Source organism: Haematobacter massiliensis (assembly GCF_000740795.1).
Classification (GTDB): Bacteria; Pseudomonadota; Alphaproteobacteria; order Rhodobacterales; family Rhodobacteraceae; genus Haematobacter; species Haematobacter massiliensis.
The window spans coordinates 54,962-110,601 of sequence record NZ_JGYG01000002.1; the positions used below are offsets into that span (position 1 = coordinate 54,962).

Here is a 55,640-nt window from a genome sequence, read left to right on the forward strand (position 1 = left end):
CCGGGGCCGGGATTGCCGGAGCAGGCTCCGTCGGTATAGGCAAAGATGTCGGTCATCGGGACGAGGTAGCGGCAGCACGTGCGGCCCGCAAGCCCCTCACGCAGGGATGCGGAGTGCGCGGGGCACCTTGAACTCGATGTCCTCCACGGCGGTTTCCACGATATCGACGGTCACATCGAATCGGGCGCGGAAGGCGTCGAGTACCTCCTCCACCAGCACCTCCGGCGCGGAAGCACCTGCCGTCACGCCGATGGCAGAGGGCGTTCCCAGCGCACGCCAGTCGATATCGGCGGCCCGCTGCACAAGCTGGGCATAGTCGCAGCCCGCTGCACGCCCGACTTCGACCAACCGCCGGGAATTCGACGAATTGGGCGATCCCAGCACGAAGAGCGCGGCGATCTTCGGAGCAATCGCCTTCACCGCGGCCTGACGGTTGGTGGTGGCGTAGCAAATATCCTCATGCGCGGGGACCATGATCTCGGGGAAGCGGCGGCGGAGGGCCGCGACGATCCCCGCCGTATCATCGACGGAGAGCGTGGTCTGGGTGATCACCGCAAGCTGCGAAGGGTCGCGGACCGTGATCCGGGCCACATCCGCCTCCGTCTCCACCAGGATCACCTCGCCTTCCGGGAGCTGGCCCATGGTGCCCAGCGTCTCCGGGTGTCCGGCATGACCGACCATGATGAGCTGCCGTCCGACGCTGTTGTGGCGGGCGGCCTCGTTATGGACTTTCGTCACCAGCGGGCAGGTGGCATCCACGTGGATGAGGTTGCGCCGCTCGGCTTCTGCAGGAACGGCCTTCGGCACCCCATGCGCGGAAAAGACGACCGGCCGGTCGTCGGGGCAGTCGTCCAGCTCCTCCACGAAAACGGCGCCTTTGGCGCGAAGTTCGTCTACCACGTATTTGTTGTGGACGATCTCATGGCGGACATAGACGGGGGCGCCCCACTTCTCGATGGCCATCTCCACGATGCGGATGGCCCGGTCCACGCCGGCGCAAAAGCCACGCGGGGCGGCGAGATACAGGTGGAGAGAAGGTCGCGTCATATCTGGATATCTGGCCCGTTTGTAAAGGCGAAGGCCATATCTAACCTGTTAACCGCCCCGGATCCAGTCGAGCGCAGAAGATCCCCGCAGACAGCGTGGTGCCAGCGGGGATCGCGATCATCATACAGGCGTCGTCGCCTCGTTCTCTTCACGTATGTCGCGCGGCTCGCGCGGCGGGCGCCCGATCACGTCACGCAGTTCGTCCAGTTCGATGAAGTTATCGGCCTGCCGACGCAGTTCGTCCGCAATCATGGGGGGCTGCGACCGGATGGTGGAGACGACGGAGACCCGCACACCCTGCCGCTGAAGGCTTTCAACGAGCGGCTTGAAATCACCGTCGCCGGAAAAGAGCACGATGTGATCGACGCGGGGGGCGAGTTCCATGGCATCGACGGTCAGTTCGATGTCCATGTTGCCCTTGACCTTGCGACGGCCCTGACTGTCGGTATATTCCTTCGCAGGCTTGGTCACCATGGCGAAGCCGTTGTAATGCAGCCAGTCAACCAACGGACGGATGGGCGAGTATTCGTCATTCTCCAGCAGGGCGGTATAATAGAACGCTCGCAGAAGCTTGCCGCGACGCATGAATTCCTGCCGCAGCAATTTGTAGTCGATGTCAAAGCCAAGGGCCTTGGCAGCGGCATAAAGGTTGGAGCCGTCTATAAAGAGCGCCAGCCTTTCGTCCTTGTAAAACATTTAATCCCCTTTCGAATGCAGGCCGAGCCGAGAATCACTTTTCCGGGAGTGAGGCGGAAGAAAAACAGAACGACCTGCCAAGTAAGGGAATCTGGAATAATCGTCCCACAATCACAAGCCCCAGTTGTCCGAGCGCCTCAAAAGTTGATACACATATGACCCAAGCCTTTGTTGCTCTTGGAAGTAACCTAACGTCGCGTGACACGGCACCGCCGCTAATCCTCGCCACTGCCCTCAAACTGCTTCGTCTGAACGCGGTCAATCCGACCGGTCTCAGCCTTCTGTACGCAACGCCCGCCTTTCCTGCGGGTTCCGGCCCCGACTTTGTCAATGCCGTGATCGCTGCCGAAGTTGGCGATATGCCGCCGATGCACGTGCTCTCGCGACTACACCTGGTGGAAAGTGCGCTGGGACGGGAGCGGTCTGTCCGCTGGGGGGCGCGGACCGCCGATCTTGATCTCATCGCGATGGGGGATTCCATCTTGCCGGAGGAGGCGACGTGGCAGCAATGGCGGAACCTTTCCCCGGCGCGGCAGCAGCAGGAGGCGCCGGTATCGCTTATCCTGCCGCATCCCCGCTTGCAGGACCGGGCCTTCGTCCTTGTGCCCATGGCGGATGTTGCCGGCGACTGGCGGCACCCTGTCACGGGGCTTTCGGTGGCCGAGATGCTCGCAAGCCTGCCCGAAGCCGCGCGTCGTGACGTCGTGCCGCTCGCTGCACCGCCGGCGGAGTGGCGGCTTCAAACGAGCGCTCTTCCCTTGCCGGGCGGACGGGAGTAACAAGACCTGCGTCTTGCCCTGCCGTGAAGGTTCTGCGGCAGCCACCCGTCAGGCCCCCGGGTCCGTGGGACGGGCTGTTGCGTTTCACGGGTTGTCAAGCCGGATCGCAGGGCATAGATAGGCCCTTCCACAGGTTTACCCGATTGGAGCAGCCATGGCCCGCGTGACGGTAGAAGATTGCGTCGACAAGGTTCCGAACCGCTTCGAGCTCGTTTTGCTCGCGGCGCACCGGGCGCGTGAAATCGCGTCGGGCAGCGTGCTGACGGTTGATCGGGACAACGACAAGAACCCCGTCGTCGCGCTCCGCGAAGTGGCGGAGGAAACCCAGTCCGCCGACGATCTCCGCGAGCGGCTGATCGCCTCGAATCAGACCCAGATCGAGGTCGACGAACCCGAGGACGACGAGATGGCGCTCCTCATGGGTGCGGAACTCGACCGCCCGGCGCAGGATGACATGAGCGAGGAGCGGATGCTCCGCGCCCTCATGGAAGCCCAAGGGGAACACTGAGACGGTCGCCCTCAACGACTCCCTCGATACAAGAACGACGCGCCAGGCGATGATCGACGTCGAAGACCTCATCGCGCTGGTGCGCAACTACAATCCCCGGTGCAATGCCGACCTCATCCGGCTCGCCTACGGTTTCGGGCGGGAGATGCATCGGGGCCAGTATCGCCATTCGGGCGAGGAATACTTCACTCATCCCGTCGCCGTTGCCGCCATCCTGACGGAACAGCGGCTGGATGATGCGACGATCGTGACCGCGCTGCTCCACGACACGCTGGAGGACACGCGCGCCACCTTCGAGGAACTCGAACAACTTTTCGGCCGCGATATCGCCGAGCTCGTCGAGGGGGTGACGAAACTCACCAATCTCCAGCTGTCCTCCGTGGAATCGAAGCAGGCGGAAAACTTCCGCAAGTTGCTCATGGCCATGTCGAAGGATTTGCGCGTCATCCTCGTCAAGCTGGCGGACCGCCTCCACAATATGCGGACGATCAAGTCCATGCGCCCGGAGAAGCAGGTGCAGAAGGCGCGCGAGACGATGGACATCTTTGCCCCGCTCGCCGGCCGCATGGGGATGCAATGGATGCGGGAGGAGCTGGAGGATCTGGCCTTCCGCGTGCTGAATCCCGAGGCCCGAAATTCCATCATCCGCCGCTTCCTGACGCTTCAGCGGGAGACGGGGGATGTGGTGCACCGCATCACCGCCGACATTCGTATCGAACTGGAGAAGGCGGGGGTGGAGGCCGATGTTTATGGCCGCGCCAAGAAGCCCTATTCCATCTGGCGCAAGATGACGGAGAAGCAGCTCTCCTTCTCCCGCCTGTCGGACATCTACGGCTTCCGCATCATCACACGGACGGAGCCGGACTGCTACCGCACCCTCGGCATCATCCATACCCGCTGGCGTGCGGTTCCCGAGCGTTTCAAGGACTATATCAGCCAGCCGAAACTGAACGGCTACCGCTCCATCCACACCACCGTCGCCGCGCGTGACGGCAAGCGGGTGGAGGTGCAGATCCGCACCCGTCAGATGCATGAGGTGGCGGAGGCCGGGGTCGCCGCGCACTGGTCCTATCGCGACGGGGTCCGCTCGCAGAACCCGTTTGCCGTCGATCCCACGAAATGGCTCGCGACCCTCACCGAACGCTACGATTCGGAGGATTACGACGAGTTTCTCGAGCATGTGAAGCTCGAGATGTATTCCGATCAGGTGTTCTGCTTCACCCCGAAGGGTGAGGTCATCCAGCTTCCCCGCGGCGCGACGCCTCTGGATTTTGCCTATGCCATCCACACGCGGATCGGCAATTCGACGGTTTCGGCCAAGGTGGACGGCATCCGCGTGCCGCTCTGGACAAGGCTGAAGAACGGCCAGTCGGTGGAGATCATCACGGCGGAGGGCCAGCGCCCGCAGACCACCTGGATCGACATCGTCAAGACCGGCCGCGCCAAGGCTGCTATCCGCCGCTCGCTGCGCGAGGAGGACCGGGGCCGGTTCATCCGGCTGGGGCAGGAGCTGATCCGCGTGGCCTTCGAGCAGCTGGGCCGCAAGCCGACGGACAAGGCGCTGCGCACCGTGGCGCGGATGCTCGGCCTGCCGGATGCGGACGAGCTTCTGGCGCGCGTAGGCTCCGCCGAGATCGCCGCCCGTCATGTGGTGGAAACGCTCTATCCGGAACTGGTCGCAGAACGGGCCGATGAGGTGGACGTGCAGCGGCCGGTACTCGGCCTCGCACCCGATCAGCCTTTCCGTCGCGCCATGTGCTGTCAGCCGGTGCCGGGGGAGCGGATCGTCGGCATCACCTATCGCGGCAAGGGGGTCGTCGCCCACGGTATCGACTGTCCCGTGCTGGCGGAATTCGAGAGCCAGCCGGAACGCTGGGTCGATCTGCACTGGACCCCCGGACGGCATCCGCCGATCCACACCGTCTCCTTCCGCCTGACCATCCTGAACGGGGTGGGCGTTCTGGGCCGCATCTGCACCGTTTTTGGCGAGCAGAAGGCGAATATCGTCGATCTCCACTTCCTCGACCGCAAGCCCGACTATCACACCATCGCGGTGGAGGCAGATCTGCGGGATGCGGAGCATCTCCACAAGCTGATGACGGCGCTTGAGGCAGAAAGCGAGTTGACCCAGCTCGATCGGGTCCGCGATCCGACCTGCAAGCCCTGACGCGCGGTGGGAGGCTCCAGTGTTCAGGCGCCGCACTCCCCGGTCCCGCTGGCGCTCCGTAAGGGAGTTGCTCTATCCCTCCGGCGGCTGGCTCAGGGCGTCGAGCTATGTCTGGCACCGCCTGCGCCGACTGCCCGATGATCCAAGCCGGGTGGCACGAGGAATCGCGGCGGGGGTGTTCATCTCCTTCACGCCGTTCTTCGGGCTGCACTTCCTTGGCGCGGCGCTGATCGCCTGGGCGATCCGCGGCAACATTCCGGCCGCGCTCATCGCGACCTTCGCCGGAAATCCCCTGACCTTTCCGCTGATCGCCACGGCCTCGCTCGAGGTGGGGTATCTGTTCACGCCGCACGACGCCCATGTGCCGATCTATCGGCTGCCGGTGGAGTTTTCTTATGCCTCGGGGGAGCTGTGGCACAACATACGCGCGCTGTTCGGGCAGGGAGAAATGCACTGGGGCTTTCTGTCCCGGTTCTGGCGGGACATCTTCCTGCCATATCTTGTGGGCGGGTTGTTCACCGGACTTGCCGCCGCCGTCGTGGCCTATGCATTGTTGCTGCCCCTGCTGCAGACCTATCGCCGCGCGCGCCTTCGGAGGGTGGAGGAGCGGTTGCAGCGGGCGCGGGCAAAATATGCAGAGGAGGCTGACGACGACGGGTCAAACCGCTAGTGTCGCCCGCAAATGATCTTGCTCCTGCTGAAGACGCCGCGAAGGAATAACAGATGCCCGCTACCAGACCGCTCGGAAAGCTCCGCCTCGGGGTCAATATCGACCATGTCGCGACGGTCCGAAACGCGCGCGGGGGCGACTGGCCCGATCCTGTCCGCGCGGCAAAGCTGGCGGAAGCGGCGGGCGCGGACGGCATCACCGCCCATCTGCGCGAGGATCGCCGCCATATCCGCGATGCGGACATGGAGCGTCTGGCCACCGAACTGGGCGTGCCGCTGAATTTTGAAATGGCCGCGACGGAGGAGATGCGGGCCCTCGCGCTCCGCCTGCGTCCCCATGCCTGCTGCCTCGTGCCAGAGCGGCGGGAGGAGCGGACGACGGAGGGCGGGCTGGACGTGGCGGGCGACGCGGCGCGCCTGCGCGATTACGTGGGGGCGCTTGCGGAGGCGGGTATCCGCGTGTCGCTGTTCATCGGCCATGAGGCGCGACAGATCGAAGCCGCCGCCGCGGTGGGTGCGGCCGTGGTCGAGCTGCACACCGGTGCCTACTGCGATTTTCATGCGGAGGGCCGCACGGCGGAGCGGGATGCGGAGCTGGCCTCGCTCCGCGCCGGGTCCGCCCGCGCGCATGGTCTGGGGTTGGAGGTTCATGCCGGACACGGGCTTTCGTTCGAGACGGTGGCGCCGGTCGCGGCATTTCCGGAGGTGATGGAGCTGAACATAGGCCATTTTCTCATCGGTGAGGCGATCTTCACCGGACTCGGCCCCGCCATTGAGGGGATGCGTCAGCGGATGGACGCGGCCCGCATCGCGGCCTTTGGCGGAGCGGTGATGTGATCCTCGGTATCGGCACGGATCTTGCCAATATCGAGCGGATCGCGGCCACGCTGGAACGCTTCGGCGACCGCTTCCGCAACCGCGTCTTTACAGAGGTGGAGCAGCGGAAGGCCGAGCGGCGGGCCGATAGCGCGGGCACCTATGCCAAACGCTGGGCCGCGAAGGAGGCCTGCTCCAAGGCGCTTGGCACCGGCCTGCGCATGGGCATTTCCTGGAAGGACATGTCTGTCTCCAATCTGGAAACAGGGCAGCCGGTGATGAAGCTTACGGGGTGGGCGGCGGAGCGCCTCCACCGCATGACGCCTGCCGGACATGAGGCCGTCATCCATGTCACGCTGACAGATGATCACCCCTGGGCGCAGGCCTTCGTGGTGATCGAGGCCCGGCCGCTTGTCGCCGAATCCGGCAAGGCAACTTGACTTCCCCCACTCCCCGCCCGCATGAACGGGCTCGAAAACGGCAGGACGGACAGAATGGCGAGCAAGGCAACGGCGAAAAGCGGCGGCATCGTCGAGACGATCAAGACCATCTTCTGGGCGCTGCTGATCGCAGGCGTATTCCGCAGCCTTTTCTTTCAGCCCTTCTGGATCCCGTCCGAATCGATGAAGGATACGCTGCTGGTCGGCGATTTCCTGTTCGTGAACAAGATGGCCTATGGCTATTCCCAGTATTCCTGCCCCTTCGGCCTCTGCCCGATTTCGGGCCGGCTCTTCGCCACGATGCCTGAACGGGGCGACGTGGTCGTGTTCCGCCATCCCGTCGACGGGTCCGACTTCATCAAGCGTCTGATCGGGCTGCCGGGCGATACGGTTCAGGTCAGGAACGGCGTTCTGTTCATCAACGGTCAGGAAGTGCCGCAGGTGCCTGCGGGCGACTTTTCCGAAACCTATGAGCCGCAGGGCCCGATGGGCAGCTACCCGCGCTGCGCCAATGCGCCTGTGGGCGAGGGCGGCACCTGCATCAAGCACCGCCTGCGCGAGACTCTGCCCGAAGGGCGGACGCATGACATCCTCGACATCGACATGAGCTATGCGGATAATACGCCGCTGTTCACCGTGCCTGAGGGGCATTTCTTCTTCATGGGCGACAACCGCGACAACAGCCAGGACAGCCGCTTCTCGCAGGCGGTGGGCGGCGTCGGCATGGTGCCCTTCGAGAACCTGATCGGCCGGGCCGACCGGGTGATGTTTTCCTCCGCCGGGCGCTCCATGCTGTATTTCTGGACCTGGCGGTCCGACAGGTTCTTCAAGGCGATCGAGTGAAAGTCTCGCAGGAACTTCAGGCGTTTTCCGGCAGGCTGGGGCATGACTTCGATGACCCGGCGCTTCTGGTGCGGGCGCTGACCCATGCCTCCATCGGTTCGGCCACGCGGCCTGACAATCAGCGGCTGGAGTTTCTGGGTGACCGGGTGCTGGGCCTCATCATCGCGGATGCATTGCTGTCTGCCGATTCGGGGGCGAGCGAGGGGCAAGTGGCGCCGCGCTTCAACGCGCTCGTTCGCAAGGAGACCTGTGCCGACGTCGCCCGCCAGATCGGTCTGGGGGATGTGCTGAAGCTCGGCCGGTCGGAGATGATGTCCGGTGGCCGGCGGAAGGAGGCGCTGCTCGGTGATGCGATGGAGGCGGTGATCGCCGCGCTCTATCTCGATGCGGGGCTGGAGACGACCCGCTCCATCGTGCTCTCGCTCTGGGGGGACCGGATCGACCGCGTCGATGCCGATGCCCGCGATGCCAAGACCCAGCTTCAGGAATGGGCGCAGGCGCGGGGGCTGTCGCCGCCCCGCTATATCGAAAAGGGCCGTTCCGGGCCCGATCATGCCCCCGTGTTCACCATCGAAGTGCAGCTCGATAATGGGGAGACGGCAACCGCAAAGGCCAGGGCCAAGCGGCAGGCCGAACAGGCCGCGGCGCGTATGCTGCTCGACCGGCTGGAGGCCGGGGAGGGTTGATCCCGCCCGGGTCCGTACGCCTGCGCCGGTTGACCTGTCCCGGTGGATTTCCCCGCATCACGGGCGACTCGCCCCTTGCTGCACGGTAAATCCTCGCCCACGCTTGAAACGTCTGGGCGCGCTGCCGACCTTGGGATAGGAGCTGTCCCTTCCATTCCGGACCCGATTCCGGGCCTTTCAGGAGAAATCGCATGACCGAGACGACCCGCGCTGGTTTCGTCGCTCTGATCGGCGAGCCGAATGCCGGCAAGTCGACGCTCATGAACCGTATGGTGGGGGCCAAGGTCTCCATCGTCACCCACAAGGTGCAGACAACGCGCGCCCGCATCCGGGGCATCGTGATGGAGGGGCAGTCGCAACTCGTCTTCGTCGATACGCCCGGCCTGTTCCGCCCGCGGCGGCGGCTGGACAGGGCGATGGTCGCGGCCGCCTGGGGCGGGGCGGCGGATGCCGATGTCGTGGTTCTGCTGATCGAGGCGCATCGCGGACTGACCGACGGCACCCGCGCGATCATCGACGCTCTGAAGGAGCGGGTGCAGAACCGGCCCGTGGCGCTTGCCATCAACAAGATCGACCGCGTGAAGGCGGAGGTGCTGCTCGCGCTCTCCGCCGAGATGAACGAAGCCTATCCGTTCGAACGGACCTTCATGATCTCCGCCGAGAAGGGCTATGGCGTGGACGATCTTCGCGAATGGCTGGCGGGCGAGGTGCCGGAGGGGCCGTGGCTCTACCCGGAGGATCAGATCGCCGACCTGCCGATGCGCATGATCGCCGCGGAGATCACGCGGGAGAAGCTGACCCTGCGGCTGCATGAGGAACTTCCCTACAATCTCACCGTGGAAACGGAGAAGTGGGAGGAGCGGCCGGATGGCTCCGTCCGTATCGAACAGGTGATCTACGTCGCCCGCGACGGCCACAAGGGCATCGTTCTGGGCCACAAGGGCGAAACCGTGAAGGCCATCGGGCAGGCGGCGCGGGTCGATATCACCGAATTCCTCGGGCGTCCGGCGCACCTTTTCCTTCAGGTCCGCGTGCGCGAGAACTGGCTGGAGGAGCGCGAGCGCTACAGCGAGATGGGTCTCGACTTCCGCGACGGCGATGCCTGAAGCCCGGCTCACCGCCGATTTCTGGGTTTCCGCCTATCTGCGCCGGCTGGGGCTCAACGACATCCCTGCCTATGTGACGGCGAAGGGCGATCCGACTGCCGGTGCTGTGCTGGTGAAGGTGGCGTTGCTTGATGGAACCGCCCGGGCCTCACACCGCATCTGGGATCCCATGGCGGACACCCGTCGCTGGGAGATGCTGGCAGAGGGGCCGGAGCCGGAGGTGGATGCCGCCATCGCCCGCCAGCGCCGTTACGACCCCGACCTCTGGGTCATCGAGATAGAGGATCGTCAGGGCCGCACGCTTCTGGACGAAGCGGGGCTCGGCTGAACGGCAAGGGGAGGGGCGCCATGCCGCGACGCATTGTCATCACCGGGGGGCCGGGATCGGGCAAGACCTCTCTCATCACGGCGCTCGCGGCGGACGGGTTTGCCGTCATGCCGGAGGCCGGGCGCGCTCTCATCCGGGCCGGGCAGGCGATCGACGGGCCCGCTCTTCCCTGGCGCGATCCGGCCCTTTTCGCCGAAAGCATGTTGGCTTGGGAAATCCGCTCGCATGAGTCCGCAGACCAGCTTTCCGGTCCGGTGATCTTCGACCGGGGCGTGCCGGATGTCGCCGGGTATCTGCGGGTCGTCGGCCTCCCGGTCCCTTCCCATGTGGAACGCGCGATGGAGCTCTTCCGTTACGACGATCCCGTCTTTCTTGCCCCCTATTGGCCGGAGATCTTCGGCCCCGACAGGGAACGGCGGCAGGACGCTACTGAAGCGCAGGCCACCGCCGAAGCCATGAGGGGAACCTATACCGCAGCCGGTTATCGACTGGTCGAGCTTCCGCGCGCCTCCATCGCGGAGCGGGCGGCCTTTGTGCGCCTTGTGCTGGGGAGCGGCGCGCCGGCAAGGCTACAGGAGGGCAAAGCCTGATGGACTGGCAGGATGAGGGCATCCTCCTCGCGATTCGCCCGCATGGCGAAAGTGCGGCGATCATTCAGGTGTTGACCGCTGGGCATGGTCTGCATGCGGGCGTCGTGCACGGCGGTGGCTCTCGCCGGATGGCGCCCGTGCTGCAACCGGGGGCGCAGCTTGCGCTCCACTGGCGGGCGCGGCTCGACCAGCATCTCGGCAGCTTTGCGGTGGAACCTCTGCGGGAGCGGGCAGGCGCGCTGTTCGGGGACCGTGCGGCGCTTGCCGCGCTCGCGTCGGTAGCCGCGCTGCTTGTCTATTCCCTGCCCGAGCGGGAGCCGCATCCGGCCCTCTATGCCGCGACGGAGACGCTGTTAGACCGGCTCTCCACTCCTGGCTGGCAAGCGGACTACCTGCGTTGGGAGGTGACGTTGCTGGCCGAGATGGGCTTCGGCCTCGATCTCGGGCGCTGCGCGGTGACGGGAGAGGCGGAGGGGCTGGCCTATGTCAGCCCGCGAACGGGACGGGCGGTGACACGCGCGGCGGCGGGGGAGTGGGCGGATCGCCTGCTCCCGCGGCCTGACGTATTGGTGGCAGGTCCGGCGGATGCCGCCGGTCTGACGGCGGGGCTTCTGACCACGGGTCATTTCATGGAGCGCTGGCTGGCGGAGGAGCTGGTCGGGCGCCCGTTGCCGGAGGCGCGGCGACGGCTTGTGGTGCTGTTGTCCGTGCCCTGAGCCGATATCCGCTTCGCGCGCCCGGGCCCGCGACGCGGCGCCCGGGCCCAATCGGCGAGGGCGGCTTTGCCGCTCAGAACGGGCGGGAGCGCTCCTGCCCCTGTTCGGCGCATTTGCAGGGGACCGCCCTTGCTTTCCCCCGCTGAAAAGCCTATATCGCCTGCAAGCAGCGGCGTCCGGCCTCCACCCCCGGACCCACCGGAGATATTCGACGGGCCGCGCGCCCGTTTTTTATTTTCCGCCTGCCGCCTGGGAGCATCCCCATGACCGACCTCATTGCGAAGACAGCCATCGACCGGCGCCTGGCCGAGATCGTTGGGCCGACCATCGAAGGTCTGGGCTTCGAGCTTGTGCGCATCCGTCTCATGGGCGGCAAGACGCGCACCCTTCAGATCATGGCCGACCGCCCGGAGGGCGGCATCGAGGTGGAGGACTGCGCCAGGATCTCCACCGCCGTGTCCGCCGTGCTGGACGTGGAGGATCCGCTGGAGGAGGCCTACACGCTGGAGGTGTCCTCCCCCGGTATCGACCGGCCGCTGACACGACTGAAGGATTTCGACATGTGGGAAGGTTATGAAGCCCGCGTGGAGACGACGGAACTGATCGACGGACGGCGGCGCTTCAAGGGCCTCCTCCGCGGCACCGAGGGCGATGAGATTCTGATCGAGTTGGAGGAGCCGGGCGAGGATGTGACCATCGGACTGCAGTTCGAGTGGCTCTCCGACGCCAAGCTGATCCTGACCGACGAATTGATCGCGGAGATGCTCCGCCAGCGCAAGGACGCGGGCGTGATCGACGAAAGCCGCTACGACGACATCGAAGACGAACCCGATACAGACCCCGACACCGACAACGAGGAGGCCTGACATGGCAATCACCTCTGCCAACCAGCTCGAACTGCTGCAGACCGCCGAAGCGGTGGCGCGCGAGAAGATGATCGACCCCGGCCTCGTCATCGAGGCGATGGAGGAAAGCCTCGCCCGTGCGGCCAAGTCGCGTTACGGCGCCGAGATGGACATCCGGGTGAAGATCGACCGGAAGACCGGCCGCGCGACCTTTACCCGCGTCCGCACCGTCACGCCGGACGAGGACGTCGAGAACTACCAGGCGCAACTCACCGTCAAGCAGGCGAAGCAGTATCTGGCCGACCCGCAGATCGGCGATGAGATCGTGGACGAGGTGCCCCCTGTGGACCTCGGCCGGATCGCCGCGCAATCGGCCAAGCAGGTCATCCTGCAGAAGGTCCGCGAAGCCGAGCGGGATCGCCAGTACGAGGAATTCAAGGACCGCAAGGGCACGATCATCAACGGTCAGGTCAAGCGCGAGGAATATGGCAACGTCATCGTGGACATCGGCCGGGGCGAAGGCATCCTGCGCCGGAACGAGAAGATCGGCCGCGAATCCTACCGTATCGGCGACCGTATCCGCTGCTATGTGAAGGACGTGCGGCGTGAGGCCCGCGGCCCGCAGATCTTCCTGTCCCGCACCGATCCGCAATTCATGGCGGAACTGTTCAAGATGGAAGTGCCGGAGATCTACGACGGCATCATCGAGATCAAGGCCGTGGCCCGCGATCCCGGCTCCCGGGCGAAGATTGCCGTCATCTCCTATGACAATTCCATCGACCCGGTGGGGGCCTGCGTGGGTATGCGCGGCTCGCGTGTGCAGGCCGTGGTCAATGAGCTTCAGGGCGAGAAGATCGACATCATCCCGTGGAATCAGGATCAGGCGACGTTCCTCGTGAACGCGCTGCAACCGGCGGAAGTGTCCAAGGTCGTCATCGACGAGGACGGCGGCCGGATCGAGGTCGTGGTGCCGGATGAGCAGCTTTCGCTCGCCATTGGGCGGCGCGGTCAGAACGTGCGTCTGGCCAGCCAGCTCACCGCGCTCGACATCGACATCATGACCGAGGCCGAGGAGAGCCAGCGTCGTCAGGCGGAATTCGCCGAACGGACCGGCCTCTTCATGGAAGCGCTGGATGTGGACGAGACGCTGGCGCAGCTTCTGGTCGCAGAAGGCTTCACCAACCTCGAAGAGGTGGCCTATGTCGATGTGGAGGAGCTTCTGTCCATCGACGGCTTTGACGAATCGACCGCAGAGGAGCTTCAGGCACGTGCCCGCGATCAACTCGAAGAGGCCAATCGCAAGGCGCTGGAGAATGCCCGTACGCTCGGTGCAGAGGATAGCCTGATTGAATTCGAGGGCCTCACTCCCCAGATGGTAGAGACGCTGGCGAAAGATGGCGTGAAGACGCTTGAGGATTTCGCGACCTGCGCCGACTGGGAACTTGCGGGTGGCTGGACGACGGTCAACGGCGAGCGCGTGAAGGATCAGGGCCTGCTCGAGAAGTTCGACATGAGCCTCGAAGAGGCGCAGCGGCTCGTTATGACCGCGCGCGTGCTTCTGGGCTGGGTCGATCCGTCGGAGCTTGAAAAGGCCGCCGACGAGGTCGAGGAAGAAGCGGAAGAGGAGGCGGACGTCTGATCGACGTCCGGGTTGCGGTTGACGCGTGGAGGTCGTGAAAAGGTGCGCGAAGAGCCTGAACGGCGCTGCATCGTCACCGGAGAGGTTCAGCCCCGGCAGGGGCTGATCCGTTTCGTCGTGGGGCCGGAAGACCGGATCTTCCCTGACGTGACGGGCAAGCTGCCCGGTCGTGGCATATGGGTCGCGGCCGACAGGGCGGCGGTGGACAAGGCGGCCCGCAAGGGCCTCTTTTCCCGCGCCGCCCGCCGCGCCGTAACTGTTCCGCCGGATCTCGCCGACGAGGTGGAGGCGATGGTGGCGCGGCGTGTCGTGGATCTCGTGTCGCTGGCCCGCAAGGCGGGAGAGGCAGTGGCGGGGTTCGAGAAGGTGAAAGACTGGCTCGACAAGGACCGGGCCGTCGTCCTGATACAGGCCTCCGACGGGTCTGAACGGGGCAAGACGAAGCTCCACCCACCGGGTGGAATGAATACGTTCATTGGGTGCCTGACGGCATCGGAATTGGGTTTGGCTTTCGGGCGGGAACATGCGATACACGGCGCGCTTGCGGCTGGCGGACTCGCAACCCGTGTTGTAGAGGAAGCCGCAAAGCTCGCCGGATTGCGCGGGCAGATCGGCGGCCGGGCCGTCGGGAAGGATACGAAAGACGCATGAGCGAAACAGACGGTAAAAAGCCCCTCGGGCTGGGTGGTGGCGGTTCTCGTCCGGGTCAGGTGAAGCAGAGCTTCAGCCACGGCCGGACGAAGAATGTCGTCGTCGAAACCAAACGCAAACGCGTGGTGGTTCCCAAGCCGGGTGCAGGTTCGGCCAAGGCCGGCGGCTCGCCGCATCTGGGCGACCCGTCCAAGCGTCCCGCCGGGATCACCGACGCGGAGATGGAGCGCCGGCTCCGTGCCGTGCAGGCCGCCAAGGCCCGCGAGGCGGATGAAGCCGAGCAGCGCCAACGCGAGGAGCGGGAGCGCGAGGAAGAGCGCCAGCGGCGCCGCGACGAGATCGAGGCCAAGGAGCGCGAAGAGCGCGAGCGGGAAGAAGCCCTGCGCCTGAAGGCCGAGGAAGAAGCCCGTGCCAAGGCCGAGGCCGAGGAAAAGGCGCGCCGCGAGAAGGAGCGCGAGGCTCGCAAGCCCGCCGCTGCCGCCGCGGCTCAGCAGCCCAAACCGGCCGAAGAGCCGCCGACCCAGCGCGGCACCTCCAAGGCGGCCCCTGGCCCCCGCAAGACCGACCGCGATCGTGAGCGCGAAAGCGACCGGACGTCCCGCAACAAGGGCGGTGACGGCCGGCGTGCGGGCAAGCTCACCCTGACGGAAGCCCTGTCTGACGCGGGCGGCCGGCAGCGGTCGCTTGCCGCAATGAAGCGCAAGCAGGAAAAGGCCCGTCAGAAGACGATGGGCCGCAACACGGGCGAGAAGCAGGCACGCGACGTGCAGCTTCCCGAGACGATCGTGGTGCAGGAGCTTGCCAACCGCATGGCCGAACGGGCCGCGGACGTGGTGAAGGCGCTGATGAAGATGGGCATGATGGTCAGTATGAACCAGACGCTCGACGCCGACACTGCGGAACTCATCATCGAGGAATTCGGCCACAATGCGGTCCGGGTCTCCGATGCCGACGTGGAGCAGGTGATCTACACGGTCGAGGACAAGGCCGAGGATCTGGAGCCCCGTCCGCCGATCGTGACGATCATGGGCCACGTCGACCACGGCAAGACCTCTCTGCTTGATGCGCTTCGCAAGACCTCCGTCGTCTCGGGCGAGGCAGGCGGGATCACCCAGCACATCGGCGCCTATCAGGTGCGGACGGAATCGGGTGCGCTCCTGACCTTCCTCGACACGCCCGGCCACGCGGCCTTCACCTCCATGCGGGCCCGTGGCGCGCAGGTGACGGATATCGTCGTGCTGGTGGTGGCTGCGGATGACGCGGTGATGCCGCAGACGGTGGAGGCGCTTAACCACGCCCGGGCCGCCGGTGTGCCGATGATCGTGGCGATCAACAAGATCGACAAGCCTTCCGCCAACCCGAACAAGGTCCGTACGGACCTGCTCCAGCACGAAGTTGTCGTGGAGGAGATGGGCGGTGACGTGCTCGACGTCGAAGTGTCGGCTCTGACCGGCAAGGGTCTTGATACCCTGCTGGAGAACATCGCGCTTCAGGCGGAGATCCTCGACCTCAAGGCAAACCCGAATCGGTCTGCCATGGGGGCGGTGATCGAGGCCAAGCTCGACGTGGGCCGGGGCCCGGTTGCGACGGTTCTGGTGCAGAACGGCACCCTGAAACGCGGTGATATCTTCGTCGTGGGTGAGCAGTGGGGCAAGGTCCGCGCTCTCATCAACGACAAGGGCGAGCGGGTGGACGAGGCTGGACCGTCGGTTCCGGTCGAGGTGCTGGGCCTGAACGGCACGCCTGAAGCCGGTGATGTGCTGAACGTCGTGGAGACCGAGGCGCAGGCCCGCGAGATCGCGGATTACCGGGAGCAGGCCGCGAAGGACAAACGCGCGGCGGCAGGGGCGGCGACAACTCTTGAACAGCTCATGGCGAAGGCCAAGGCCGACAAGAACGTCGCGGAGCTGCCGGTGGTGGTGAAATCGGACGTGCAGGGTTCTGCCGAGGCGATCACCCAGGCGCTGGAGAAGGTCGGTAACGACGAGGTTCGCGTTCGCGTGCTGCATTCCGGCGTGGGTGCGATCACCGAAAGCGACATCGGTCTTGCCGAAGCTTCGGGCGCGCCGGTCATCGGCTTCAACGTGCGGGCGAATGCTCCTGCACGCGCCGCCGCGAACCAGAAGGGTGTGGAGATCCGCTACTATTCGGTGATCTACGATCTGGTCGACGACGTGAAAGCCGCGGCCTCCGGTCTTCTCAAGGCCGAAGTGCGGGAGCACTTCATCGGCTATGCCGAGATCCGGGAAGTCTTCAAGGTGTCCAACGTCGGCAAGGTTGCGGGCTGTCTCGTTACCGAAGGTGTGGCGCGGCGCTCCGCCGGTGTGCGGCTCCTGCGCGACAACGTGGTCATCCACGAAGGTACGCTCAAGACACTCAAACGCTTCAAGGACGAGGTCAAGGAAGTCATTTCCGGTCAGGAATGTGGCATGGCCTTCGAGAATTACGATGATATCCGTGCCGGTGATATCATCGAGATCTTCGAGCGTGAGGAAGTCGAGCGCACGCTCGCCTGATCGAGATTTCAGAATGCGAAAACGCCCGGAGTTTCTGCTCCGGGCGTTTTCATTTCTCCGCTCCACCTTTCTCAAGGCTGTATGTGCCTCGCACGCCCTGTGGCCGTTACTGAGGGCAGATTATCAGACGCATGTGAGGGGCCGCGCGTGAGATATGGGCGCCCGCACTCCATCCTCGCGTGTCCCGCGCGGTTCGGCGAAAGGCCGGCAAAGCAGGTGATGAACTTGCGTGAGCGGCCTCGATGGTCGCTGGCGTGGGGGGTGCGCGGGGCCTCAGCTCCCCCGATAGGTGGAGTAGCTGTAGGGAGAGACCAGCAGCGGCACATGGTAATGGCTGTCCTCGGCCATACGGAAGCGAATCGGCACAATGTCGAGAAAGCGCGGCTCTGTCCCCTGCGCGAGCAGGTATGCGCCGACATGGAATTCCAGCTCGTAATCCCCGGTGGCGAAGCTGTCCGCGGGCAGGATCGCCCCGTCGGTGCGCCCGTCCGAATTGGTGACGAGCCGCCGCAGCTCCTGCCGGTCCTCACCGGTCAGCCGGTAGAGCACCACGGTCATCCCCGATGCAGGCACACCCTGCGCGGTATCCAGAACATGGGTGGTCAGATATCCCGCCGCCATCTCTTGCCTCCTCATCTGCATTCGGCATTTCATGCCTGCGATCGTCAGGGAAAGCGACAGTCTTTCGCCCGAACAGGTGCTTTCGAGATTTTCTGATAATCCGACGCTCCGCTCCGGGGTAGAAACGACCGAGAAGAGGGAATGAAAATGAACCGTTATCCGCGCAACATGCTGGGCTACGGGGCCAACCCGCCCGATCCGAAGTGGCCGGGCGGCGCGAAGGTCGCCGTGCAGATCGTCCTCAACTATGAGGAGGGGGGCGAGAATTCCGTCCTGCATGGCGACGCAGCCTCCGAGGCATTCCTGTCCGATATCGCGGGCGCGGCCATGTGGCCGGGACAGCGGCACTGGAACATGGAATCCATCTACGAATACGGCGCGCGGGCCGGGTTCTGGCGGCTGCACCGGCTGTTCACGGCCATGGACATTCCCGTGACGATCTATGGCGTGGCGACGGCGCTTGCCCGCAGCCCGGTTCAGGTCCGCGCGATGCAGGAGGCGGGCTGGGAGATTGCGTCCCACGGGCTGAAATGGGTCGAGCACAAGGACATGCCGGAGGACGAGGAGCGCCGGCAGATCGCCGAGGCGATCCGGCTGCATACCGAGGTTACGGGACAGGCCCCGCGCGGCTGGTACACGGGGCGGTCCTCCGCCAATACCGTGCGGCTGACCGCGGAAACGCGGCGCTTCGACTACGTCTCCGATACCTATGACGACGATCTGCCCTATTGGCTCGATGTGGAGGGGCATGACCAGCTCATCATCCCCTATACGCTGGAAGCGAACGACATGCGTTTCGCCACCGCGCCCGGCTACATCACCGGGGAGCAGTTCTATACCTATCTGAAGGACACGTTCGACACGCTCTATGAGGAGGGAGTGGAGGGCGCGCCCAAGATGTTCTCGGTCGGGCTGCACTGCCGTCTGATCGGGCGTCCCGGCAAGCTCGCCGGGCTGAAGAAGTTTCTGCAGTATGCCCGGCAGAAGGAAGGCGTCTGGTTCGCGCGCCGTGTGGATATTGCCGAGCACTGGCACCGCACCCATCCCGCGCCAGGCCGTCGCGACCGTCCGACGCTTCTGGCGCAGGACGCTTTCGTGGCGCGGTTCGGCAGCGTCTATGAGCATTCTCCCTGGATCGCCGAACGCGCCTGGGGTCTGGAGCTCGGCCCGGAGCATGATTGCGCGATCGGCATGCATTCGGCGCTGACCCGCATCTTCCGCAGCGCGACGGAGGCGGAGCGCCTGGGCGTGCTGCGTGCTCACCCTGATCTGGCGGGCAAGCTGGCAGCGGCCAAGCGGCTGACGGCCGAATCGACGGCGGAGCAGGCTTCCGCCGGGCTGGACGCGCTCACCGACGAGGAGCGGGAGCGCTTCACCAGGCTCAACACCGCCTATGTGGAGAAGCACGGCTTCCCCTTCATCATCGCGGTGCGCGACCATACGAAGGACCAGATCCTTGCCGCCTTCGAGGCGCGGATCGAGAATCACACACCGACCGAGATAGAGACCGCCTGCCGGCAGGTGGAGCGGATCGCCGAACTCCGACTGAAGGACATGCTGCCGTGAGTGGATATTACGCCGGAATGGGCGGGCTGCCCCCGCAGGACAGACTGATGACGGGGCGGGCCATCTTCACCGAGGCCTATTGCTTCATCCCCAAGGGCGTGATGAGCGATATCGTCACAAGCCTCTTTCCCGGCTGGGACAAGACGCATGGCTGGATGATCGCGCGGCCCATGAGCGGATTTTCGGAGACCTTCTCGCAATACATCATGGATGTGGCGCCGGGCGGCGGCTCCGACGCGCCGGAGCCGGACGCCGGTGTGGAAGGCGTGATCTTCGTCGTGGAAGGGGAGCTCGCGCTCACCTACGGCGGGATGACCCATGCGATGTCGGCGGGAGGATATGCCTATCTGCCGCCGGGGCTGAAGTGGACGCTGCGCAATCCGGGCCACGGGCCCGCGCGTTTCCACTGGGTGCGCAAGCTCTATGAAACGGCGCCCGGCGTGGATATCCCCGAAGCCTTCGTGGCCAATGAGCGGGAGATCGAGATCAGCTGGATGCCTGACACGGGTGAACGCTGGGGCACCACGCGGTTCGTCTCGCCGTCGGACATCCGCCACGACATGCATGTGAACATCGTGACCCTGCGCCCCGGCGCGCGCATCCCGTTCGAGGAGACGCATGTCATGGAGCATGGTCTCTACGTGCTGGAGGGTCAGGCGGTCTACAAGCTGAACACCGACTGGGTGGAAGTGGAGCCGGGGGACTTCATGTGGCTCCGCGCCTTCTGCCCGCAGGCCTGTTATGCGGCGGGCGACCGTCCGTTCCGCTATCTGCTCTACAAGGACGTGAACCGCCACGCGCGGCTCCGCCGCTTCTGAAGGGGTCTGTTCACCGCGGCCCGCGCTGCCTATCGTCAGCCCCAGAGAGATAACGGGGTCGGACGATGGGCACACGGCCGTTGCGGAACCGCCACCTTCGCCGTCCGGTGGAGGCGGCGCGCGCCTTGGTGAGCCACCGGCGTTCGCGGGGGGCGGATCTCGCGCTTGCGACCTTTCTGGCCGGCATCGCGGGATGCGCCAATGCAGGCGGGTTCTTTGCCGTCGGGCAATATACCTCGCACATGACGGGCTATCTGTCGCAGGTCGCGGATGGTCTGGTACTGATGAATCTCAGGATGCTCGGCATAAGCCTTGGCGCCATCCTCTGCTTCATGCTGGGCGCGGCGCTGAGCGCGGTGCTCATCAACTGGGCGCGGGAGCGTCACCGTCAGCGGCGGCGCCAATATGCCCTGCCCCTGACGGTCGAGGGTATTCTCCTTCTCCTTTTCGCTACCTTCGGCAGCGGCGCCGCGCGGGAAGCAGGGGAGCCGGGCCTTTTGGCAGCGATGATGATGCTCTGCTTCGTCATGGGCCTGCAGAACGCGACGATCACCAAGATCTCCGGCGCCCGCATCCGCACCACCCATGCGACGGGGATGATCACCGATGTCGGGATCGAGGCAGGCCGCGCCGCCTATGGCCTGGTCGCGCCGGGGAGTGGCGTGCGGGTGAACGGGCCGAACCTGCGGATGCTGTTGCGGATTCTTGGCGCCTTTCTGGCGGGGGGAATCGTAGGCGCGGTGGGCTTCGGAAGATTCGGATTTGTCTTTGCGATGCCGCTCGGGCTGCTGTTGCTGGCCATCTCATTGCCGATGTTTTTCGCAGGGCGGCGTATCGCCCGCGTCTGACTGTCGCAACAGTCTGGAAATCTGTAATTTAGCCGTAAATTGGGGTGTGACGTGTTTGCGGGTCTCGCCAACTTTCCTTATGGATGGCTCAACACCCAGCCAACATCATGCCAACGTGGACATTGCCACGAAGGCGAAACAGACCGCGCATACGTTTGCTCCCGGCTGGCGTGACGTGATTGAAAAGGAGAGACCAAAATAGAACAGAACCTCCTGCTCCTTCTCGTCTGCTTACCTTTCATCGGCAGTCTCGCAGTGCTCACGCTCAGTCCGCGGGCAAGGGATGCCGTGACATGGGTGTCTGCTGCGGTGAATGCGCTGGGGGTGGTGATCCTCTATGTGCTCCGGCCCTATGTGCTGGACGGGGTGATCCTCAGAAACCGCATCCGCTGGCTGCCGGAGCTCGGGCTGGATTTCACGCTGCGCCTCGACGGGTTCGCCTGGTTCATGCTGCTTCTGGTGTTCGGGATCGGGCTGCTGGTGGTCATCTACGCCCGCTATTACCTGACGACCAAGGATCCGGTGCCACGGTTCTTCAGCTATCTCCTCGCCTTCACAGGCGCGATGACGGGGATGCTCGTGTCGGGCAACCTCATCATGCTGGTGGTGTTCTGGGAGCTGACCAGCGTCTTCTCCTTCCTGCTCATCGGGTTCTGGTATCACAACGCGACGGCACGGGACGGGGCGCGGATGGCGCTCATGGTCACGGGCGGTGGCGGTTTGTGCCTGCTGGTCGGCGTGCTGATCCTTGGCCATATCGTCGGCTCCTACGATCTGGACTGGGTTCTTGCCTCGGGCGACCTGGTGCGGGAGCATCCGCTCTACAGGGTGGTGCTGATCCTCGTGCTGCTGGGCGCCTTTACCAAATCGGCGCAGTTCCCCTTTCATTTCTGGCTGCCGAATGCGATGGCGGCCCCTACGCCGGTGTCCTCCTACCTGCATTCCGCCACGATGGTGAAGGCGGGTGTCTTCCTGCTCATCCGTTTCTCGCCCGTTCTCGGCGGCACGCCGGAGTGGTTCTGGATCGTCGGCGGCGTCGGCATGATCACGCTGCTGATCGGCGCGGTCACGGCGCTCTTCCGGCATGACCTCAAGGGACTCCTGGCCTATTCCACCATCAGCCACCTTGGCCTCATCACCGCGCTGGCGGGGATCGGCAGCCCGCTCGCCATTGTCGCGGCGATCTTCCACATCGGCAACCATGCGGTGTTCAAGGCATCGCTCTTCATGGCCGCGGGCATCATCGACCATGAGACGGGGACACGCGACATGCGCCGTCTGTCGGGCCTCTACAAGCTCATGCCCATTACCGCGACGCTGGCCATCGTGGCTGCGGCCGCCATGGCGGGCGTCCCCCTGTTGAACGGCTTCCTCTCCAAGGAGATGTTCTTCGCCGAGGCCGCCGAATGGCACAACGGCTCGGTGCTGGACAATGCGATGCCGTATATCGCGACCCTCGCCGGGGCCTTCGCCGTCGCCTATTCCCTGCGGTTCATCCATGCGGTGTTTTTCGGACCCGCGCCCATCGACCTTCCGAAAGTGCCGCATGAGCCGCCCGCCCTCATGCGGCGGCCGGTGGAGCTGCTGGTGCTGATCTGCGTCGTGGTCGGCATCTTTCCGGCTGCGACCATCGGGCCCTACCTCTACTCCGCCGCCGTATCGGTGCTGGGGCGCGACCTGCCTTATTACAGCCTGTCGCTGTGGCACGGTTTCAACCTGCCGCTGGTGATGAGCATTCTGGCCATCGTCGTCGGTGTCGCGATCTATGTCGTTCTGGCCCGGAGGCTCCCCGAAGGGCCGGAGGGCGCGCCGTTCTTCCACCGCCTGTCGGGGGAGGACATGTTCGACCGGACGGTGCTCGCGCTCACCTGGAAATGGCCGCGCATCCTCATCCGCTACATCGCGACGGAACGACTCCAGCCGCAGCTTCGCTGGCTGGTGGCAATCGTGCTGGGGTTGGTCGGGCTGACGCTCTGGGGCCGCTTCCAGTTCACGCCGCAGCTCCCCGACGAGGCCCCGAGCCTCGCCTTCGCGATGATCTGGGTCGTGGGCGGCGCCTGCGCCATCGGCGCGGCCCATCAGGCCAAGTATCACCGCTTCGCGGCGCTTGTTCTGCTGGGTGGCGCGGGGGTGGTGACCTGCATGACCTTCGCCTGGCTCGCCGCTCCCGACCTTGCGGTGACGCAGCTCGTGGTGGAAATCGTGACGACGGTGCTCCTGCTGCTCGGCCTCCGCTGGCTGCCGAAGCGCCAGCAGGATATCCGGGTCGATGTCAACGTGACGGACCGTGCGCGCCGCTGGCGGGACTTCGCGCTGGCGGTGATCTGCGGGGCGGGTGTGGCGGCGATTGCCTACACGATCATGACGGCGGGAACGGACCGCCCCATCGCGGACTGGTTCCTGGAGCACGCCTATTCCGAAGGCGGCGGCACCAATGTGGTCAACGTCATCCTCGTGGACTTCCGGGCCTTCGATACTTTCGGGGAAATCACCGTGCTGGGTGTCGTGGGGCTGACGGTCTTTGCCCTGCTCCGCCGCTTCCGCCCGTCGCAGGAAAGCGTCGAGCTACCGGAGCAGCAGCGCTTCCAGTCCCGTATCGACCGCGACAGCGAGGAACGGGAGGACGAGCAGACGATCCGCGACTACCTCTATGTGCCCTCTGTCATCATGCACTGGATGTTCCCGCCGATCATCGTGCTGTCGGTCTACCTGTTCCTGCGCGGGCATGATCTTCCGGGCGGCGGATTTGCGGGCGGCGTTGTCATGGCGATCGGCTTCCTGCTCCAGTATCTCGCGGCCAATGCGCGATGGGTTGAGGATCAGCTGACCGTGCTTCCCGTCCGCTGGATCGCGTCCGGCATGCTGATCGCGGTGGCAACGGGGGCGGGGGCGTGGCTCTTCGGCTATCCGTTCCTGACGGCACATGCCCGCTACGTGCACGTGCCCTGGATCGGAGACGTGCCCGCGGCGACGGCGCTGCTGTTCGACCTCGGCGTGTTCTCTCTCGTCGTTGGCGCGACGCTGCTGATGCTCATCGCCATCGCCCACCAATCCATCCGCTCGAGCCGCAAGCAGCGGGAGCCGGAAGAAAAAGACCCGAAAGAGGCCGCCTGATGGAAATCGTTCTCTCCCTTGCCATCGGGGTGCTCTGCGCATCGGGGATCTGGCTGATCCTGCGCCCCCGGACCTATCAAGTCATCATCGGGCTATGCCTGCTGTCCTATGGGGTGAACCTGTTCATCTTCTCCATGGGCGGGCTACGGCCGGGTGCCCCTGCCATCCTGCAGAAAAGCGGTACCGTTGATCCGTCGCTTTATACCGACCCGGTTCCTCAGGCCCTGGTGTTGACGGCCATCGTCATCAGCTTCGCCACGACGGCGCTGTTTCTGGTGGTGCTCATGGCGTCCCGCGGCTTCACGGGAACGGACCATGTGGACGGGCAGGAGCGCGACTGATGAACGGCACGCTTCCCGACCACCTGATCGTCGCACCCATCCTGATCCCGTTCGTCGCGGGCGCACTGATGCTGTTCTACGACGACCGCGCCCGCGCGGCACGGCTCGTCATCAGCCTCATCTCCACCCTGTCGCTGCTGATCGTCGCGGGCATGCTTCTGGCGCAGAGCGAGGGTTCCAACAGCACCGGCGGCAACGATGTCGGCGTCTATCTGCTGGGCAACTGGCCGCCCCCCTTCACGATCGTTCTCGTGCTGGACCGGCTTTCGGCGCTGATGCTGCTGCTGACCGCCTGTCTCGCGCTTCCCGCCCTGCTGTTCGCCTCCGCCGGATGGGACAGGCAGGGCCAGCATTTCCACAGTCTGTTCCAGTTCCTGCTGATGGGCCTGAACGGCGCGTTTCTGACGGGCGACCTGTTCAACCTGTTTGTGTTCTTCGAGGTGCTGCTGGCGGCGTCCTACGGCCTGCTTCTGCATGGCTCGGGGCGCGCGCGCGTACGGTCGGGGCTGCATTACATTGCGGTCAACCTTGTCGCATCGCTTTTCTTCCTGGTGGGCGTGAGCCTGATCTATGGCGTGACCGGCACGCTCAACATGGCTGATCTGGCGTTGAAGCTGTCTGTCCTGCCGGCGGAGGATCGTCCGCTCGTTCTCGCGGCGGCGGCAATTCTGGGGGTGGTCTTCGCGGTGAAGGCGGGCATGTGGCCGCTCTCCTTCTGGCTGCCGGGGGCCTATATGTCGGCCGCGGCGCCGGTGGGTGCCATATTCGCGGTGATGACCAAGGTCGGCCTTTACGTGATCCTGCGGCTGTCGACGCTGCTCTTCGGGGCGGATGCGACGGTGGCGGCGGGCTTTGGCGCCTATGTCGTGCTGCTCGGTGGTCTTGCGACGCTGTTCTATGGGATGATCGGTCTCATGGCGGCACAGGGCCTGCCGCGGGTTGCGAGCTTCAGCGTGCTGATCTCGGCGGGCACGATCCTGTCGGCTATCGGGCTTGGCATTTTCTCCGGACCGCAGATGTATGCCTCCGCGCTGTATTACATGTTGGCTTCCACTCTGGCGGCGAGTGCGCTTTTCCTCATTTCCGAACTGATGGAGCGGGAGCAGGGTGCCATTGCCACGATGCTGGCCGTGACGGCGGATGCCTATGGCTTCGGCGACCAGGATCCGGAGGATGAGCCGGAGCAGACGGACGGCGGCCTGTTCCTGACCGCGACCCATACGATCCTTGCTCTGTCCTTTGCGGTGATCACATTGATCTTGGCGGGGATGCCGCCGCTTGCCGGCTTTCTGGGCAAGGTCGGCCTGATTACCGGAGCGTTGGCAGGACCGGCGTCACAACCGGTGCCGCCCGTTGTCTGGGCCTATATCGCGCTCCTGATCCTGTCTGGGTTTGCAACGCTGGTGGTTCTGGTCCGTATCGGCATCCACACCTTCTGGGCGCCGATGGAGGAGATCGCGCCGCGGATACGGGTGGCGGAACTCGTTCCCATCGTGATGCTGATCGGCTTCTCTCTGCTGCTCACGCTGGAGGCGCGGCCTGTCATGCGGTATCTCGGCCAGACCGGGGCGATGCTGGAAAATCCCGCCATCTATATCCATGCGGTGACGGCGGAGCAGCCTTCCACGGGTATTCCGCTCTCTGAAACCGGCAATGGCCGTGCTTCTGCCGGGGGGGTGACGCAATGATCCGCCGCTACATTCCCTATCCGCTGCTCGCGCTGATGCTGACGCTGATGTGGCTGATCCTCACGCGGTTCTCGCTCGGCAATCTGATCCTCGGGCTGGCCGTGGCACTGGTGGCCAGCCAGGTGATGGTGCGCCTGCAACCTTCGAAACCCCGCATCCGGCGCTGGAGCGTGATCCCGAAGATGTTTGCCATCCTCGGCTGGGACATCATCAAGTCGAACTGGAGCGTCGCCTGGGCCATCGTCTCCAACAAGAAGCGCAACCCGCATCTGGTGGAGATCATGCTCGATCTCCGCGATCCGACAGCGTTGGCGCTGCTGGCCATCACCATCACTGCGACGCCGGGCACGGCCTGGGTGGAATACCGGACGCAGGATGGGCGGCTTCTTCTCCATGTCTTCGATGAGGAGGAGGAAGGTTACTGGAGGCGCGTGGTCAAGAACCGCTATGAGGCGATGCTGATGGAGGTCTTCGAATGAGCCATACGATCATGACGGCCGCCGTTCTTTATGCCCAGGTGGCGCTCGTGCTTGCCATGTGCTTTGCCACATGGCGCATTCTGGTGGGGCCGCGGGCGCAGGACAGGGTGCTGGGCCTCGATACGCTCTATGTGAACGGAATGCTGTTCCTGCTGACTGTCGGCATCCGTTCCGGCAACGTGTTCTTCTTCGAGGCGGCGCTGGTCATCGGGATGCTCGGTTTCGTGGCGACGGTGGCACTGGCGAAGTTCCTGATGCGCGGCGAGGTGATCGAATGAACCCCGCCATCGACCTTCCGCTCTGGGCGGCCATTCCCGCCGCGACCTTCCTGGTGATCGGAGCGACCCTGGCCCTTATCGGCTCCTTCGGGCTGGCGCGAATCTCCACTTTCTTCGAGCGCCTCCACGCGCCGACGCTCGGGACGAGCTGGGGCGTCGCCGGCATCGCGATCTGCTCGATGATCGTCTCCACCTTTGTGACAGGGAAGCCGGTCATCCACGAATTGCTGATCGCCATCTTCATCATGATCACGACGCCGGTCACGCTGATGCTCCTCGGCCGGGCCGTTCTCTACCGTCATCAGGCGGAAAAGGCGGAAGCGGAGCAGAAGCGGGCGGCGCTGGAGCGGGCAGAGCGGGCGCTGGACCCGAAAGGCGCAGAGGACTGACTAGGTCACCTGCGCCCTGACGCGGAACTCCGGTTGGTTCCATGCCTCCGTCAGCACCACGTCCGCCAGCAGGCCTGCGGCTTTCTCCACCTCCGCCAGTGTCAGGTATAGCGGGGTGAAGCCAAAGCGCATGATGTCTGGTGCGCGAAAGTCGCCGATCACGCCTCGCGCAATCAGGGCCTGAACGATGGCATAGGCCTCGGGATGGCGGAAGGAGACCTGACTTCCCCGGTGCTCCGGCGCTCTCGGTGAGGCAAGAGGCAGCCCGGGCAGGCGTGTTGCAACCGCCGCGATGAACGCTTCCGACAGGCGGATCGACTCCCGCCGCACCGCATCGAGCGACACACCCTCCCAGATGTCCAGCGCCGCTTCCAATGCGGTCAGCCCCAGCACGGGAGGTGTGCCGACGCGCATCCGCTCTATGCCGGAGGCAGGTATCCAGCGCGGATCGAAGGCAAAGGGCGCGGCATGGCCCATCCATCCCGCCAGTGCCGGGCGCGCCGTCTCCGCATGGCGAGGCGCCACATAGATGAAGGCAGGCGCGCCGGGGCCACCGTTGAGGTATTTGTAGGTGCAGCCCACGGCGAAATCCGCCCCGGCCTCCGCCAGATGAACGGGGAGGGCCCCCGCCGAATGCGCCAGATCCCAGATGGCGAGCGCGCCTGCCGCATGGGCCCTGGCCGTCAGAGCTGCCATGTCATGAAGCCGCCCGGTGCGGTAATCCACCTCCGTCAGCAGGGTTGCAGCGAGGGTGTCGTCGATCGCTGTCTCTACCTCCTCCGGTGCCACGATGCGAAGTTCCAGCCCGCGATCCAGCGCCGCGACCAGCTCCTGCGCCACATAGAGGTCCGAAGGAAAGTTGCCGCTGTCGGAAAGGATGACCCGCCGCCCCGGTCGCATTGCCACGGCGGCGGAGAGGGCCTGAAACACCTTTATGGACAGGGTATCGCCCATCACGACGCTGCCCGGCTCCGCTCCGATCAGCGGGGCGATCCTGTCACCCACACGCCTGGGCTGGACATACCAGCCCGCCTCGTTCCAGCCGCGGATCAGCAGGCTTCCCCACTCCTGCGTCATCATCCGCCCCACCCTCTCGGCCGCACCGCGCGGCAGGGGGCCGAGGGAGTTGCCGTCAAGGTAGATCACGCCCTCCGGCAGATCGAAGGCGGCGCGGGTCTGGTTGAAATCGGTCATCTCTCTCCTCCGGTCTGTACGGGAGGATAAGGGGATCGGTCCCGCCCTGGCAACGGCAGGCTCTGGACCCTCCCGGCCGCAGGAGGCAGGGTGTCGCGGCAATCGCCGGGAGGAAGCCGCCATGATCCATCACCGCATCGCCGATTTCACGGATGCCTATGCCAATACGAAATACATCGCGGGTGGCGATCGTTATCCCGCGCTCTGGGCCGAGCGCGCTGCATCCTGGCGTGAAAAGGCAAGCGGGCGGTTCATCATCCTGCGAAAGCGGGCCTATGGCCCGCATGAGCGCAACCACTACGATCTGTTTCTGCCAGAGGGAACGCCACGCGGTCTCGTCATCTTCGTGCATGGCGGCTACTGGATGAGCCTGGATCCTTCCTTCTGGTCGCATCTCGCAGAAGGGGCTGTGTCGCGGGGCTATGCGGTGGCAATGCCCGGCTATGTCCTGTGTCCCGAGGTGAGGATTTCCGACATTTCCCGTCAGGTGGCGGAAGCGATCTCCCATGCGGCGGCGCTGGTGGAAGGGCCGATCCATCTGTCGGGCCATTCCGCCGGGGGCAATATCGTCACCCGCTTGATGGCCGCAGGATCACCGCTGCCCGAGACGGTGCAGGAGCGGGTCGCTTCTGTCCTGTCGATCTCGGGCCTGCATGACCTGCGGCCGCTGCTTGCGACACAGATGAATGCGACCCTTCGCCTGGATGCGGCGGAGGCGGCGGCCCAAAGCCCGGTTCTGCTTGCGCCGCGCGGACGATTCATGCTCGCGACATGGGCAGGGGGAGCGGAGCGGTCGGAGTTTCTGCGCCAGTCCGCTCTGTTGTCCAACATATGGACGGGATTCGGCATCAGTACCGCCAATCATGTGGCGCCGGACAGGCACCACTTCAACGTGCTCGATGCGCTGGAGAAGCCGGAGAGCGCATTGACACGCGCTCTCCTCTCCGTCTGACGTCAGGCGACGCCGGTGGTTTCGAGGAACGGATAGTCGGTATAGCCCTCGCGGCCGCCGCCGTAGAACGTCTTCTGATCAGCGGCGTTCAAGGGGGCATCGCTCTTCAACCGTTCGACCAGATCCGGGTTCGCGATGAAGAGCTTTCCGAAGCTCACCATGTCCGCGCGCCCGCTTTCCACGGCGTCGATTGCCGTCTGCCGGTCATAACCATTGTTGGCCATATAGACGCCATCGAACCGTTCGCGCAGAGCTGCGATCTGATCCGCAGGCGCATCGTCACGCGGACCGCCCGTCATGCCTTCGACCACATGCAGGAAGGCGACGCCATGACGGTTCAGCGCATCGACCGCCAGCCCGTAGGTGCCCGGCACATCGCTGTCGAGCGGTGCGTTGTTCGCCTTGGCCCAGGGGCTGAGCCGGACGCCGACCCGGCCCGCGCCGATCTCCGCCACCACCGCCGCGACGACTTCGTCAAGGAAGCGCACGCGGTTCTCCGCACTGCCGCCATAGGCGTCGGTACGGGTGTTGACGGCGTCTCTGAGGAACTGGTCGAGCAGATAGCCGTTCGCGGCATGGATCTCGACCATGTCGAAGCCCGCGTCACGGGCGTTGCGGGCGGCTTTCACGTAATCGGCTACGATGCCGGGGATTTCATCTGTCCGCAGGGGGCGGGGTGTGCTCGTCGGTACGAAACCCTGCCCGTCGTAGGTGCGTGAGCCGGAGGGAATGTCTGACGGGCCGACCGGATCCTGGCCATCCGGTTGCAGCGCAGGAATGGACACGCGCCCGACATGCCAGAGCTGCGCAGCGATGTGGCCGCCATTCGCATGGACGGCTTCGGTCACGCGCTTCCAGCCCTCCACCTGCGCGGCGCTGTAGATGCCGGGGGTGAAGGCATAGCCCTTGCCCTGCGGGGAAATCTGCGTGCCCTCGCTGATGATGAGGCCAGCAGTGGCGCGCTGGGCGTAATACTCCGCGTTCATCTCGCGTGGGATATCGCCTTCGGGCAGCGCGCGGTTGCGGGTGAGGGGGGCCATCGCGATGCGGTTCGGCAGGGTGATATCCCCGACCTTGATCGAGGTGAACAGCTTTGGTTCCGTCATTGGGAGGTCTCCTTCTGCGGTTGAACTGACGCAGAAGAGGAAACTGGGGTCCTGCACCGGAGAGTTCAACCCGATCTGCGTTCATCCAGGATTTCCAGAAACGCGGCTCCGAAGCGGTCGAGCTTCTGGGGGCCGAGGTGACCCACCGCATCCAGATCCCTGAGCGTGCGAGGCCGCGCCTGTGCTATGCGGCGGAGAGCGCTGGCTGTCAGGCTGAGCGGCTTTTCCGTCCCGTCCCCGCGCCCCAGCGCGCGTTGCGCTTCCGCCAGCCGGTCGAAAACATCCGCGGCCCCCGTGCCCGCCAGCCTGCGCCGTTGAGGATGCACAGGCTCCGCGCGTTCGTCATTCAATACGGCCAGAAAGGCGGGGCCATAGCTTTCGAGCTTCTTTGCGCCGACCCCGCTCACGCCGGCCATCTGATCCAGTGTGCCGGGGCGGCGCTCTATCATCTCGATCAGTGTCTTGTCCGTGAAGATCACGTAGGCAGGTACGCCCTGCGCCTCCGCAAGCGCCCGTCGCTTGGCCTTGAGCGCGGAGAGGAGCGGCGCGTCCTCCTCCGCGACCAGCGCCTTGGCGACGGTCTGCGGCCGCGCGCGGCGCAGAAGGTCGCGCCGGAGCATCACCGGCGCCTCTCCCCGCAGCACGGGGCGGGCGATTTCTGTCAGGCGCAGCGCGCCGTGGCGGGACGGGTCTGGCCGCACCAGATCCCGGCCCATCATCTGACGGAAGACCGCGCCCCAGCCGGCCGTATCGAACTCCCGCCCGACGCCAAAGGTCGGCAGGGCATCATGGCCGCGTTCCTTGACCTTGGGCGTGGCCCGGCCTGTCAGGATGTCGGTCAGATGGCCGACGCCGAACCATTCGCCGGTGCGCAGGATGGCGGAAAGCGCCTTGCGAACCGGCTCCGTGCCATCGAACACCTCCGGCGGGGTTTCACACAGGTCGCAGTTGCCGCAAGGCTCCGCATTCTCCCCGAAATAGCCGAGCAGCACCTGCCGGCGGCAGCCGAGCGCCTCCGCCAGCCCGAGGAGCGCGTTGAGCCGGGCGTGATCGGCGGCCTTGCGTTCATCCGGGGCGACCCCTTCGTCGATCTGCGTGCGGCGGAAGCGGATGTCGTCCTGTCCGAAAAGGGTCAGCGTCTCTGCCGGGGCACCGTCGCGGCCCGCGCGCCCGATCTCCTGATAATAGCCCTCAACGGATTTGGGCAGGTCGGCGTGGGCGACCCAGCGGATATCCGGCTTGTCGATCCCCATGCCGAAGGCGACCGTTGCCACGACGATCAGCCCGTCCTCCTGCTGAAAGCGTGTTTCCACCTCCCGCCGGTCATCCGCCTCCATCCCGCCGTGGTAGTGGCAGGCCGGGTGGCCCGCCTCGCGCAGCGCGGCTGCGAGGGCCTCGGTCTTGGCGCGCGTGCCGCAATAGACGATCCCCGACAGGCCCCGCCTTGCCTCGGCAAACGTGAGGATCTGGCGGCGCGGCTGGTCCTTGGGCTGGAATGCAAGATGGATGTTCGGGCGGTCGAAGCCGCGCAAGAAGGTTTCGGGCCGTTCGCCATCGAAGAGGCGGGCGACGATTTCCTCCCGCGTCTCCTCATCCGCCGTGGCGGTGAAGGCGGCGAGCGGCACGCCGAGCCGCCGGCGCAATTCTCCGATCCGCAGGTAATCGGGGCGAAAATCGTGGCCCCACTGGCTCACGCAATGCGCCTCGTCCACCGCTATGAGCCGGGTGCCGATCCGCTGGAGAAGCCCGAAGGTTCCGCCCGAGGCCAGCCTTTCCGGCGCCATGTAGAGAAGCTTCAACCGCCCCTCGTCCAGCGCGGCAAAGACCTCCTCCGTCTCCTCCTCCGTATTGCCGGAAGTGAGCGCGCCAGCCTCCACCCCCGCCGCCCGGAGCGCGCGGACCTGATCCCGCATCAGCGCGATGAGAGGGGAGATGACGACGGTCACCCCCTCCCGGCAAAGCGCGGGAAGCTGAAAGCAGAGCGACTTGCCACCGCCGGTCGGCATGATGGCGAGCGTATTTCGCCCGGCCAGCACCGCCGCCACGATCTCCGCCTGCCCGGGCCGGAAGCTCGGGAATCCGAAGACGGAGGCGAGAACCGCCTCCGGTGAGGGCGCGGGCGCTGTCATCTCAGTAGAAGGCGGAGGCGTTGTTCAGCAGGATGATCCTGAGTGCATAGATCGCCACCAGCACCAGCAGCGGCGCGAGATCGAGCCCGCCCATCGCGGGCAGGATGGAGCGGACCCGTGAGTAGATCGGCTCCAGCAGCCGGTTCAGCCCATCCCAGATGGAGGCGACCAGCGGTTGTCGCAGGTTCAGCACCTGAAAATTTATGAGCCAGCTCATGATGACATGGGCGATGACGATGAACCAGACGATGTCGAGGATCAGGAGCAGGATCTGGAGAAGCGAAACCATCTGGAAACCGCATTGTGGCGTGAGAACACCAGAGGTAAAGCGCCAGCCCCCGGCGCGCAACCGCTTCCGCGACGTTTCGCTTGACCGCGACGACCTGACCCGGGCAAGCGGGCGGCATGTATCCGCTCCGCCGCTTCACCTGCGAACTGCTCCGCGCCCGTCGCCAGCCCCGGCTCGGGCCCTATGACACGCATGTCTGCCACCTGCGGCTCATGCCCTGGGACATGGACCCTTGGCGGGAGCTGAACAACGGGCGGACGCTGACGCTTTATGACATCGGGCGTATATCCCTGGCGCAGCGGACGGGAATGCTCGACGTGCTGCGCCGGAACCGCTGGGGGATCACCGTCGCGGGCAGCACGACCCGCTACCGCCGCCGCGTGACGGTATTTCAGAAGGTGGAGATGCGGAGCCGGTTTCTTGGCTGGGACGAGCGGTTCTTCTACATCGAGCAAAGCATGTGGCGCGAGGGCGAGTGTACCAGCGGCGTGCTGATCCGCGGCGCGCTGCTCGGGGCTGGCAAGCTGCTTCCGCCCGCGTCGTTCATCGCCGCAACCGGCTGGGGTGCGCCGCCGCCGCTGCCCGACTGGGTGCTGGCCTGGGGCAAGGCGGATGCAACGCGGCCCTGGCCACCGCAGAGCTAACTCTGTGCTGACTGTTCTCTCCTGGCCGTAGAGGGTTCGGCCCTTCGGAGGTTCAGATGCGATCACGCGGTTTGGCCGCGTCCGTTCCGTTGGTCGCCGAAAACGCGAGTGTCGTGACAGTGGTGCTTCTCACCCGTTTGGGTCGTCAAGCTCAGGACCGCGCGCCGCATGCCACAGTTTCATCGATAGGGCCATGTGTGAAGAAGGCCGCGAGCCTGGCTTGCCAGAAAGACAGGTCGCTGGTTCCGGGCACGGCGCCGGGCCGGTGGTCGCGAGGGCGGCATGGCAACCGGGCCGATTCCAATTTCGGGCCTCCGGTTCCAAGGCGTTGCGATCCCCGGCTCGTGCCGGACAACTCCGAAAGGCGCGGCCCTCGCGCCGGCACGGGGCTTGCGATCCAACGGAGGCCGGGTCTAATGCCGCGGGGCTCGTTCCTTGTCGAGCAGATCACTTGGCGACGGGAGCGGAATTTGCCGAATACGACAGACGACGCAGCAGCCAAGCGGCGCATCTGGGGCTGGTTCTTTTTCGACTGGGCAAGCCAACCCTATGCAACGCTGCTGCTGACCTTCATCTTCGCGCCCTACATCGCGTCGCTGCTGGGTGACGGAAGCCGGGCGCAGGCGGTCTGGGGCTTCGGTGTGGGCCTTGCGGGGGTGGTGATCGCGCTTCTGGCGCCCCTGCTTGGCGCGGTGGCGGACAAGGGCGGTCGGCGGATCGGCTGGGTTGCGGCATTCTCGGTCCTTTACGTTCTGGGTGCGGCTGGCCTGTGGTTCGCGGCGCCGGGCGATCCGAATCTGACCTTCGTGCTGCTGTCCTTCGGCCTCGGTCTGATCGGGATGGAGCTTGCCACGATCTTCACCAACGCCATGCTGCCGGATCTCGGCACCCGGGAGCAGATCGGGCGGCTCTCCGGCTCCGGCTGGGCGTTCGGCTATGTGGGCGGAGTTCTTGCCCTGATCCTGATGCTCGCGTTCTTCGCGGAAGGCGAGGGGGGCAGAACCCTCCTCGGTCTTCCCCCGGCCCTCGGGCTGGACCCCGCGATGCGGGAAGGAACGCGCTTCGTCGGCCCCTTCACGGCGCTGTGGTACGTGATCTTCATGGTGCCGTTCTTCCTCTGGGTGCGGGAGCCGCCGCGCGCTCCCGGCCGGGGTCTCCCTCGCACAGCGACAGAGGCGATGAGGGAGGCGATGAGAGATCTGCGCCAGACCCTCCGCCGTCTGCCGGGACGGCGGAGCATGCTGGCCTTCCTGCTGTCATCCATGTTCTATCGCGATGCCCTGAACGGGTTCTACGTCTTCGGCGGGATCTATGCGGTGGGCGTGCTGGGCTGGCCGGTGCAGTTCGTGGGGGTTTTCGGCATCCTCGCTGCAATCTTCGGCGCGGTCTTTGCGTGGATCGGCGGGCTGGCGGACAGCCGCTTCGGGCCGAAGCCGGTGATCGTGGCCTCTCTTCTCGTGATGATCGCGGTCGGGGGGGCGGTGATGAGCATCTCGCGCGACAGCGTGCTTGGCCTGAGCATCGGGCCGGGGTCTTCCGTGCCGGATATGGCCTTCTTCCTCGTCGGTTGCATCATCGGTGCCGCGGGCGGCATGCTGCAATCGGCCAGCCGCACCATGATGGTCCGGCAGGCGGAACCGGGCCGGATGACGGAAGCCTTCGGGCTTTACGCGCTTACCGGCAAGGCAACGGCGTTTATTGCGCCGCTTGCCATAGGATTCGTCACGGCGATGAGCGGAAGCCAGCAGATCGGCATCCTTCCCGTTATCGTGCTTTTCCTAATGGGATTTCTGCTGCTACTCTGGGTCGATCCCGAAGGTGAGCGGACGGTTTGAACTCCACGATCAGAGCCATGCTGTTTTCTGTCCTGGCGGCCCTTGCGGCTTCGCCGGCCGTTGCGGAACAGAAGGCCTACCAGTTTTTCGGCGCTGCGGCGCGCCCCTCCGCACAGGTGGCGGCGCCGATCGGCAGCTATGCCAAGGGTTGTGCGTCGGGGCTGGTGCCGCTGCCGGAAACCGGTCCGACATGGCAGGCGATGCGGCTCTCCCGGAACCGCTACTGGGGCCAGCCGGAGATGATCCGGTTCCTTCAGGAACTGTCGGCCGCGGCCACTCAGGTGGGTTGGCCCGGCCTCTATATCGGCGACATCAGCCAGCCGCGGGGCGGCCCGATGACCTCCGGTCACGCCTCTCATCAGATCGGTCTGGATGCAGACATCTGGATGCTGCCGCCCTCCCGCCTGACGTTGACCCAGACGGAGCGGGAAAACATCAGTTCGATTTCGGTCCGCACGGCGGATCAGAAACGCGTGAACGGGAACTTCACGCCTGCCCATGCGGCGCTGCTGCGCGCGGCGGCGTCCGATCCGCGGGTGGACCGGGTTTTTGTCGCGGCGGCGGTGAAGATCGAGATGTGCCGCACCGCGAAACGGTCGGATGCGGCATGGCTTCAGAAGATCCGGCCCATCGCCGGGCATAACACGCATTTCCACGTCCGGCTGAAATGCCCGCGTGGGTCGCGCGCCTGCGTGACGCAGACGCCAACGGTCGACGAGCTGTCCAAGGGGGGGAGCGGCTGCGACGATACGTTGGCATGGTGGGTGACGGATTACCTGAATCCACCAAAGCCCAAACCGGGCGAGAAGCCCGCCCCGCGCCCGCGCGGTCCCCGTGACTTTACAATGGCAGACCTCCCCGCCCAATGCTCAAACGTTCTGGCATCGCGCTGATCGCTGCGCTTCTCATCGCTCCTTCCGTGCTGGCGGAATCGGTCACCAGCCGGCTGGATTTCGTTGGCAGCTTCCGCTGGCGGATCGAGGATCCGGCCTTCGGCGGTTTCTCCGCCATCGAGGTGAAGGATGACGGCGAGGGGTTCTATGCGCTCTCCGACCGGTCGTCGCTGGTGGAGGGGCGGTTCGAGAGGGACGAGAAGGGGCGGATCACCAGCGTCACCTCCGGCCCGGTGACGCCGCTCACCCTGAAAGGCGGCAAGCGGGCCAAACTGGACTCCGAGGGGCTGGCGCTCAGCCCGGATGGCACTTTATGGATATCAGAGGAGACCCGGCACCGGGTCTATGGCTCCCGCACGCCGGGGCAGGAGCTTGTGCCTTTGCCACCCGTTCCGGGGAGCGAGAAGCTTATCCGCAACAAGAGTTTCGAAGCGCTGGCGATGGATGAGAAGGGTGCGCTCTACACCTTCCCGGAGAACCCGCAGAGCGATACGGAACTGCCCGTCTATCGCTTCAAGAGCGGCAAGTGGACCATTCCCTATTCGCTCCGCCGCGACCCGGAGTGGCTGGCCGTAGCGGCGGACTTCGGTCCGGACGGGCGGCTCTACCTGCTGGAGCGCGGCTTCGGGCGGTTGTCCGGTTTCCGCTCCCGCATCCGCTCCTTCGCTGTGACCGACATCTCCGCCGGTGATGAGCAGGTGCTGTTGCAGACGCCGTTCCGCCAATACGGCAATCTGGAGGGGCTGTCGGTCTGGGAGGACGGGGAGGGTTACCTCGTCTTTACCATGATTTCCGACGACAATTTTCTGCCTCTGCTCCTGAATACGGATATCGTGGAATACCGCTCGCGCGAGGCGCTTGATCGCCACGCGTCAAGGGAGTAAGGGCAGGCGTCCGCGGGATTGCGGGCCAAGTTTCCGCTACCTTGCCAAAACGGACACCCGATATGCGCTCCTCGCTGCTTCCCGGCATCATTGCCATGGCCATCGTCGTCGTGGCCTCGAACATCCTCGTTCAGTTCCTGTTCGGCCAATGGCTGACATGGGGCGCCTTCACCTATCCGCTGGCGTTCTTCGTCAATGAGGTGGTCAACCGGCTTCAGGGGCTGACCGCCGCGCGCAAGGTCGTGTTCTGGGGGTTGGTGACGGGTATCGTCTGCTCCTTCATCGGCACGCAGATCCAGGGGGAGTTCGGCCCGCTCGTCACGCTCCGTGTTGCGATCGGTTCCGCGGTGGCATTCCTGTGCGGACAACTTCTGGATGCAACGATCTTTGACCGGATGCGGCATCAGGCATGGTGGCGGCCGCCGTTCGTCTCCTCTCTGCTCGCGTCCTCACTGGACACGGTGCTCTTTTTCTCCATCGCCTTCTCCGGCTGGTTCGTGGCTATCGAACCCTCCAACGACGTGAGCTGGGCCAATGAAATCCTGCCGCTTCTGGGGGTTGGACCACTGGTTCCGCTGTGGGTATCGCTGGGATGTGCCGATTGGCTTGTAAAAATTGCCCTTTCCTTGATCGTACTGATGCCTTTTCGGGCAATCGTCCGCCGCTACGCTACCGGCACCGCATGATTTCTGTGGACAAATTTTTCGGCTGTGCCACGTTGATCTTCAACGGCAACAGCGAAAGGAGGTGGTCCAGTGTCTAGAGTGATATTGGAGAGAGGTGTCGGGACAGTCAGGGGGGCCGTGATCTGAAGGCAACCCTTCAGGTTGTAATCCCTGATTGGGTTCGGTCCTAACTGGCCCATCTCCGTAGATCTCGCTGGGGCCGCCCTATTCGGGTGGCCCCTGTCAGTTTGTCAAAAATGCTTCGCATCACCGATCATATCGCCATCGCCGACTGGGAGATGACCGAGACGTTCTCCCGTGCTTCCGGCCCGGGCGGGCAGAACGTCAACAAGGTCTCCACCGCTGTCGATCTCCGCTTCGAAGCGGAGCGCAGCCCGCATCTCACGCCGGAGATAAAGGCGCGGCTCCGCCGGCTCGCGGGGCGGCGCTGGACGGCGGATGGCGCCGTTCTCATCCGGGCGGAGGAGACGCGGAGCCAGGCGCGCAACCGGGAAATCGCGCGGGAGCGGCTGGCGGAACTGATTCGCGCAGCCCTCGTTCCCCGCAAGCGCCGGATCGCCACGCGTCCGACGCTCAGCAGTCAGCGGCGTCGTCTGGAGGGCAAGGCGCACCGCAGCACGGTAAAGTCGCTTCGGAGCAACCCTGATGCCGAAGATTGAGCATCTGGCATCCTTTCTCGTGACAGCCCATATTATGGGCGAGTGCCTCTTTGTTACCTTCGTTTCGCCGTGTTTTAGAAGACGGAGCTTTCCCTAACCGCCCCGAGCTTTCAGTATCGGGATCGAGCAGAAAAAGAAGAAACCCATGCGTCCCTTCGGTCTTATCGATGCGTTGAAGGGGGCCATCGGCCCCGGCCTTTCCCGTCCTGCTGAATTGCAGGTGGGAGCACTTTGCTGGCGTGAGAAGTCGGGTAGGCGAGAGTATCTTCTGGTCAATACGCTCAACACCCGGCGCTGGATCGTGCCGAAGGGTTGGCCGATGAAGGGCCGGTCGCTGGCGGAGGCCGCTTCTATAGAAGCATGGGAGGAGGCGGGCGTCCGCGGGCGTCTAGGTGAGCAGCCGATCGGCAGCTATGTCTATGACAAGCTGACGGACACCGGCTTGCCCGTGCGCTGCGAAGTGCAGGTCTTTCCGATCGAAGTGTCGGAACTTGCTGACAGCTACCCGGAAAAACGCAGGCGTGATCGCCGCTGGGTCACGCGGGAAGAGGCAATGAAACTGTTGGGTGAGCCGGATCTCAAAAGGCTGATCGCGACGGTCTGACGGCGCTTCGGGAGAGGATGCATGCCCGGACCTCACGGCCCATCGGAGCCGCCAAATCGCTGGCGCACGCTCGACCGGGATCTGAAGTACATCGGTCGTCTGGAGACAGCCTCCGCCTATGTGTCCCGCCCGCTGATCGCGGGCTCCATCGCGGTGGCCTTCATACTCGTGGCCGGCGGAGCCGCCGTCGCAGTCGGAGGGCGGTCGGATGTCGTCGTCCTGGCCGTTGCGGCTGTGCTGGCAGGTTACATGGCGCTCAATATCGGCGCCAATGACATCGGCAATACCATGGGGCCGGCGGTCGGCGCGAGGGCGATTGGCCTCGGCGCCGCGCTGTTTGCCGCGGCTGTGGCAGAGGCTGCAGGCGCGCTGATCTCGGGTCATGAGGTGGTGGCGACGATATCCGGCAGGCTCCTCCTGTTTGACCAGCCCTCGGAGTCCCGGCAGATCATCCCCGTGATGATCGCAGCATTGGCGGCGGCCTCTCTCTGGATCAACCTTGCGGGATGGCTTCGCGCCCCGGTCTCCACCACGCATGCCATTGTCGGTGCGATTACGGGTGCGGGGGTCAGCGCGGCAGGGCTGGGGGCGGTCGACTGGCCACAGATCGGCATGATCGCCGGGGCCTGGGTGCTGTCTCCGCTGCTCGGAGGAGGACTGGCGGCCGGGTTTCTCGCGCTGGTCGATACGCTCATTTCTGAGCGGGAAGACAAGATCGCCGCTGCGCAACGCTGGCTGCCGATGCTGATGGGCGTGATGGCCGCCGTTTTCAGCGCTTACCTTCTCGCGCGCGCGCTGCCTGCGATCTCCGTGCCCACGGCGTTTCTGCTGGCGGGCTCGGTTGTGGTGGGTGCCGCGACCTGGCTCATCTCCCGGCCTGTGGTCAGGAAAGCGGCCATCGGTCTGGAGAACCGACGCCGGTCGCTGCGGCCGCTGTTCGGGCCTTCGCTTGTCATGGCATCGCTGCTGCTGTGTTTCGCACATGGCTCCAATGATGTGTCGAATGCCATCGGTCCGCTGGTGGCCATCGTGGAGGCATTGGAGCTGGACCAGCGGGATGCGGGGGGGCCGACCTGGACGATCCTGCTGGGCGCGGCGGGCCTGTCGGTCGGCCTCGTGCTCTTCGGAGCGCGTCTCATCCGCATTGTCGGCAGCGAGATTACCCGTCTGAATCCAGTCAGGTCGTGGTGCGTGGCATTGTCCACGGCAGCAACGGTCCTGCTGGCTTCAGCCGCAGGACTTCCGGTCAGCTCCACCCATATTGCAGTAGGCGGCGTCTTCGGGGTCGGATTCTACCGGGAATGGCGGGCGCGCGGGGCACGTCCGCCCCGCGATTCAGCCGCGGCGCCGCCAGAGGTTACCCGGAGGCGGCTCCTGGTTCGCCGGTCGCATGTGCTGACGATTCTCGCCGCCTGGGTCGTGACCGTTCCGCTCTGCGCCACCTTCGCGGGGCTGCTTTATTTTCTCGCCAGCCTGGTGGGCCTTGCCTGACGTCATACGACCACTTCCAGCGGGGTTTGTGCACCGACGCCGAACACCCGCTTGTAGCGCGCGATCTCTTCCTCCGGTCCCATGGCCTTGTTGGGATTGTCCGACAGCTTCACCGTGGGATAGCCGTCGGCGGAGATCGCCTTGCAGACGAGGCTGAAGGGCGCAAGCGCGTCCCCGGGCACCAGTCCGCGGAAGTCGTTGGTGAGCAGGGTTCCCCAGCCGAAGCTTACTTTCACCCGCCCCGCAAACTGTGCGTGAAGCTCCAGGATCTTGTCCACGTCCAGCCCGTCCGAGAAGATCACCAGCTTTTCGCGCGGGTCTTCGCCCCGTTCCTTCCACCATGCGATGGCAGTTTCCGCGCCCTCGGCAGGATCGCCGGAATCGATACGGATGCCGGTCCAGCTCGCCAGCCAGTCCGGCGCATGGGCAAGAAAGCCTTTGGTTCCGAAGGTATCGGGCAGGATGATGCGCAGGTTGCCGTCATGCTCCTCATGCCAGTCCGCCAGCACCTTGTAGGGGGCTTCGGCCAATTCGGCATCATCGCGGGCAAGCGCGGCATAGACCATGGGGAGTTCATGGGCATTGGTCCCGATCGCCTCCACCTCTCGCCGCATCGCGATCAGGCAGTTGGAGGTACCGGTAAAGGTCCGACCCAGCCCCTCCATCATCGCCTGCACGCACCAGTCCTGCCAGAGGAAGGAATGCCGCCGCCGCGTGCCGAAATCCGCGATGCGGAGGCTCGGCACGCCACGAAGCCGCTCGACCTTCTCCCAGATTTTCGTCATCGCGCGGGCGTAGAGCACCTGAAGCTCGAACCGGCCCATCGTCTCCAGCACGGCGCGGGAGCGCAGTTCCATCAGCACGGCGAGCGCCGGGATTTCCCACAGCATCACCTCCGGCCAGGCGCCCTCGAAGGTCAGTTCGTACTGGCCATCGCGCTTTTCAAGCTCATAGGGCGGCAGACGGAGGTTCTCGAACCACTCCATGAAGTCGGGGCGGAACATCTGGCGCTTGCCGTAGAAGGTGTTGCCCCGCAGCCAGGTCGACTCTCCCCGGCTGAGGGAGAGCGAGCGGATATGGTCGAGCTGCTCGCGCAGTTCGCCCTCATCGATCAGCTCCGCCAGACGCACGTCCTTGGAGCGGTTTATGAGACTGAAGGTGACGCGCGCGTCGGGGTTGTTGCGGAAAACCGACTGGCACATCAGCAGCTTGTAGAAGTCCGTGTCGATCAGGGACCGCACGATCGGGTCGATCTTCCACTTGTGATTATAGACCCGCGTCGCGATGTCGACCATGTCACTCCTCCAGTATCACACCCTTGTCGCGCATCTCGTCGATGGCGCGAGCCAGCGACCCGTCAAGGTCTATCCCGCGGCAAGCGCTGTTCAGAACCGTCACCTCGAACCCCAGTGAAGCGCCGTCCACGGCCGAATAGGCCACGCAGAAGTCCGTCGCCAGTCCCACCAGCGTGAGGGACGATACCCCACGGCTTCTGAGATATCCCTCCAGCCCGGTGGGCGTGATGCGGTCATTTTCGAAGAAGGCCGAGTAGCTGTCGATTTCCCGGCGAAAGCCCTTGCGCAGGATCAGGTCGGCCCGATCCGTTTCCAGATCCGGATGAAAGCGCGCTCCTTCGCTGCCCTGCACGCAATGGTCGGGCCAGAGAACCTGCTGCCCATAGACAAGGTCCACGGTTTCATAGGGCGCCTTGTCCGCATGATTGCTCGCGAAGGACGTATGATCGAGCGGATGCCAGTCCTGCGTCAGCACGGTCGTGCCATATTCCCGCAGCAGCCGGTTGACGCGGGGGAGGATCGCATCGCCATCGGTCACGGCCAGCGCGCCGCCGGGGCAGAAATCGTTCTGGACGTCGATGACGATCAGGGCCTTGCTGTCGGTGGTCATGGTCCGTTCCTCCTGGGTCCTAGGGCACGGCGCCTAGAGCATGGCGCCAAGGGCGACGCCTGCAAGAGCAATGATCGCACCGGAGAGCGCGATCAGCACAGGATGCACCTGCTGCGGCTTTGGCTGCGGCGGGGGCGGGTCGGACTGGCGGATCAGGGCATCCTCCACCAATCCGGGAAGCCGGGGGCCGAAACGGGCCATCACGCGGGCTGTCCGGGCAAGATCATGTGCGACGGCCCGCGGGCCGAGGTTCTGGCGGATATAGTCCTCCACCACCGGCTTTGCCGCCTGCCACATGTTGATATTCGGATCGAGCGAGCGTGCCACACCCTCCGTCACCACCATGGTGCGTTGCAGAAGGATGAGTTCCGTCCGTGTCTGCATCCCGAACCGCTCCGTCACGTCGAACAGGTAGGCGAGCAGCCGTCCCATGGAAATGCGCGAGGCGTCCATGCCGAAGATCGGCTCCCCCACGGCGCGAAGCGCACGGGCGAAATCGTCCACCGAACGGTCATGGGGAACATAGCCCGCCTCGAAATGCACTTCTGCCACGCGACGGTAGTCGCGCCGGATGAAGCCGTACAGGATCTCCGCATAGACGCGCCGGGTATATTCGTCGATCCGCCCCATGATGCCGAAGTCATAGGCGATGAGCGTGCCGTCCAATGCGACCTTCAGATTCCCCTGATGCATGTCGCCGTGAAACAGCCCGTCGCGGAGCGCATGGCGCAGGAAAAGCTGGATGACCCGCTCGCCCAGTTCCCTGCGGTCGATGCCCGCCGCGTCGATGGCCGCGATATCGCCCAGCGGAATGCCGTCCACCCAGCCCAGTGTCATCACCCGGCGCGCGGATAAGCCCCAGAACACCTTGGGCACCCTGAAGCCTGCATCACCCGCGGTATTCGCCGCGAATTCGTCCGCGGAAGCGGCCTCCGAGCGCAGATCCAGCTCTCCGGTCACCACGCCGTCGAAATGCCGCACCACATCGGAAGGCCGGAGGCGGCGGGAGGCGGGGGACAACGTCTCGATCACGCTGGCTGCGAAGTAGAAGGCGTCGATGTCGCGGCGGAAGGCGCGTTCGATGCCGGGGCGGGTGACCTTGACCGCGACATCCTCCCCCGTATCCGCGCGCCGGGCATGGTGAACCTGCGCGATGGAAGCTGCCGCGACGGGCGGGGAAAACTCGGAGAACAGCTCCTCCACCGGCGCGCCCAGCTCCTCCGCCACCGTCACCTTGGCGATCTCGGTGGAGAAGGGGGGCAGGCTATCCTGCAGGACGCGGAGTTGCTCCGCCACTTCGGGGCCCACCACATCGGGCCGGGTGGAGAGGATCTGGCCGAATTTTACATAGGCCGGTCCCAGCGCGTTCAGCGCGCGCGCCGCCGGCGGCAGCGACGGGTCGCCCTTGGCTCCCAGCCATGCGAACGGCCAGCCCACCACCCGTGCCAGCAGCCGGAGCCGGGGCGGCGCATCCATTGCGTTCAGCACGATACCCATGGCGCCGGCGCGTTGCAGCGTGGCGCCTGTCTGGATCAGGCGCCAGATATTGTGCGGCCCCCGCACCTAGAGCTTCCACCCCGAATGAAGCGCGGCGATGCCCATGGACAGATTGCGGTACTTGACGTGCTCGAACCCCGCGTCGCGGATCATCCCGGCGAAGGTCTCCTGATCGGGGAACTTGCGGATCGACTCGACCAGATACTGGTAGCTGTCGCGGTCGTTCGCCACGATCTGCCCCATCACCGGGATCACGTTGAAGGAATATCGGTCATAGAGCCATTGCAGCCCCTCGTTCGGGATCTGGCTGAACTCCAGCACCATGAGCCGCCCGCCGGGTTTCAGCACGCGGTAGGCTTCGGAAAGCGCGTCTTGAATGCGCGTCACGTTACGGATGCCGAAGGAGATGGTGTAGACGTCGAAGGCCGCATCCTTCAGCGGCAACGCCATGGCATCGCCCGTCACCCAGTCCAGCCGGTCGGAGAGGGAGGCGGCCTCCGCCCGTTTGCGCCCCTCCACCAGCATGGATTCCGTCATGTCGAGCACAACGGCCTCCGTGTCTCTCGCACGGGAGAGGAAGCGGAAGGAAATGTCGCCCGTGCCCCCCGCCACGTCCAGCAGCCGCTGACCGGGGCGCGGCGCCAGCCAGTCCATCATCGCATTCTTCCACAGCCGATGGACGCCGCCCGACATCAGGTCGTTCATCACGTCGTAGCGGGATGCGACGCGGGTGAACACGCCATGGACCAGTCCGGCCTTCTCCCCCTCCGCCACGGTGCGGAAGCCGAAATGGGTTGTGCTGTCGTTCTGGGCCATGCTTCCCTCCGGGTGCATTGTCGCGGGCTGCCCGCCCGATATAACGCCCCCGACTTGAAGAGGAAGCCGAAAGTGCCTGAACTGCCGGAAGTAGAGACGGTTCGCCGCGGATTGCTGCCGGTGATGGAGGGCCGGCGCATTCTGCGGGCGGAGGTCAACCGCCCCGATCTGCGCTGGCCGCTGCCTGAACGGATGGCGGAGCGGCTGGCCGGGCGACGCGTGGCGGCGCTGCGGCGCCGGTCCAAGTATATCCTGGCCGATCTGGACGGGGCCGATGTGAGCGGGGCAGATCTGGACGGGGGAGAGACGCTGCTGATCCATCTGGGCATGTCGGGCCGGATGCTGATCGCAGAAGCACAGGTCGGAGTGTTCCACCACGCGCTTCCCGCGGCAGAGAAGCACGATCATGTCGTCCTGACCATCGAGGGCGGCGCGCGCATCACCTTCAACGACGCGCGGCGGTTCGGGATGATGGACCTGTGGCCGACCGCCGACCTTGCCGCGCATCCGCTGCTCGCGGGGCTGGGGCCGGAACCGTTCGGCAACGATTTCAACGAGACCTATCTGGCGGAGCGTCTGCGGGGCCGGACGATGCCGGTGAAGGCCGCGCTGCTCGATCAGCGCATCGTGGCGGGGTTGGGCAACATCTATGTCTGCGAGGCGCTCCATGATGCGCTGATTTCGCCCGAGCGGCGGGTGCGCGACATGACGGAGGCGGAGATCGCCAGACTCGTTCCCGTGATCCGCGACGTTCTGACCCGCGCGATCGAGGCGGGGGGATCGAGCCTGCGCGACTATCGGCAGGCGGACGGGGAGCTTGGCTATTTCCAGCACTCCTTCCGCGTCTACGGGCGGGAGGGGCTGCCCTGCCTTCACCCCGGCTGCGGCGGAACGGTGCGCCGGGTCGTGCAATCGGGGCGCTCGTCGTTCTTCTGCCCGGTCTGCCAGCGCTGAGAGCCCTTGATCCGCGGGGGCAGGCTGGTAGGTATGCTCGCCAGCATCAGGATTGGGGAGTGGCGCATGGCCTATGAAACGCTGATCGTCGAGATCGAGGACGGGGTGGAGCTGATCCGGCTCAACCGGCCGGAGGCGCTGAACGCGCTGAACTCGAAACTGCTTGGCGAACTGGCGGAGGCGGTGACGGCGGCCGACAAGGACGAACGCGTCCGTTGCATCGTCATCACCGGCTCGGAAAAGGCGTTCGCCGCCGGGGCCGACATCAAGGAGATGTCGGAAAAGACCTTCGTGCAGATGTATACGGAGAACTTCTTCACCCCGGAGACGGAGCGGTTCTGCAACTGCCGCAAACCGATCATCGCGGCAGTATCCGGCTATGCGCTGGGCGGGGGCTGCGAACTGGCCATGATGTGCGATTTCATCATCGCGGCGGAGACGGCGAAGTTCGGTCAGCCGGAGATCAACCTCGGCGTCATCGCGGGAATCGGCGGCACGCAGCGCCTGACGCGCTTCGTGGGCAAGTCGAAGTCCATGGACATGCACCTGACGGGTCGCTTCATGGACGCGGCGGAGGCGGAGCGCGCGGGCCTCGTCTCCCGCGTCGTGCCGGCCAAGAGCCTGGTGGACGAGGCGATGGCCACGGCCCGCAAGATCGCGGAGAAGTCGCTCGTCACCACAATGGCGGTCAAGGAGACGGTCAACCGGGCTTATGAGACGACGCTCGCCGAAGGTGTGCTGTTCGAGCGGCGCGTGTTCCATGCGCTGTTCTCCACGGAAGACCAGAAGGAAGGCATGGCCGCTTTCCTTGAAAAACGGCAGCCGCAGTTCCGCGATCGCTGATTCACCCTTCCCTTCGGCGGCCGACTCGCTTATAGGCGGCCTCCACATGCGCGTGGGCCCGCTTAGGCATGATTCCGTTCCGCTTCGGCGGAGATTGGGTCTTTGCGCGATCAAACGACAGATCGATAGGATAGAGACCCAATGGCCAATACGCCCCAGTCCAAGAAACGCGCCCGTCAGAACGAAGCCCGCTATGCGGTGAACAAGGCCCGCCGCTCGCGGATCCGCACCTATCTGCGCAAGGTCGAGGAAGCCATCGCTTCCGGCGATCAGACCGCTGCCGCGGAAGCCCTTCGTCTTGCCCAGCCGGAGCTGGCGCGTGGGGTGAGCAAAGGGGTGGTGCACAAGAACACCGCTGCCCGCAAAATGTCGCGTCTCGCGTCCCGGGTCAAAGGACTCGCAGTGGTTGCGAACGCCTGATAATACTTGAATTTCAATGGATTGAGGGGTGTGCCGCGGCGCGCCCCTCTTCCTTTTTGCGCGGCAGGTGTGGCGTTTTTGCGGCGCTGTTACGCGACTGTCGGGATTCGCTGCGACAAAGACCGAGTCAAGGTCGAAGTTCTGTTGCAGCCGGTGAGCACCGCTTGCTAGCTTGGCTGGGCGATTCACATCGTCCTGGGGGGACCTGAGGAAACCCAGGTCGCGTACCGTCGGACCCTTGCTGCCGCTTGGGGTTTCGATTGGAACGGGCGCGACACCGGTTTCCGTTCGGTGGCAGAGAAAACGACTGACCGTGCATTCGGCGCGGCGGTACTCTGTTGCCGGCCTGTCCGATACTGGAGCCTGCTGGCGCAGCCCGTCGGGGCCGGTCCGTCCTTCTGTGGTGAAGGGCGGTTCGGAAGGTGTTTTTCGCGGGAATGTATGTTGTGGCGTACCGCGACTCGCGGTCGGGACGAGTGACCGAGGACGAGATGAAACGCGCCGGAGAGATGATGACGAACGATACTTGGGGACGTGTCCGCGATAACCTCCGTCAGTCGGTGGGACACAACAATTTCGTGACCTGGATTGCGCCTTTGGAATTCGAAGGCGTGGAAGACGGCGTCGCGCTCTTCCATGTGCCCACGTCCTTCCTGGGGGATTGGGTATCGCGCAATTATGCCGATCAGATCCGCCAGCAGATCAGCCTTGCCGGCGCTTCCGTGTCGCGCGTCGAGTTTCGTGTGGCCCCGCGCCGTCCCACGCCGGCGCCCCAACCGATGCAAGGGGAGCAGGCGTCCGCAGGGCAGGGGCACCCGGGACATGCATCCGCGGGACATGAGAGCATCCCGCAGCACAGGCCGCGTAAGCAGGCAGAGCCGCAACCGGCCTTCACTTCCGCGCCTGTCGCACAACCCGCTGCGCCGATGCCGCGGGCGACCGAGGATGGCGAGCTTCCCGGTGCGCCGCTGGACGTGCGCTTCACCTTTGACAGTTTCGTCGTCGGCAAGCCGAACGAACTTGCCCATGCCGCCGCCCGTCGTGTTGCAGAAGGCGGGCCGGCCTCGTTCAACCCGCTGTTCCTGTACGGTGGTGTCGGGCTCGGCAAGACCCACCTCATGCATGCCATCGCCTGGGAGTTGCAGACCAAGCGGCCGGAGCTGAAGGTTCTCTATCTGTCCGCCGAGCAGTTCATGTACCGCTTCATCCAGGCGCTGCGTGAGAAGCAGGTGATGGACTTCAAGGAGATGTTCCGCTCCGTCGACGTGTTGATGGTCGATGACGTGCAGTTCATCGCGGGCAAGGACTCCACCCAGGAAGAGTTCTTCCACACCTTCAACGCGCTGATCGATCAGAACAAGCAGATCGTCATCTCTGCCGACCGCGCGCCGGGCGAGATCAAGGACCTGGAGGAGCGGATCAAGTCGCGCCTGCAGTGCGGGCTGGTCGTCGATGTCCACCCGACGGATTACGAACTGCGGCTCGGCATCCTCCAGCAGAAGACCGAGATCTATCAGGGCCGCTATGGCAATGTGCAGCTCGCCCCCGGCGTGCTGGAGTTTCTCGCTCACCGGATCACGACGAACGTCCGCGTTCTGGAAGGCGCTCTGACCCGGCTTTTCGCTTTCGCGAGCCTGGTCGGCAAGGAAATCACGCTCGATCTCACGCAGGATTGCCTCGCCGACATTCTCCGTGCCAATGACCGCAAGATCACGGTTGAGGAGATCCAGCGCAAGGTTGCGGAATACTACAATATCCGCCTGGCCGACATGATCGCGGCCAAGCGCGTCCGCACCATCGCCCGGCCGCGGCAGGTGGCGATGTTCCTGTCCAAGCAGCTTACCTCCCGGTCGCTGCCGGAAATCGGCCGGCGCTTTGGCGGACGGGATCACACGACGATCATGCATGGTATCCGCAAGATAGAGGAACTGGTGATGATCGACCGCCAGCTTTCCGAGGATGTGGACCTGCTCCGCCGCCTGCTCCAGAACTGACGACGCTTTTCACGCCTGCGGGACCTTCCCCCCCTTGCCTGCCGCTTCCCATGGGCTAAGGTCGGCGCCCCGGCGCCGGTGACTTCGGCGACGGCAGCAGACGGAGCAGGATAATGAAGATCAGCATCGAACGCGGCGCGCTGCTCAAGGCGGTCGGACAGGCGCAATCGGTCGTGGAGCGGCGCAACACGATCCCGATCCTTGCCAATGTGCTGATCGAGGCCGAGGGAGACAGGGTGAGCTTCCGGGCGACCGACCTCGACATCGAGGTGCTGGATTGCGCACCCGCCGAGGTTTCCCGCGCGGGGACGACAACCGTTTCTGCGGTCACGCTGCATGAGATCGTGCGCAAGCTGCCCGACGGCGCGCTGGTCACGCTGACCGACGATCCGACAGCGGGCCGGCTGACGGTTCAGGCCGGGAAATCGACCTTCACGCTGGCGACGCTGCCCAAGGAAGACTTCCCGATGATGGCATCGTCGGAATACGTCTCCACCTTCAAGGCGCCTGCCGCCGTCCTTCGTCGGTTGTTCGACAAGTCGAAATTCGCGATCTCGACGGAGGAGACACGCTATTACCTGAACGGTGTCTACATGCACACGGCAACCTCGGAGGACGGTCCGGTGCTGCGTTGTGTGGCGACAGACGGGCACCGACTCGCGCGGATCGACGCGCCCCTGCCTGTCGGGGCGGAGAACATGCCCGGCGTCATCGTTCCCCGCAAGACGGTGGGCGAGCTTCGCAAGCTTCTGGATGAGGATGAGATGGAGATCACCGTCTCCGTCTCCGAAACCAAGGTACGCTTTGCCACGCCGACGATCACTCTGACCTCCAAGGTCATCGACGGCACCTTTCCGGACTACACCCGCGTCATTCCGCTCGGCAACACGCGGAAGCTGGAGGTGGACGCTGCCGAATTCGCCAAGGCGGTGGACAGGGTCGCGACGATTTCCTCCGAACGCTCCCGCGCCGTAAAGCTCAGCATTGATGAGGATCGGCTCGTCCTCTCCGTCAATGCCCCGGATGCGGGCGCGGCGGAGGAGGAACTGGCCGTGGCCTATGGCGATGAGCGGCTGGAGATCGGGTTCAACGCCAAATACCTGCTGGAGATCGCAAGCCAGGTGGACCGCGAGAATGCGGTGTTTCTGTTCAACTCCTCCGGTGATCCCACGCTGATGCGCGAGGGCGGCGACATGTCGGCGGTCTATGTCGTCATGCCGATGCGGGTCTAGGGCCGCCATCAGCACCATATGGCACGGGTTACCGGCCTTCTGCTGTCCCATTTCCGTTCGCACGCGCTGACCCGGCTGGCCTTCGATGGCCGGCCGGTTGCCCTCTGGGGGGATAACGGCTCGGGCAAGACCAACCTGCTGGAGGCGCTGTCGCTGCTGTCGCCGGGGCGTGGGTTGCGCCGTGCGGGGCCGGAGGAACTGGCCCGGCGCCCCGACGATGTGGGCTGGAAGATCGTCGCCGGCATCGCGAGCGATCTGCCGCATGAGGTTGAGACCTGGGCGGAGGCCGGTGGCACGCGGCAGGTTAGGATCGACGGCAAGGCGGCGCCGCAGGTGACCCTGGCCAGGCTGATGACCGTGCTTTGGCTGACGCCCGCGATGGATCGGCTGTGGTCGGAAGGGGCCGAGGGGCGCCGGCGGTTCTTCGACCGGGTGGCGATGAGTTTCGAGCCGGATCATGCGGAGGCCTCGCTGACCTATGACAAGGCCATGCGGGAGCGCAACCGCCTGCTCCGCGACGGGGTCCACGATCCCTACTGGTATGACGCGCTGGAAGCGCAGATGGCGGAGACGGGGGCCCGGATCACTGCCAACCGGTTTGGCGCGCTTGCCCGGATCACGGCTGCTCAGGCGGAGGCGGAGACGCGCTTTCCCGCTGCCGATCTTACCCTCACTCAGCCCGAAGGCGCGCCGGAGGCCGATGCGGTGGCGCTCGCCCGGCAGTTCGCGGAAGGCCGCCGGCGAGACATGGCGGCGGGACGGACACTGGCCGGGCCACATCGTGCCGATATAGATGCCGTCTGGCGGGAGAAGGGGATGGCTGCCGCGCTCTGCTCCACCGGGGAGCAGAAGGCGCTCCTGCTGTCGCTGATCCTCGCCAATGCCCGTGCGCTGGCGGAGGATACCGGACATCCGCCGCTGCTTCTGCTCGACGAGGCTGCCGCGCATCTGGACCCGGAACGCCGCGCCGCGCTCGCCGAAGAGATCGTGGCGCTCACCGCTCAGGCCTTCCTCACCGGCACGGACCCGGTGTTGTTTGAAAGCCTTGCCGGGCGGGCCAGCTTCTATGCGGTGGAGGCGGCGGAGGGCCGTTCCTCTGTCCAGCAAAGGACCATGCCATGATCCCCGAACGGATTACCCTCGTGACACTCGGCGTCGCCGATCTGGCGCGGAGCAAGGACTTCTATGGCCGGCTGGGCTGGCGACCGGTGGCGGAGCAGGAGGGCATCGCCTTCTATCAACTCCACGGGCAGGCGCTGGCGCTGTTCGGACTGGCGGACCTTGCCGCGGATCAGGGGAGGGCGGGAGCCGCGCTCGGCACCGGGGCGATCACGCTCGCCCAGAACTTCGCCACGGTGGAGGAGGTGAAAGCCGCCTTTGGCGATGCAGTGGCGGCAGGCGCCACGCCGCTCAAACCCCCCGTTGCCACGGAATGGGGGATATTCGGGATATTTCGCCGATCCCGACGGGCATGTATGGGAGCTGGCCCATAATCCGTTCTGGCCGCTGAACGACGATGGCAGCCTGACGCTGCCCGCCTCGCCCGACAGTCTGGACTGACATCGAGCAGGCAGGCGCGCCCCTGCAAAGGGGATTGATCGGCTCTGGACAGATGACGTGCGGCGCCATCCGCGCTATGCCTGTGTCGAAGGAGAGATGCCCATGTACACGCCGCCCGCCTTTCGTGAGGATGACCGCGAAGCCCTTTGCGCGCTGATGCGGGCTGCGCCGTTCGCCAGTCTGGTCACGGCCACGGCGGACGGGATGGAGTGCACGCCGCTTCCGCTCTGGCTCGCCCCGGAGGAAGGGCCGCTCGGCACGCTCTATGGCCATGTCGCGCGGGCCAATCCCCATTGGCGGGCTGAGGCGGTGGGGGAGACGCTTGCCATCTTCTCCGGCCCCGACGCCTATGTCAGCCCCGGCTGGTATGCGACCAAGCAGGAAACGGGCAAGGTCGTGCCGACGTGGAATTATCTGACCGTTCATGCCCGCGGGCCGGTGGAGTTCTTCGAGGATGCCGACAGGCTTCTGGACGTCGTGACCCGGCTGACCGACGCCCATGAAACCGGCCGCGCCGCGCCCTGGGCCGTATCCGACGCGCCGGAGACATTCATTCGTGCCCAGCTTCGCGGGATCGTTGGTCTCCGACTGCCCATCGCCAGGCTGGAGGGCAAGCGGAAGATGAGCCAGAACCGCAGCGCGACCGACAGGGAGGGCGTGGCCGCAGGTCTGGGCGAGAGTGAGAATCCTGCGGACAGGGCCGCGGGGCGGCTTGTTCCCCTCGCCTGACCCCCTCATCAGCGCATCTGGTCCCCTGGAAGCCCGCCATGCGGGCGAAGCCGAAGGTCAGAAAGGCAGGAGGACCTCCCGCGTCCGTGCCAAAGCCCGCGTCTGTGCCAAGGATCCATCGCCAAGATCAGCCGGTCGCGGGCACGCAGCTTCTCCGGCGTCGTCGCCATGACATCCTTCTCGGCCACGACATCCTTATGGCCAGCAAACCTATCTTTCGCCGCCTGCTCTTGACCTTGTGGGGGGAAGGTCTAGATCTGCCTCCGCCGGGACGGCTCGGCATTTCATGCACATCCGACGGGGACGACCCTGTCATGACCACGGAGAATGGCCATGGCTTGGCTCTATCTGTTTCTCGCAGGTGTCTCTGAAATCGCTTGGGCGGGGCTTCTGAAACACACACACGGCTTCACCCGGCTGGGGCCGACGGTGGTGCTCCTTCTTGCCATGGCGACGAGTGTCGCCTTTCTGGCCCTTGCTGCGCGGACGCTGCCGATCGGCCTGTCCTACGCGGTGTGGTGCGGTATCGGGATCATCGGCACCTCCCTGACCGGCTATCTCGTCTATGGCGAGGCGCTGAGCGCGGCGCAGCTCGCCTGCATCGGCATGATCGGCGCGGGGGTGATCGGGCTGAAGCTCGTCTCCTGACGCGGGCCGCACGCCGTCAGCCTTCGGGAAGGGCGCGCAGGATCGTGACGACGGTGTCGCCATAGCGACGCTGGTCGAGTTGCTCGAACCCTTCCGGCGGGGCCGGGGGGGTGCTTTCCTCCCAGACGACAAGGGCCTCCGGCGCGATCCAGCCCCCCTCCCGGCAGGAGGAAAGCGCCTGCTCCCCAAGCTGCATCCCGTAAGGCGGATCAAGGAACACAAGTCCGTAGGGTTCCCCCCGGTTCGGCCCCATCCGCGTGGCGTCGCGCCGGTAGAGGTCGATGGTCCCCTGCGCCCGCAGCTTTTCCACATTGCTGCGGATCAGGGCGCGACCTTTCACACCGTCCTCGATGAAGGTGACTTTCACCGCCCCGCGCGACAGGGCTTCCAGCCCGAGCGCTCCGGTTCCGGCAAACAGGTCCAGCACCCGCGCGCCCGCCACCGGATCGCCATATCCGCCGTTCTGAAGGAGATTGAAGATCGCCTCCCGGACCCGGTCGGTCGTGGGGCGCAGATGCGCCGCCGCATCACCTTCGCCCACCGCGGCAAGCTGGGTGCCGCGAAATCTGCCGCCGATGATCCGCATCAGCGCAGCAACGTCTTAAGATCGGCGGACGGATCGGCGATCACCGCCGGGTCGGGGCTCCGGCCTGCTTCCAGCAGCCGCTTGCCCACCATGTAGCCCCGCGCGTCATTCATCGCATCGACCGCAATGAACTGCCCCCGCCGCCAGTACCAGTGGGATTGCGCGGCCTCCCCCGCCCCTCGGACAACCACCTGATCATGGCCGGAGGACAGTCCGGCGATCTGGAGCTTCACCTCATACTGGTCCGACCAGAACCAGGGCACCGGCACATAGGGTTTCGCCGCGCCCAGCATGTTTTCCGCCACGCGCTCTGCCTGATCTATGGCGTTCTGAACGCTCTCCAGCCTGATCCGGCCGCCTGCGAACGGAAATGAGGTGCAATCCCCCGCCGCCCAGATCGCCGGGTCGGAGGTGCGCCCGAAATCGTCCACCGCGATGCCGTTATCAAGGGTTAACTCCGCCGACTGCGCCAGTTCCGTCGCCGCGTCCAGCCCGATGCCGGCAACGAGGAAATCCGCCTCCACCCGGCTGCCGTCGGTGAGGACGGCGCCGGTCACGCGCTGGGTTCCCAGTAGCTCCGCAATGCCCACGCCCTCGCGAATATGGACGCCGTGGCGCTGGTGGAGGCTGCGGAAGTAATCCGCCGTCGCTTCGGAGGCGACCCGCCGCAGGATGCGCCCGTTGGCGGAGAGCAGCGTCACGTCCAGCCCCCGGAGCGCGGCCACCGCTGCCGCCTCCAGCCCGATATAGCCGCCCCCCAGGATAAGCGCCTTGCGCCCCGAGATGAATTCCGGCGCCATCCGGTCCACATCCGCGAGCGTCCTCACGAGGTGGATGCCATCGCGATGGCCCGTCACCGCGGCAGGAAGGGTTCGTGCCCGCCCGCCCGTCGTCAGCACGAGGTGATCGTAGGGAATCGCGTCGCCCCCCGCCGTCACGATCCGCCGCGCCGCGTCGATGGCGGTGACACGGGTCTCGAGCCGCAGGCCGATGTTATTGTCCGCGTAGAACTGCATCGGGCGGAGGTAGAGCCGCTCTTCCTCCAGTTCCCCCAGCAGGTATTTTTTGGACAGGGGAGGGCGCTGATAGGGCGGCACGGGTTCTTCGCCGATCAGGGTGATCGTTCCGGCAAAGCCAAGGCTCCGCAGCTTCGCCACCAGCGACGCCCCGGCCTGCCCCGCGCCAACCACCACGATCCTGGTCATGCATCCCTCCGCCATGATTGCAGCGACCATAGTGAGAGGCTGCGCCCTGCGCAACGCGGGCAGGTGATGCGGAGAGGGGGCGTGAGGCAGGGCCATGAGCCACTCCCGACACCACCCGATGCGGTCATGTGCTGAAAGGGGCGCTGCTCAGGTCCGACTATCCCCGGAGTGCTCGGCTGCATGAGATCAGGCGGTCTGTTCGCCGATGGTTCGGAGCGCCGAATCCCGCAGGCGATTATGTCCGGGACGGAGGGGGAGGGATGAGGCGTTACTCGACAGACGATCCCGACGGTTGCTGCCGGCAGGTAAGGGCCGCGCGCCTTTATCGTGCCGGGGTTCCGAAGGGGCGCAGCTACGCGTCCGGATTGCTCCCCCCGCTTACCGAGACGGCCGGCCCGCCTGCCTTGTCGTGGCGGAGAAGCGCAAGGCGTCGGTGATGATCTGGCGCGCCTCATGTCGCGTCCGCTCGCCGTGGAGGCAAGGGCTATTGCGGCTCCACCCCCGGGATGTGGCGGAAGGGTCCGTAGCTTGTCAGCACGTCTATTTCCTCCGATACCGCCTCCCGTTCCGCTGTCAGGAATTGCTCCACAGCGCGGCGGAAGCCCTTGTCCCGGATCCAGTGCAGGGAATGGGTCTGCGTTGGCAGATAGCCGCGGGCGAGCTTGTGTTCCCCCTGTGCGCCCGCCTCCACACGCGACAGC

General features: G+C 65.3%; 57 protein-coding genes and 1 pseudogene (2 of these 58 running past the window's edge). 43 read left to right on the top strand and 15 right to left on the bottom strand.

All coding sequences use genetic code 11. From position 1 onward, the window contains the following. The 3 genes from rnhA to CN97_RS03390 form a co-directional block, all read right to left on the bottom strand. Positions 1-56, bottom strand: partial view of a ribonuclease HI gene (gene rnhA, locus CN97_RS03380; protein ID WP_035707258.1) — the 5' portion only. The gene continues 406 nt to the left of window position 1, outside the view; 56 of the gene's 462 nt are visible here — the first part of the coding sequence; it begins with the start codon at positions 54-56; its stop codon lies off the left edge, out of view. A 40-nt stretch (positions 57-96) separates the two neighbouring features. Further along, complete coding sequence (gene ispH, locus CN97_RS03385; RefSeq protein ID WP_035707260.1) at positions 97-1,047, bottom strand: 4-hydroxy-3-methylbut-2-enyl diphosphate reductase; 951 nt, start codon at positions 1,045-1,047, stop codon at positions 97-99. A gap of 120 nt (positions 1,048-1,167) precedes the next feature. Beyond that, positions 1,168-1,743, bottom strand: coding sequence for a LabA-like NYN domain-containing protein (locus CN97_RS03390; protein WP_035707263.1), 576 nt, complete (start codon positions 1,741-1,743; stop codon positions 1,168-1,170). Between the two features lie 155 nt (positions 1,744-1,898). Here CN97_RS03390 and folK point away from each other — a divergent pair, with 155 nt between their 5' ends. The 16 genes from folK (at position 1,899) to infB (ending at position 17,042) form a co-directional block, all read left to right on the top strand. Beyond that, complete coding sequence (folK, locus tag CN97_RS03395; RefSeq protein ID WP_084683975.1) at positions 1,899-2,522, top strand: 2-amino-4-hydroxy-6-hydroxymethyldihydropteridine diphosphokinase; 624 nt, start codon at positions 1,899-1,901, stop codon at positions 2,520-2,522. Between the two features lie 154 nt (positions 2,523-2,676). Next, entirely contained in the window at positions 2,677-3,030 is a 354-nt protein-coding gene (gene rpoZ / locus CN97_RS03400) for a DNA-directed RNA polymerase subunit omega (protein WP_035707266.1), read from the top strand. 49 nt (positions 3,031-3,079) lie between these two features. Beyond that, positions 3,080-5,197 carry a RelA/SpoT family protein gene (locus CN97_RS03405; RefSeq protein WP_035707269.1) on the top strand — a complete coding sequence of 706 codons (2,118 nt, stop codon included), beginning with the start codon at positions 3,080-3,082 and terminating at the stop codon, positions 5,195-5,197. Between the two features lie 19 nt (positions 5,198-5,216). Continuing rightward, positions 5,217-5,867, top strand: coding sequence for a DUF2062 domain-containing protein (locus CN97_RS03410; protein WP_035707272.1), 651 nt, complete (start codon positions 5,217-5,219; stop codon positions 5,865-5,867). A gap of 53 nt (positions 5,868-5,920) precedes the next feature. Beyond that, positions 5,921-6,703 (top strand): pyridoxine 5'-phosphate synthase, encoded by a 783-nt coding sequence (locus CN97_RS03415; protein WP_035707276.1) that lies wholly within the window; start codon positions 5,921-5,923, stop codon positions 6,701-6,703. Continuing rightward, positions 6,700-7,122, top strand: coding sequence for a holo-ACP synthase (acpS, locus tag CN97_RS03420; RefSeq protein ID WP_035707278.1), 423 nt, complete (start codon positions 6,700-6,702; stop codon positions 7,120-7,122). Before CN97_RS03415 ends, acpS begins: the two co-directional genes overlap by 4 nt. Before the next feature lie 54 nt (positions 7,123-7,176). Continuing rightward, a complete protein-coding gene (gene lepB, locus CN97_RS03425) occupies positions 7,177-7,965 on the top strand; it encodes a signal peptidase I (RefSeq protein WP_035707280.1) in 789 nt (262 codons plus the stop codon). Continuing rightward, entirely contained in the window at positions 7,962-8,651 is a 690-nt protein-coding gene (gene rnc / locus CN97_RS03430; protein WP_035707283.1) for a ribonuclease III, read from the top strand. Before lepB ends, rnc begins: the two co-directional genes overlap by 4 nt. A 191-nt stretch (positions 8,652-8,842) precedes the next feature. After that, a complete protein-coding gene (gene era, locus CN97_RS03435; RefSeq protein WP_035707285.1) occupies positions 8,843-9,757 on the top strand; it encodes a GTPase Era in 915 nt (304 codons plus the stop codon). Next, the gene (locus CN97_RS03440; protein ID WP_035707288.1) at positions 9,750-10,085 is read left to right on the top strand and encodes a DUF1491 family protein; all 336 of its coding nucleotides are present in this window, start codon (positions 9,750-9,752) and stop codon (positions 10,083-10,085) included. The genes era and CN97_RS03440 overlap by 8 nt, the downstream gene beginning before the upstream one ends. A gap of 20 nt (positions 10,086-10,105) precedes the next feature. Then, positions 10,106-10,675, top strand: coding sequence for an AAA family ATPase (locus tag CN97_RS03445; protein WP_035707291.1), 570 nt, complete (start codon positions 10,106-10,108; stop codon positions 10,673-10,675). Then, positions 10,672-11,391 carry a DNA repair protein RecO gene (gene recO, locus CN97_RS03450; RefSeq protein WP_176408623.1) on the top strand — a complete coding sequence of 240 codons (720 nt, stop codon included), beginning with the start codon at positions 10,672-10,674 and terminating at the stop codon, positions 11,389-11,391. Before CN97_RS03445 ends, recO begins: the two co-directional genes overlap by 4 nt. Positions 11,392-11,654: 263 nt before the next feature. Continuing rightward, positions 11,655-12,257 (top strand): ribosome maturation factor RimP, encoded by a 603-nt coding sequence (rimP, locus tag CN97_RS03455; RefSeq protein ID WP_035707296.1) that lies wholly within the window; start codon positions 11,655-11,657, stop codon positions 12,255-12,257. A gap of 1 nt (position 12,258) precedes the next feature. Further along, entirely contained in the window at positions 12,259-13,875 is a 1,617-nt protein-coding gene (gene nusA / locus CN97_RS03460; RefSeq protein WP_035707299.1) for a transcription termination factor NusA, read from the top strand. An 18-nt stretch (positions 13,876-13,893) separates the two neighbouring features. Further along, a complete protein-coding gene (locus CN97_RS03465) occupies positions 13,894-14,526 on the top strand; it encodes an RNA-binding protein (protein WP_035707302.1) in 633 nt (210 codons plus the stop codon). Next, positions 14,523-17,042 carry a translation initiation factor IF-2 gene (gene infB / locus CN97_RS03470; RefSeq protein ID WP_035707305.1) on the top strand — a complete coding sequence of 840 codons (2,520 nt, stop codon included), beginning with the start codon at positions 14,523-14,525 and terminating at the stop codon, positions 17,040-17,042. The genes CN97_RS03465 and infB overlap by 4 nt, the downstream gene beginning before the upstream one ends. Before the next feature lie 273 nt (positions 17,043-17,315). Here infB and uraH read toward each other — a convergent pair whose 3' ends face one another. Continuing rightward, positions 17,316-17,663, bottom strand: a complete 348-nt coding sequence (gene uraH, locus CN97_RS03475; RefSeq protein WP_035707308.1) for a hydroxyisourate hydrolase — start codon at positions 17,661-17,663, stop codon at positions 17,316-17,318. 147 nt (positions 17,664-17,810) lie between these two features. Here uraH and puuE point away from each other — a divergent pair, with 147 nt between their 5' ends. The 9 genes from puuE to mnhG all read left to right on the top strand — a co-directional run bounded on the left by puuE (position 17,811) and on the right by mnhG (position 27,184). Continuing rightward, positions 17,811-19,229: an allantoinase PuuE gene (puuE, locus tag CN97_RS03480; RefSeq protein WP_035708266.1), complete on the top strand. Its 1,419-nt coding sequence runs from the start codon at positions 17,811-17,813 to the stop codon at positions 19,227-19,229. Further along, the gene (locus tag CN97_RS03485; RefSeq protein ID WP_035707310.1) at positions 19,226-20,047 is read left to right on the top strand and encodes a bifunctional allantoicase/(S)-ureidoglycine aminohydrolase; all 822 of its coding nucleotides are present in this window, start codon (positions 19,226-19,228) and stop codon (positions 20,045-20,047) included. The genes puuE and CN97_RS03485 overlap by 4 nt, the downstream gene beginning before the upstream one ends. Before the next feature lie 65 nt (positions 20,048-20,112). Then, positions 20,113-20,895 (top strand): YoaK family protein, encoded by a 783-nt coding sequence (locus CN97_RS03490; protein ID WP_051910933.1) that lies wholly within the window; start codon positions 20,113-20,115, stop codon positions 20,893-20,895. Between the two features lie 198 nt (positions 20,896-21,093). Next, positions 21,094-24,009: a monovalent cation/H+ antiporter subunit A gene (locus CN97_RS03495; protein ID WP_035707313.1), complete on the top strand. Its 2,916-nt coding sequence runs from the start codon at positions 21,094-21,096 to the stop codon at positions 24,007-24,009. Further along, positions 24,009-24,350, top strand: coding sequence for a Na+/H+ antiporter subunit C (locus CN97_RS03500; RefSeq protein ID WP_035707316.1), 342 nt, complete (start codon positions 24,009-24,011; stop codon positions 24,348-24,350). The genes CN97_RS03495 and CN97_RS03500 overlap by 1 nt, the downstream gene beginning before the upstream one ends. Beyond that, positions 24,350-26,038, top strand: a complete 1,689-nt coding sequence (locus CN97_RS03505) for a monovalent cation/H+ antiporter subunit D (RefSeq protein WP_051910934.1) — start codon at positions 24,350-24,352, stop codon at positions 26,036-26,038. The genes CN97_RS03500 and CN97_RS03505 overlap by 1 nt, the downstream gene beginning before the upstream one ends. After that, on the top strand, positions 26,035-26,517 hold the full coding sequence (locus tag CN97_RS03510) for a Na+/H+ antiporter subunit E (RefSeq protein WP_035707319.1): 483 nt from the start codon (positions 26,035-26,037) through the stop codon (positions 26,515-26,517). The genes CN97_RS03505 and CN97_RS03510 overlap by 4 nt, the downstream gene beginning before the upstream one ends. Continuing rightward, complete coding sequence (locus CN97_RS03515; protein ID WP_035707322.1) at positions 26,514-26,795, top strand: K+/H+ antiporter subunit F; 282 nt, start codon at positions 26,514-26,516, stop codon at positions 26,793-26,795. Before CN97_RS03510 ends, CN97_RS03515 begins: the two co-directional genes overlap by 4 nt. Continuing rightward, complete coding sequence (gene mnhG / locus CN97_RS03520) at positions 26,792-27,184, top strand: monovalent cation/H(+) antiporter subunit G (RefSeq protein ID WP_035707324.1); 393 nt, start codon at positions 26,792-26,794, stop codon at positions 27,182-27,184. The genes CN97_RS03515 and mnhG overlap by 4 nt, the downstream gene beginning before the upstream one ends. On the opposite strand, the gene kynU is transcribed toward mnhG, so the two are convergent. Next, the gene (kynU, locus tag CN97_RS03525; RefSeq protein WP_035707327.1) at positions 27,185-28,378 is read right to left on the bottom strand and encodes a kynureninase; all 1,194 of its coding nucleotides are present in this window, start codon (positions 28,376-28,378) and stop codon (positions 27,185-27,187) included. 121 nt (positions 28,379-28,499) lie between these two features. Between kynU and CN97_RS03530 the strand changes: the two genes are divergently transcribed. Beyond that, complete coding sequence (locus tag CN97_RS03530; RefSeq protein ID WP_035707330.1) at positions 28,500-29,330, top strand: alpha/beta hydrolase; 831 nt, start codon at positions 28,500-28,502, stop codon at positions 29,328-29,330. 2 nt (positions 29,331-29,332) lie between these two features. Here CN97_RS03530 and CN97_RS03535 read toward each other — a convergent pair whose 3' ends face one another. The 3 genes from CN97_RS03535 to CN97_RS03545 all read right to left on the bottom strand — a co-directional run bounded on the left by CN97_RS03535 (position 29,333) and on the right by CN97_RS03545 (position 32,854). Continuing rightward, positions 29,333-30,436: an alkene reductase gene (locus CN97_RS03535; RefSeq protein WP_035707333.1), complete on the bottom strand. Its 1,104-nt coding sequence runs from the start codon at positions 30,434-30,436 to the stop codon at positions 29,333-29,335. A gap of 65 nt (positions 30,437-30,501) precedes the next feature. Beyond that, on the bottom strand, positions 30,502-32,565 hold the full coding sequence (recQ, locus tag CN97_RS03540; RefSeq protein WP_035707336.1) for a DNA helicase RecQ: 2,064 nt from the start codon (positions 32,563-32,565) through the stop codon (positions 30,502-30,504). 1 nt (position 32,566) lies between these two features. Next, positions 32,567-32,854 (bottom strand): YggT family protein, encoded by a 288-nt coding sequence (locus CN97_RS03545; protein ID WP_035707339.1) that lies wholly within the window; start codon positions 32,852-32,854, stop codon positions 32,567-32,569. Between the two features lie 116 nt (positions 32,855-32,970). Here CN97_RS03545 and CN97_RS03550 point away from each other — a divergent pair, with 116 nt between their 5' ends. The 8 genes from CN97_RS03550 to CN97_RS03585 all read left to right on the top strand — a co-directional run bounded on the left by CN97_RS03550 (position 32,971) and on the right by CN97_RS03585 (position 40,550). Then, positions 32,971-33,498, top strand: a complete 528-nt coding sequence (locus tag CN97_RS03550) for an acyl-CoA thioesterase (RefSeq protein WP_035707341.1) — start codon at positions 32,971-32,973, stop codon at positions 33,496-33,498. 470 nt (positions 33,499-33,968) lie between these two features. Further along, the gene (locus CN97_RS03555) at positions 33,969-35,333 is read left to right on the top strand and encodes an MFS transporter (protein ID WP_035708273.1); all 1,365 of its coding nucleotides are present in this window, start codon (positions 33,969-33,971) and stop codon (positions 35,331-35,333) included. Positions 35,334-35,350: 17 nt separating this feature from the next. Next, entirely contained in the window at positions 35,351-36,226 is an 876-nt protein-coding gene (gene mepA, locus CN97_RS03560; protein WP_035707343.1) for a penicillin-insensitive murein endopeptidase, read from the top strand. After that, entirely contained in the window at positions 36,199-37,110 is a 912-nt protein-coding gene (locus CN97_RS03565) for an esterase-like activity of phytase family protein (RefSeq protein WP_035707346.1), read from the top strand. Before mepA ends, CN97_RS03565 begins: the two co-directional genes overlap by 28 nt. Positions 37,111-37,172: 62 nt before the next feature. Next, positions 37,173-37,796: a queuosine precursor transporter gene (locus CN97_RS03570; protein ID WP_035707348.1), complete on the top strand. Its 624-nt coding sequence runs from the start codon at positions 37,173-37,175 to the stop codon at positions 37,794-37,796. A gap of 236 nt (positions 37,797-38,032) precedes the next feature. After that, complete coding sequence (arfB, locus tag CN97_RS03575; RefSeq protein ID WP_035707350.1) at positions 38,033-38,455, top strand: alternative ribosome rescue aminoacyl-tRNA hydrolase ArfB; 423 nt, start codon at positions 38,033-38,035, stop codon at positions 38,453-38,455. A gap of 145 nt (positions 38,456-38,600) precedes the next feature. Further along, on the top strand, positions 38,601-39,059 hold the full coding sequence (locus tag CN97_RS03580) for an NUDIX hydrolase (RefSeq protein WP_051910935.1): 459 nt from the start codon (positions 38,601-38,603) through the stop codon (positions 39,057-39,059). A gap of 21 nt (positions 39,060-39,080) precedes the next feature. Then, positions 39,081-40,550 carry an inorganic phosphate transporter gene (locus CN97_RS03585; RefSeq protein WP_035707352.1) on the top strand — a complete coding sequence of 490 codons (1,470 nt, stop codon included), beginning with the start codon at positions 39,081-39,083 and terminating at the stop codon, positions 40,548-40,550. 2 nt (positions 40,551-40,552) lie between these two features. Here the strand turns inward: CN97_RS03585 and pncB are convergent, their stop codons facing one another. The 4 genes from pncB to ubiE are packed head-to-tail and all read right to left on the bottom strand — an operon-like array spanning position 40,553 to position 44,768. Then, a complete protein-coding gene (pncB, locus tag CN97_RS03590) occupies positions 40,553-41,845 on the bottom strand; it encodes a nicotinate phosphoribosyltransferase (protein ID WP_035707354.1) in 1,293 nt (430 codons plus the stop codon). 1 nt (position 41,846) lies between these two features. After that, on the bottom strand, positions 41,847-42,455 hold the full coding sequence (pncA, locus tag CN97_RS03595) for a bifunctional nicotinamidase/pyrazinamidase (protein ID WP_035707356.1): 609 nt from the start codon (positions 42,453-42,455) through the stop codon (positions 41,847-41,849). Between the two features lie 33 nt (positions 42,456-42,488). Then, positions 42,489-44,018, bottom strand: a complete 1,530-nt coding sequence (gene ubiB, locus CN97_RS03600; protein ID WP_035707359.1) for a 2-polyprenylphenol 6-hydroxylase — start codon at positions 44,016-44,018, stop codon at positions 42,489-42,491. After that, positions 44,019-44,768, bottom strand: a complete 750-nt coding sequence (gene ubiE / locus CN97_RS03605; RefSeq protein WP_035707360.1) for a bifunctional demethylmenaquinone methyltransferase/2-methoxy-6-polyprenyl-1,4-benzoquinol methylase UbiE — start codon at positions 44,766-44,768, stop codon at positions 44,019-44,021. Between the two features lie 72 nt (positions 44,769-44,840). Here ubiE and mutM point away from each other — a divergent pair, with 72 nt between their 5' ends. The 9 genes and pseudogenes from mutM to CN97_RS03650 all read left to right on the top strand — a co-directional run bounded on the left by mutM (position 44,841) and on the right by CN97_RS03650 (position 53,148). Next, the gene (gene mutM / locus CN97_RS03610) at positions 44,841-45,722 is read left to right on the top strand and encodes a bifunctional DNA-formamidopyrimidine glycosylase/DNA-(apurinic or apyrimidinic site) lyase (protein WP_035707362.1); all 882 of its coding nucleotides are present in this window, start codon (positions 44,841-44,843) and stop codon (positions 45,720-45,722) included. 66 nt (positions 45,723-45,788) lie between these two features. Beyond that, positions 45,789-46,565, top strand: a complete 777-nt coding sequence (locus CN97_RS03615; protein ID WP_035707363.1) for an enoyl-CoA hydratase — start codon at positions 45,789-45,791, stop codon at positions 46,563-46,565. A gap of 141 nt (positions 46,566-46,706) precedes the next feature. Beyond that, positions 46,707-46,985, top strand: coding sequence for a 30S ribosomal protein S20 (gene rpsT, locus CN97_RS03620; RefSeq protein ID WP_035707364.1), 279 nt, complete (start codon positions 46,707-46,709; stop codon positions 46,983-46,985). 512 nt (positions 46,986-47,497) lie between these two features. After that, positions 47,498-48,979, top strand: coding sequence for a chromosomal replication initiator protein DnaA (gene dnaA / locus CN97_RS03625; RefSeq protein ID WP_035708277.1), 1,482 nt, complete (start codon positions 47,498-47,500; stop codon positions 48,977-48,979). Positions 48,980-49,092: 113 nt separating this feature from the next. Continuing rightward, positions 49,093-50,211, top strand: coding sequence for a DNA polymerase III subunit beta (gene dnaN, locus CN97_RS03630; protein WP_035707365.1), 1,119 nt, complete (start codon positions 49,093-49,095; stop codon positions 50,209-50,211). Positions 50,212-50,229: 18 nt separating this feature from the next. Beyond that, on the top strand, positions 50,230-51,333 hold the full coding sequence (gene recF, locus CN97_RS03635; RefSeq protein ID WP_035707367.1) for a DNA replication/repair protein RecF: 1,104 nt from the start codon (positions 50,230-50,232) through the stop codon (positions 51,331-51,333). Further along, positions 51,330-51,771, top strand: a pseudogene (locus tag CN97_RS03640) (VOC family protein). Before recF ends, CN97_RS03640 begins: the two are co-directional and overlap by 4 nt. 102 nt (positions 51,772-51,873) lie before the next feature. Continuing rightward, the gene (locus CN97_RS03645) at positions 51,874-52,500 is read left to right on the top strand and encodes an FMN-binding negative transcriptional regulator (RefSeq protein ID WP_035707370.1); all 627 of its coding nucleotides are present in this window, start codon (positions 51,874-51,876) and stop codon (positions 52,498-52,500) included. 333 nt (positions 52,501-52,833) lie between these two features. Next, entirely contained in the window at positions 52,834-53,148 is a 315-nt protein-coding gene (locus CN97_RS03650; protein WP_035707373.1) for a DMT family transporter, read from the top strand. 16 nt (positions 53,149-53,164) lie between these two features. Here CN97_RS03650 and rsmD read toward each other — a convergent pair whose 3' ends face one another. The 3 genes from rsmD to CN97_RS03665 all read right to left on the bottom strand — a co-directional run. Continuing rightward, a complete protein-coding gene (gene rsmD / locus CN97_RS03655; RefSeq protein WP_035707376.1) occupies positions 53,165-53,734 on the bottom strand; it encodes a 16S rRNA (guanine(966)-N(2))-methyltransferase RsmD in 570 nt (189 codons plus the stop codon). Then, a complete protein-coding gene (locus CN97_RS03660; RefSeq protein WP_035707379.1) occupies positions 53,734-54,939 on the bottom strand; it encodes an NAD(P)/FAD-dependent oxidoreductase in 1,206 nt (401 codons plus the stop codon). The genes rsmD and CN97_RS03660 overlap by 1 nt, the downstream gene beginning before the upstream one ends. Before the next feature lie 484 nt (positions 54,940-55,423). Further along, positions 55,424-55,640 carry the 3' end of a GNAT family N-acetyltransferase gene (locus tag CN97_RS03665; RefSeq protein ID WP_035707381.1) on the bottom strand. 968 nt of this gene lie beyond the right edge of the window, so only the last 217 of its 1,185 coding nucleotides appear in the window; the start codon falls outside the window, past its right edge — the gene reads right to left on this strand; its stop codon occupies positions 55,424-55,426.

Excerpts from the sequence above, each read along its gene's own strand:
- rpoZ (WP_035707266.1), top strand. The coding sequence starts at position 2,677 with ATGGCCCGCGTGACGGTAGAAGATTGCGTCGACAAGGTTCCGAACCGC.
- CN97_RS03615 (WP_035707363.1), top strand. The coding sequence starts at position 45,789 with ATGGCCTATGAAACGCTGATCGTCGAGATCGAGGACGGGGTGGAGCTG.
- rpsT (WP_035707364.1), top strand. The coding sequence starts at position 46,707 with ATGGCCAATACGCCCCAGTCCAAGAAACGCGCCCGTCAGAACGAAGCC.
- dnaN (WP_035707365.1), top strand. The coding sequence starts at position 49,093 with ATGAAGATCAGCATCGAACGCGGCGCGCTGCTCAAGGCGGTCGGACAG.
- CN97_RS03545 (WP_035707339.1), bottom strand. The coding sequence starts at position 32,854 with ATGGTTTCGCTTCTCCAGATCCTGCTCCTGATCCTCGACATCGTCTGG.
- CN97_RS03565 (WP_035707346.1), top strand. The coding sequence starts at position 36,199 with ATGCTCAAACGTTCTGGCATCGCGCTGATCGCTGCGCTTCTCATCGCT.
- CN97_RS03650 (WP_035707373.1), top strand. The coding sequence starts at position 52,834 with ATGGCTTGGCTCTATCTGTTTCTCGCAGGTGTCTCTGAAATCGCTTGG.
- era (WP_035707285.1), top strand. The coding sequence starts at position 8,843 with ATGACCGAGACGACCCGCGCTGGTTTCGTCGCTCTGATCGGCGAGCCG.
- CN97_RS03490 (WP_051910933.1), top strand. The coding sequence starts at position 20,113 with ATGGGCACACGGCCGTTGCGGAACCGCCACCTTCGCCGTCCGGTGGAG.
- pncB (WP_035707354.1), bottom strand. The coding sequence starts at position 41,845 with ATGGTCGACATCGCGACGCGGGTCTATAATCACAAGTGGAAGATCGAC.
- CN97_RS03505 (WP_051910934.1), top strand. The coding sequence starts at position 24,350 with ATGAACGGCACGCTTCCCGACCACCTGATCGTCGCACCCATCCTGATC.
- CN97_RS03445 (WP_035707291.1), top strand. The coding sequence starts at position 10,106 with ATGCCGCGACGCATTGTCATCACCGGGGGGCCGGGATCGGGCAAGACC.
- CN97_RS03660 (WP_035707379.1), bottom strand. The coding sequence starts at position 54,939 with ATGACCAGGATCGTGGTGGTTGGCGCGGGGCAGGCCGGGGCGTCGCTG.
- CN97_RS03535 (WP_035707333.1), bottom strand. The coding sequence starts at position 30,436 with ATGACGGAACCAAAGCTGTTCACCTCGATCAAGGTCGGGGATATCACC.
- dnaA (WP_035708277.1), top strand. The coding sequence starts at position 47,498 with ATGACGAACGATACTTGGGGACGTGTCCGCGATAACCTCCGTCAGTCG.
- pncA (WP_035707356.1), bottom strand. The coding sequence starts at position 42,455 with ATGACCACCGACAGCAAGGCCCTGATCGTCATCGACGTCCAGAACGAT.
- CN97_RS03645 (WP_035707370.1), top strand. The coding sequence starts at position 51,874 with ATGTACACGCCGCCCGCCTTTCGTGAGGATGACCGCGAAGCCCTTTGC.
- CN97_RS03515 (WP_035707322.1), top strand. The coding sequence starts at position 26,514 with ATGAGCCATACGATCATGACGGCCGCCGTTCTTTATGCCCAGGTGGCG.
- ubiE (WP_035707360.1), bottom strand. The coding sequence starts at position 44,768 with ATGGCCCAGAACGACAGCACAACCCATTTCGGCTTCCGCACCGTGGCG.
- CN97_RS03390 (WP_035707263.1), bottom strand. The coding sequence starts at position 1,743 with ATGTTTTACAAGGACGAAAGGCTGGCGCTCTTTATAGACGGCTCCAAC.
- infB (WP_035707305.1), top strand. The coding sequence starts at position 14,523 with ATGAGCGAAACAGACGGTAAAAAGCCCCTCGGGCTGGGTGGTGGCGGT.
- CN97_RS03585 (WP_035707352.1), top strand. The coding sequence starts at position 39,081 with ATGCCCGGACCTCACGGCCCATCGGAGCCGCCAAATCGCTGGCGCACG.
- rsmD (WP_035707376.1), bottom strand. The coding sequence starts at position 53,734 with ATGCGGATCATCGGCGGCAGATTTCGCGGCACCCAGCTTGCCGCGGTG.
- CN97_RS03570 (WP_035707348.1), top strand. The coding sequence starts at position 37,173 with ATGCGCTCCTCGCTGCTTCCCGGCATCATTGCCATGGCCATCGTCGTC.
- nusA (WP_035707299.1), top strand. The coding sequence starts at position 12,259 with ATGGCAATCACCTCTGCCAACCAGCTCGAACTGCTGCAGACCGCCGAA.
- recF (WP_035707367.1), top strand. The coding sequence starts at position 50,230 with ATGGCACGGGTTACCGGCCTTCTGCTGTCCCATTTCCGTTCGCACGCG.
- CN97_RS03415 (WP_035707276.1), top strand. The coding sequence starts at position 5,921 with ATGCCCGCTACCAGACCGCTCGGAAAGCTCCGCCTCGGGGTCAATATC.
- arfB (WP_035707350.1), top strand. The coding sequence starts at position 38,033 with ATGCTTCGCATCACCGATCATATCGCCATCGCCGACTGGGAGATGACC.
- mnhG (WP_035707324.1), top strand. The coding sequence starts at position 26,792 with ATGAACCCCGCCATCGACCTTCCGCTCTGGGCGGCCATTCCCGCCGCG.
- recQ (WP_035707336.1), bottom strand. The coding sequence starts at position 32,565 with ATGACAGCGCCCGCGCCCTCACCGGAGGCGGTTCTCGCCTCCGTCTTC.
- CN97_RS03500 (WP_035707316.1), top strand. The coding sequence starts at position 24,009 with ATGGAAATCGTTCTCTCCCTTGCCATCGGGGTGCTCTGCGCATCGGGG.
- CN97_RS03440 (WP_035707288.1), top strand. The coding sequence starts at position 9,750 with ATGCCTGAAGCCCGGCTCACCGCCGATTTCTGGGTTTCCGCCTATCTG.
- ispH (WP_035707260.1), bottom strand. The coding sequence starts at position 1,047 with ATGACGCGACCTTCTCTCCACCTGTATCTCGCCGCCCCGCGTGGCTTT.
- kynU (WP_035707327.1), bottom strand. The coding sequence starts at position 28,378 with ATGACCGATTTCAACCAGACCCGCGCCGCCTTCGATCTGCCGGAGGGC.
- rimP (WP_035707296.1), top strand. The coding sequence starts at position 11,655 with ATGACCGACCTCATTGCGAAGACAGCCATCGACCGGCGCCTGGCCGAG.
- CN97_RS03580 (WP_051910935.1), top strand. The coding sequence starts at position 38,601 with ATGCGTCCCTTCGGTCTTATCGATGCGTTGAAGGGGGCCATCGGCCCC.
- CN97_RS03550 (WP_035707341.1), top strand. The coding sequence starts at position 32,971 with ATGTATCCGCTCCGCCGCTTCACCTGCGAACTGCTCCGCGCCCGTCGC.
- folK (WP_084683975.1), top strand. The coding sequence starts at position 1,899 with ATGACCCAAGCCTTTGTTGCTCTTGGAAGTAACCTAACGTCGCGTGAC.
- CN97_RS03510 (WP_035707319.1), top strand. The coding sequence starts at position 26,035 with ATGATCCGCCGCTACATTCCCTATCCGCTGCTCGCGCTGATGCTGACG.
- CN97_RS03405 (WP_035707269.1), top strand. The coding sequence starts at position 3,080 with ATGATCGACGTCGAAGACCTCATCGCGCTGGTGCGCAACTACAATCCC.
- lepB (WP_035707280.1), top strand. The coding sequence starts at position 7,177 with ATGGCGAGCAAGGCAACGGCGAAAAGCGGCGGCATCGTCGAGACGATC.
- puuE (WP_035708266.1), top strand. The coding sequence starts at position 17,811 with ATGAACCGTTATCCGCGCAACATGCTGGGCTACGGGGCCAACCCGCCC.
- uraH (WP_035707308.1), bottom strand. The coding sequence starts at position 17,663 with ATGGCGGCGGGATATCTGACCACCCATGTTCTGGATACCGCGCAGGGT.
- CN97_RS03530 (WP_035707330.1), top strand. The coding sequence starts at position 28,500 with ATGATCCATCACCGCATCGCCGATTTCACGGATGCCTATGCCAATACG.
- mepA (WP_035707343.1), top strand. The coding sequence starts at position 35,351 with ATGCTGTTTTCTGTCCTGGCGGCCCTTGCGGCTTCGCCGGCCGTTGCG.